Origin of the sequence: Ensifer sp. LC11 (assembly GCF_001695835.1) — a bacterium.
Lineage (GTDB): Bacteria > Pseudomonadota > Alphaproteobacteria > Rhizobiales > Rhizobiaceae > Ensifer.
Genome location: NZ_MBSO01000015.1, coordinates 1 through 57,671, shown reverse-complemented (window position 1 = coordinate 57,671; position 57,671 = coordinate 1). Strand labels below are relative to the sequence as shown.

Sequence of the window (57,671 nt, the reverse complement as noted above, 5' to 3'; positions counted from 1 at the left end):
CGGCCGAGGCAGTGCCTCCGACGAGATGCCACCATTCGACCTCAGGAACGGCGCCCAGGACCGCGAGAGATCCGGTGAGCAGAGCAACGACCAGCAGCAGACCGGTCCCGATCGTGAGCTGGAGCGTGGTCGCTGCGAATGGCGATCCGACGGCCTTGGAAAGCTGCGCGTTGGCGCCAGCCTGTACAGCCAGCAGGCCGCCGGCAAAAAGGGCCAAAGGTACGAACAGGGTCTCCATGAGACAGCCTCCTTGATGAGTAGGTTGGAAACGGGGTTGGCCTTGCATCTCCAGCGGCCGAACGTCCGCCCGTCGCAACCTAAGTAACCTGTGCCTCTTCGCAGTGCGATCTGCCAATACGCCGTTCATTTCTGCAAAATTGCACACCACTGCCTGTCGCGGATCGCAGAAGAAACTGGTCGGTGGGGCTCCGCCATCCGATTGAGAAGGCCGGGGACAGCGCCGCATCTGCACTCGCCCGATGCGCGCCCCTGTTGTACGCTTGCGCAACCATGCACAGCCATCACCGCATCGACTGGGAAGATCTCCGCTTTGTCCTGGCGGTCGCGGAGGCGAGTTCTCTCGCCGCTGCGGCGCGCGCGCTCGGCGTCAACCACACGACCGTGCTCAGGCGGGTCGGGGCTTTCGAACAGAAGTTAGGGGTTCGATTGTTTGACCGGCTCCCATCCGGCTACACACTGACCACCGGTGGAGAGGAGCTGCTGGCGGTGGCGAGGCAGATGGCCGAGACGGTCACCGAGTTGGAACGTCGTCTGACGGGGCAGGACCTTCGCCTGGAGGGTAGCCTGCGCATCACCACCACCGACACGCTGATGGCTTGCGTTCTGCCGCCGATACTTACCGCCTTCCAGCAGCAACATCCCGGTGTCCTATTGGAGGTGAACACGTCGAACGCGCTTGCAAACCTCTCGCATCGCGACGCGGACGTTGCCATTCGCCCTGCCGTCGATCCGCCCGAGACCCTGGTCGGCCGTCGCATAGCGACCGTTGCCTTCGCCGTCTATGCGGCGCCCTCATATCTTCAGGAACGTGGCCTCGACCCGGCCGAAAAGATCGCGTTCACGGGCGAGCGCTGGATTGGGCTCGGCGATGCCCTTTCGTCCTCGAGCGTTGCGCGTTGGATGCGGGCCAGACGGCCAGGCCCGGCCGCCTTGCGCTGCGATTCACTGGTTTCAGCCCGCGAAGCGGCCGTCGCCGGCATTGGTCTTGCTGCACTGCCTTGCTACCTCGGCGACAAAACGCCCGGTCTGGTTCGCGTCAGCCCACCCGTCGCTGAAATGGCAACCGCCCTATGGCTTCTCACCCACGAGGATTTGCGCCGCACCGCCCGTGTCAGCGCCTTTACCGAGTTTGCGGGCCATTCCCTGGCAAAACTTCGCCCGCTATTTGACGGGAGTGCACCGTCATAACCCCACCATCAGGGACGCAGCCGCATTGCCCGTATCGCCGCATGGCCGGCGAGCGTGTCGCTCCGCCCGGCTTATTTTGCCGGACGCGGCGCGTGGAGTTCGACGTCAAGGCGATTATACGCCGCCTGGATCATGTCGATATCGCTGAGGTGGCTGGCGGCCGCGAGCTCGATCACCACGTTCGCAACGGACATCTCTACCCGTGGCCGCGCCCCGGTGCGGCTCTGTGTCACGAGCTCGACCGCTGCGTCAGGACTTCCTCCGAGCGCGAAATAGAGGTCCAGCGACTTTTCGAGAAACGACAGGGCCCGATCCGACGGAGACAAATGCGCGAGCGCGCCTTCGATCTGGGTCACCAGTGCCACTGATTTGTTCTGGATCTCGCTCATTGACCATCCATGCTAGTTCGCAACCATAGGGATAAGGCCACTAGAAGAATGGTCAGGGCGAAAGAGGTCAAGCGCCTGGCGTCGAATTGATCCTTTCTTCTCGCAACGACGTGCGTCGCTTCGAGCCGTCTCCATGGCGAGGAACCTGCGGTTCGTCACTGCGCCCAAGGAGGGAATGCTACTCGCTCTGGCGGAAGTTGCGGACGCGATCGAAAAGGACCGCAAGGATCGTCGCGCTGCCGATGAACGTCCCCTGCCAGAAGGCGTTGATACCGAGGAGCCCGAGACTGTTTCGGATCACCTCGATCAGTGCTGCGCCGACGAGCGCGCCGAAGGCAGTGCCGACACCGCCGGCGAGATTGCCCCCGCCGATCACTGCCGCGGCGATGACCTGCAGTTCCATGCCCGCGCCGATATTGGTGGTCACCGCACCGAGCCAGCCGGTCTGGATGATGCCGGCGACGCCGGCCGAGAGCGCCGAGATCATGTAGACGCAGACCTTGACGGGCCGCACCGGGAGACCCGTGGCAATGGCCGCCTTCTCGTTGCCGCCGATCGCGTAGATGTAGCGGCCGATCCGCGTCCAGCGCAAAACGAAACCGGTCAGCAGCGCCAGCACGATCATGTAGATGACCGGATTGGCGACGCCGAAGACCGCCCCACCGCCGAGCGCCAGCAGCTTGTCGTGATCCGGGCCGAACTCGAAGACCACGGTGTTGTTGGATGCGACCATTGCCAGGCTCCGGGCAACCGAGAGCATGCCGAGCGTCACAACAAAAGGCGGAAAGCCGAGATAGGCGATGAGGACACCATTGAACGCTCCGATCACCAGTGCCGTTGCAACTGAGGCGGCGATGCCCGTCTCGATGCCATATCCGGCGTGCATGGTGACGGCCAGCACCATGCTGCACAGGCAGAGCACCGACCCGACGGAGAGGTCGATTCCGCCGGTAATGATGACGAGCGTCATGCCAAGCGCGATGATTGCCACGAAGGTAACGTTGCGGGTGATGTTGTAGAGGTTCTTTGCCGTCGCAAAGCTGTCGGTCGCGAAGGAGAGGAAGATGCAGGCAAGGATAACGGCGATCAGAACCCAGAAGGTCTGATTGGCCAGGATCGTTCCTCCGAGCGTGCGCTGCCTGCGTTCGATCGTCTGGTGCAGCGTCGTTGCCATCGTTCTCAGTATTCCTCCCGTGCCGAAGATTGAGCGCGCCTGATCGTCATCCACCTTCGATGGCGCCAGTAATCAGTCCCGTCACCTCCTCCGGCGAGGTCTCGGCGATCGGCTTGTCCGCCACCTTGCGGCCCCGACGCATGACGACGACGCGATCGGCGACATCGAAAACATCAGGCATGCGGTGGCTGATGAGCACAACCAAAATGCCGCGGTCGCGCAGCTGCCGGATCAGATGCAACACCTCGGCCACCTGGCGAACGGAAATGGCCGCGGTCGGCTCGTCCATCAGCACGATTTTCGCCTCCGAGATCATCGTACGCGCAATCGCCACCGCCTGGCGCTGCCCGCCCGACATCTGTTTCACGAGGTCGCGCGCTCTGGTCTCAGATCGGAGTTCCTTGAAGATCTCCCCGGCGCGTCGGTACATTGCCTTATAGTCGAGCACGCGCAAGGGGCCGATGCCGCGCCTCAGTTCGCGACCGAGGAAGACGTTCGCCGCCGCGGAGAGGTTGTCACAAAGGGCGAGATCCTGGTGCACGATCTCGATGCCGAACTGCCTCGCCTCGATCGGGCGATGCAGCACGATATCTCTGCCATTGAGCCGCATGGTGCCATGGCTCGGGCGATAGTTGCCTGCAATCATCTTGACAAGCGTCGATTTGCCGGCGCCGTTGTCGCCCATCAGGCCGACGACCTGCCCTGCCTCCAGAGACAGTGAAATGTCATTCACTGCCTGGATGGCCCCGAAGTGCTTGGAGATATTGCTGAGTTCTAGCAGCACAACCAGCCTTCCAGACTCTCCGCCACGCACCGATCCGCCAGGGCGCGTCGCCGTATGTCCGCCGCATCACCCGTTAGCGACTGCTTATTTACGCAAATCGCCATGAATGCGTCAATGATGCCTCACCGGATAAACCTGTTTTGTATGACAAATAGATTGACGGCCGAAGACAATTATATATTAGCTATTGCTGGGAGATAAGCATGCTTATCCTTGTCACCGGGGCAACGGGCAAGGTCGGGCGGCACCTCATAGCAGCGCTGCTTGACCGACCGCGTTTTTCAGAAGCGCGCATTCGCGCGCTCTGCCATAACCGTGCGCTCGAACCGGCCGAGCGGCTCGATATCATCCGCGGCTCCATCGCCGATCGTGCAGTCGCCGACGGTGCGATTGCCGGCGTAAGCCATGTCGTGCACCTGGCGACCTGCAAGGAAACGCCCGCTGACGTCATGGACGTGACCGTCAAGGGCCTTTTCTGGCTGCTCGAAGCGTTCAGAACGAGCCCGACAGCCCGGCAGTTTATCCTGATTGGCGGCGACGCCGCAGTCGGGCATTTCTTCTATCCTCATGACGGACCGATCACGGAGGCGACACCGCACCGCGCCTATCCCGGCTGCTACGCGCTTTCGAAAGTGCTCGAGGAGGTGATCGTCGAGCAGTACGCAATCCAATACGGGATGAATGTCTGCTGCCTCAGGGCCCCGTGGATCATGGAAAAGGACGACTTCAAGCACTCGCTTTCCTTCGGCGACGACGTGTTCGGTGGGCCCGACTGGAAGACGTTTTTTTCGCCTGACGAAGCCAGGCGTCATGTAGAGGCCGGAACCGTACCGTTGCTGCGCGATGCCGAGGGAAGGCCGCTCAAGCGCAACTTCGTCCACGTCAGCGACCTCGTGTCAGCCGTGCTGAGTGCACTCGACAATCCGCGCGCAGAGCGCCAGCGTTTCAACATCGCCATGGACCGCCCGGTCGACTACGGCGAGGTCGCAAGCTACCTCCAGCGCTCCCGCGGTCTGCCGTCCGTCGACGTTCCGAGCCACTTCCATTCAAACTGGTTGGACAACAGCAAGGCAAAATACCTGCTGGACTGGCAACCGGACTACGATCTCGAAAAGCTTATCGACCAGGCCTGGCAATACGAGCGTCCGCCAAACGATCCTCGCATTGTCTGGTATCCGGGTTGATTTGTGCCGCGGGCAGAGGGTGTCCGCTTGTTCAACGGGAGGATAGAATGAGGAAAGCATTGGTGCTTGCAGTTGCGGCGCTCGCGCTGGCCACCGGCTCCGCCGGCGCCCAGGAAAAGAAGCAGCTCGTCATTGTCGTCAAAGGCCTCGACAATCCGTTCTTCGAGGCGATCAACCAGGGATGCCAGAAGTGGAACAAGGAAAACGCAAGCTCGGAATATGAGTGCTTCTACACCGGCCCGGCGTCGACATCGGACGAAGCCGGCGAGGCGCAGATCGTGCAGGACATGCTCGGCAAGCCCAGCACAGCTGCGATCGCCATTTCGCCATCCAACGCCAAGCTGATTGCCCAGACGCTGAAGACGGCCAACCCGACCGTCCCGGTCATGACGCTCGATGCCGACCTCGCCAAGGAGGATGCGGGCCTGCGCAAGACCTATCTCGGCACCGACAACTACACGATGGGCGCGCGGATCGCCGATTACATCAAGAAAGCCAAGCCGAACGGCGGCAAGATCTGCACGATCGAGGGCAACCCAGGCGCCGACAACATCCTGCGGCGTGCCCAGGGCATGCGCGATGTGCTGACCGGGAAGGAAGGACTGGCCGAGCTTAAGGGTGAAGGCGGTTGGACGGAGGTCGCGGGTTGCCCGGTCTTTACCAATGACGACGGCGCCAAGGGCGTGCAGGCGATGACCGATATCCTCGCCGCCAATCCCGATCTCGACGCCTTCGGCATCATGGGTGGCTGGCCGCTCTTCGGCGCGCCGCAACCCTATCGCGACCTGTTCAAGCCGATGGCCGACAAGATCGCGAAGAATGAATTCGTCATCGGCGCCGCGGACACGATCGGCGAAGAGGTGGCGATTGCCAAGGAAGGTCTCGTAACTGCGCTCGTCGGCCAGCGCCCGTTCGAAATGGGCTACAAGGCGCCGTCTGTCATGCTGGACCTGATCGCCGGCAAGCCGGTGGACGATCCGGTATTCACCGGTCTCGACGAATGCACCAAGGACACGGCCGACACCTGCATCCAGAAGTAAACCTGCGTCCGGGGCGCCCCTTTGACGAGCGCCCCGGTTTTTGCCATATCCGCGACAACCGCGGTCGGCGGGCACTTTGCCGGCTGGCCGCGGCTAGCTGCAACGACGCCGCTTGGAAGATCCCCTTTGCGAACCATTGTCGATAGGGGATCATCCATCAATCTTGCAGGACATGGAGAGCACAATGACCAAGCGGATCATCTTCACCGGCGGCAGCGGCAAGGCCGGTCGCCATGTCGTGCAATACCTCGTCGAGCACGGCCACCAGGTGCTCAACCTCGACACCAAGCCCCTCGACAATCCGAAGGTGCGCACGCTGATCACCGACATCACAGACAGCGGCCAGGTGTTCAACGCGCTGTCGAGTTACACGGGCCTGCACGAATTCGACCAGTCGCTCGCGCCGCAGCCGATCGATGCCTTGGTTCATTTCGCTGCGATCCCTCGCATCCTGATCGCCCCCGACAACGAACTCTTTCGGGTCAATGCCATGGGCACCTACAATGTCATCGAGGCGGCGGTGAAGCTTGGCATCCGCAAGATCGTCATCGCATCGAGTGAAACGACCTACGGCCTCGTCTTCGCCAACGAGCCGCGAAACCCGCGCTATTTTCCCCTCGACGAGGATTATGACGTCGACCCGATGGATAGCTACGCACTTTCCAAGGTCGTCAACGAAAAGACCGCCCGCGCCTTTGCGCTCAGAAGCGGCGCCGACATCTATGCCCTGCGCATTGGCAATGTCATCGAGCCCGACGAGTACCACCTCTTCCCCGGTTGGTTCGCCGATCCGGGTTTCCGCAAGCGCATCGCCTGGAGCTATGTCGACGCGCGCGACCTTGGCCAGATCACCATGCGGGCGATCGAGACGGATGGCCTCGGGTTCCAGATCTTCAACGCGGCAAATGACGAGACGTCCTCCGACCTCCCGACCCAGGAGCTGATCGACCGCTTCTATCAGGGCGTTCCGGTCAAGGGTCAGCTCGGCGAATACGAGACACTGCTATCAAACCGCAAAGCGCGCGCGATGCTCGGCTTTCAGCCGCGACACAGCTGGCGGAAATATGTTGGCGCTAAATGACGCGATGCAGCGGCCGAGCGGCACAGATGCGAGAAAATGACGAAAATGGCTGAACGACAATCGGGAAAAGTCTCCGCCGGATCGGCTACGGCGGAGGCGGCGCGGGCGAGCCGGCGCCTCGATGCGCCGCGCATGTCTGGACCAAGCGTCCACATGTCGCTTGCCGATGACATCGGGCTCAGGATCGTGCGTGGCGACTATCCACCCGGAACGATCCTGCCGAACGAGGCCCAGTGGACGGAGATCTTCGACGTCAGCCGCACCGCGGTCAGGGAGGCGATCAAGATACTGATGGCCAAGGGGCTGCTTGCCTCGCGCCCGAAGATCGGTAGCTGGGTGGAGCCGAAGGAGCGTTGGAACCTGCTCGATCGCGACGTCCTGAGCTGGTATGCGGTATCACCGGACCGGCTGCAGTTCCTCAAGACCGTACAGGAATTTCGCCACATCATAGAGCCGGAGGCAACCGCGCTTGCAGCCACCCGTCGAAGCGGAGAGCAAATGGCCGAGATCAGTGCGGCCTTGCGAGGCATGGAACAGGCGACAACGCTGCAGATCCGCACCGAGGCTGACACACGCTTTCATCTTGCGATCCTGAGCGCCTCCGGAAACGATCTCATGGTACCGCTCGGCGCTATGATCGAATCCGCACTCAACCACCTTTTCGTGCTGGTGACCCGCGACGACAGCAGTTCCGTGCACGCGCTGACGCTCCACGCGGACATCGAGAAGAGCATTCGCCTGCGACGTCCGAACGCCGCCCGCAATGCCGTGCGGCGACTTCTGGCAAATACCGACGAGCTCATAGCGCAATCGGAGCGCAGCGTATGATCGTCGGGTCGATGCGGTCTTGGAGCGCACCTCCTCATCCGTGACGAGGATGCCGCTGAAAGTGGTGCGAACGGCAATGTGCGGCCCAGAGCAGCGCGATTTCGTGCACGAAACGTCGCAGCCCTCGCCTTGCCGATCGCAAGACATTGCCCATGACGGCACGGCGAGCCGCACGCGGCCGGCCTTCGCTGGAACAGCGTGCTGCATCCGACGCCAAAACGGTCGATCCCCTTGCTACGAATGTAACAGTTAGCACCGGAAAATCCCGTTATAATGGTGGAGGATATTGCGACTCGACCAACGAGCGGGGGGAGTGTCCATGAGTGCCGTAGCCTATGCTCTCGCAAGCATTCCAGTCGCCATGCTGCTTGCCCTGATGCTCAAGCGCCTGCGCATCGAGGAAAGCACAACCTTCATTGCGCTGCTATTGCTTCCACTCGGGGTCTGGGGCATCGCTTCAGGGACGATCAGCGAGTTTTCCGCCGGCGGTGTCGCACTGAAATTTCGCGAGGCGGCCAAGTCCGAAGTCAAACTGTTGCCTCTCACGGATGTCGTCGAGGATTTCCAATCGATCGAGAAGGAAGGAGTGTCGGCGATCGAGAGGTTGACACGCACTCTGACGCCGGGGCGCCCGGTGGCGCTTGTTCTGAACCTCGGCCGGCCGGGCTACTATGCCCCCGCTGCAGTCATCCTCTATCTGCAGGCTCTGTCAAGCGTTGATCCGGAACTGACGCTGGTTGTCACCGACCGAGAGGGGAAGTTCGCCGCTGCCGCCGACGGTCGGGCCGTGATCAACTTTCTTACCGGCCAGGACGCCAACGAGGCGCAAAGGCGGTTCCGCGAAGCGCTCGATGCGCCCGATGCAGGCAAGCTTCTGCAACTACCGGGGTTCACGAATGAGGCGATCGCCGCCGAAGCAACGAACGCCGAAGCACTCACAAAAATGGACCAGTTGGCACGCAGGACGCTGGTTGCGCTGGACACCGAGGGCCGACCCAAGGGCCTGGCCAAGCGTGACGCGATCGTCACGCATCTACTGGTCCAGCTGACCTCCGATACCGCCAAGGCGCCTTGACGAGACGGCCCTCTGCCCTACAGACCCTGTCGGAACGTGCGACCGCGTATAAAAGTTCGGTGGCTGGCCGATTTCGGCGACACGTCGTGACGTTTATGCCGCCTCGAGAGCGTCACGAGATGCGCCCTTCGTCTGGACCAAAGTCCGGGCGACGATGTCATGGTTGAGCCATAGGACCGGCCCCGACGGCTCCGAGCTTTCCCCAAAGATGAGTTGCCCAACCGCCTCTACAACCAACCGGCTCAAGAGGTCGGAGATCAGCGCCTTGCCGTCCTTGTGCATCAGCGTGATCTCGTTGGATGTACCGATCGTCAGGTCGGACTGTCCAGGATTGTTGGGCATTGGCCAAGACGAAAAATCGTAGAAGGGCCGCATCACTTCGCTGTCCTGAAGATCGGAGATCTTCTGCAGAACGTCCTCGACCGTGAACTCCTCCGCCAGAAGGTCCTGGCACGCCTGCCACTGTTCCGTGACCCATTCACCGCCGCCCTCTTTTTTGAGCGCACGCAGGAGCGGAATCAAGGGCAGCTCGATACCAGCAAACACGTCGGAGGAATTGGTGCGGATTTCAGGGCAATTGTAGACCGTCGCCTTGATACCTGCCGCCCAGGCTTCCTCCGCGACGCGCTCGAGGCGCATCTTGGCGTATCCTTGGGTGTAGTTGGTATAGGTCTGCCACCGGTATTCGTTCGCGACGAGTATGCCTGTGCCATGGTATCCGTAGGCCGAGTAACGAACCTGCCCCCCGGAAGCCTCGATGCGGGCTCGGATGGCTGCACTCAGATCAATCAGGTGTCGGAAAGTGTTGGCTGAGACCTCATCGAAATTCTGGAGGATGAGCTTGCCCATATCGCTGTCGAGCAGCGTTTGCGACGACATGTGCCGAGCGCCACGCCCCTTGTAGATGCGATTGGCGATGACCATGAACACCTTGGCCTTTGGGATCCCCCCGGCCATCGTGTGAGCAAAGAAGACATTCTTGCCATCAGCGATCATGCCATCAAGGATGTGCATGACCTGCGACAGGGAATTCTTGAACCTCTCGACGCCAACGTCTCGGCATCTCTCGATATGTGACCAGTCAAGCTTCTCGTCTTCCCAGGTCTCCAGCGTCATCTTCGCGAGAAGATCGGTTGGCGTGGGCTCACCCGACGGCGCGTCGAGATCGAAACCAGCCATGAGCGGCACGTTGACGATCCTGCCACCGAGCCGAGCTTCGGCCGCCGCAAGTTCCTCGTCGTTGAGTGGCCGCAGGACGTTGCCTTCGTCTCGTCTCCCGACGGTGATGCCAACAATTTCCATGCCGGCTTTCTTGGCTTGGTCGACAAGATGCGTGGCATAGCCTCGATCAAACAGCTCACCAAACAGAACAAAGACATCGCCTTTACGGAAGATGTTCGTCCGTGGGAACTGCGTCAAAGAGGTCGGTTCTTTCATGTTGCCGGTTCTCTCAAAGCTGGGTCGCGGGGCAACCATACAAACTATGTGAAGAACCACTGCACTGAACGGCGCAAAATAGGAAGTGACATTAAGTATCGTTGCAATTCAAACCGTGAGGCGAGCGGAGCTGACCAACGGACTTGCGACCATTGCAGAAGACCCGACCCCGCATCGCCGTTGCGGCTCCCGGCGATACGTCATCGACACCCCCAACGGGGATAAGCGGCCAAAAGGCCCTCCCAAAAAAAGGGCCCCGCTCGAAGGCGGGGCAGGCGCGCATCCCCAGCTTTGCAGGATGCGAGGGAACTCTAGATTTGAGCGACGGTTGGCAGCACCGATTACGTACCGAACTTATCTCACGCCTGATGCGCCGACCTTTTCCGCGGCGCGGCTGGCCGATGATGGCGGTTGCAGGTCACCCGACTTGTCGCGGGGGTAAGCGTAGGCACCGGCTTTTGAGGTCCGAAAGCCAGCGCTTGCGAGCGCCTCGGCGAGCTTGACCGCTGCCGCCACGCCGTCGATGACCGGTATCCCAACTTCGCGAGAAAGCCAGTCGCATAGTTCTGCCATGCCGGCACACCCAAGGATGATGGCATCAACCCCGTCCACCCGTATTGCTGCACGTGCCTCGTCTAGAAGTTTCGCGCGCGCGCTTTCCGGGTCGGCTTCAAGCGCCAGAACCGGCAGGTCGACCGCACGTACGCGACGGCAACGAGAGGCGGCGCCATAGTGCGCCACAAGGTCCTCAATGACCGGCACAGATCTCGGCAAGGTGGTGATCACTGAGAAGCGTGTCGCTACGGTCATGGCGACCTGCACTGCCGCTTGGCAGATACCGATAACGGGGCCGGAGGCGACCTCGCGCGCGGCCGCGAGACCGGGGTCATCAAAGCAGGCGATCACGTGCGCCGAAGCGCCCCGCCCTTCGGCGGCGCGGATCGCAGCCAACATTGCAGGGACCGCCATCGCCTCGTCGGAATACCCCTCAATCGAAGCCGGTGTATTCGCTGCAGTCTCGGCATCGATCACCGATCCCGTCGATCGTGCCGCTTCGGCCGCACGCGCAATCTGGCTCGTCATCGACGCTGTCGAATTCGGATTGATAACGTGGATGCGGATCATTGCGCGTCCCCTTCCGCCCGCGCATTTACCTGGGCAAACTCGAAGGGCAGGAGTTCATCCGGCTTCTTCAGTTCGAACTGACGATCTGACGTGATGTAGTTGTCGGCATGCAGCCTTGCGATCGGCTGGTAGGTTTCGGGATTCGCATAGCGTCCCCCAGCATCGAGGCACTGGTCCTGAATATGCATGTGCACCACCTTGCCTATGACGAGCACGCGCTTGTGATAATCGAGCGTGCGCTCCACCTTGCATTCGAAGCTGCAGGGACTTTCGGCGATGCGGGCGACATCGATCTGGTTGCACTGTGTTGGCGTCAGTTTGGCGAAATCCAGCTCATCCACTTCCGCGGCGAAGTTGACGCCACAGACGATCATCGCTTCGGCGAGCGCCATGTCGACCATGTTGACGACGAACTCGCCGGTGCGGCGGATGTTTGCGACCGTATCCTTCTCATCACCATTGCCGCGGTTCTGGATGCCAAGGACGACCAGAGGCGGCTCATGGGCAAACACGTTGAAGAAACTCATCGGCGCCGCATTGTTGCGTCCCCCCGAAGATCGCGTTCCAACGAGCGCGATCGGCCGCGGGCCGATGAAATTGGTCAGCAAGCGATAGCGGTCAGGTGAAGGAAGCGTGGTGAAATCGATCTGCATTCCGGGTCTCCTGCATATCTACCCAAGTGTTGGCCACGAGCGGGGCCGGCGGGGCAGCGATAGAGCATCACCGACACCGGCCGCTTTGATCGTCAAAGGAAAGGGCATGCGCTCAGGCCGGCAATTCGCAGCGCGAACGGATGGGTCTGGTCCTTGCCCTCCCAGCGTTAACCGATCCCTGTTTTGGTATATATTGCATCCATTTCATCGTCAATATTGTATGCAATAAATACGTCTCGTAGCGAATGAAAATCCTATTTCTCGATCGCAAGAAGGGCTGGGCTTGTCATTCCGCGTGCCGCCAGAATGACGCTCTAGATTGAGTTAGAGAGACAATATTGCAATAAAATCAAATTTATAACGAAAACTCAGAAGCAACGGGGACCATCGCTGACGGGACCTTGCCGGAACGGAGGAAGGAAAAGTCAGGCCGATGTTGGCACCCACTCGCAAGCGCTGGAGCGCCGGCCAAAATCAATTTACGGGAAGTGATTGCATACCATTAATTGAAGGCATTCCATTGAGAATGCCGGTGATGGCGCGAGTGTCTTTGCGCCTGCCTGGGGAGCGGGCTTTAGTATCCGCCAGATCCCACGCTCGTCGAAAGGAGGAAGCTTGTTAGAGACCCTCTTCTCTTGCATAGGCCGCCAGAAGATTCGACACGTCGTTCTCTGAACTGCCTTTGATCAGAGCCCGGGACGTGATGGCTTCTATATGATGGTCCATCAGCTTGCAGGCACCTTCGCGATCATTCCGTGCAAGGGCGGCGATCAACTCACGGTGCTCCGATACGGCGCAATCGGACGAATGTGGGCGACCATAGAGCGACAAGATCATGGATGACCGCGAAACGAGCTCGGTGACGTACCGCAACAGGATCGCGTTCTGCGTCAGTCGTGCGAGCAGAACATGGAACTCGCCCGCGAGCTGGATCGAGGCCGACGGATTGTTGAGCCGCGCCATGTCTTCGGCGTCGACATGCGCCTCAAGCTCCTTGATCATCGGCGCGGTCAACCTGCCGATCAGGCTATCGACGACCAATGTCTCCAACGAGCGGCGCACAGCAAAGATATTGTGCCCATCCTCCAGGCTGGGGTGGCTGACGCACGCGCCCTTGTTCGGTCGCAGCTCGATCAGACCCTCCCCATTCAATCGTGCCAGGGCCTGACGCACGATGGTTCGACTTACGCCGAGCCTTTCGCCGATCGAATCCTCCGGGAGCTTCGCCCCGGCAGCGAACGCTTGCTCGAGGATTGCACGCTTCAAGATCCGATAGACTGCATCCGACTTCGGGACCGCCGATTTTTGCGTGCTGCCGCTGGTTTTGGGGATCATGGCTATCCTGAGAGTGACCAAGCGTGCGCTGACAGACTTCGCCAAGCGCTGGGTTGCAAACAACTATCACCGCGTGGACCGAGCCGTAAAGCACGGCCCAACGCCCGCGAGCAGACGGTTACGGCCTCAATTGCGACCTGTCGCACCGAACGGGGAGCGCCATGATCGTTCACGCCACGATCGCACCGCCTCGTTCGATGGCGGGCAAATCGCCAACCAGTTCGCCACCCGCCACGACCACGCGGCCGCGCCGGACGACCGTGCGCCTGTGGGGTGTGAGAGCAACGGCTTCCGCCAAGGTGCGCGCCGGTACCAGCACCAGGTCGCCGAAGCAGCCTTCGGAGAGGCCATAACCTTCGAGCCCGACGCCTTCCGCACCGCCGAAAGTGCAGATACGGGCGGTTTCTTCGAGATCGACATCGTTGGCCATGCCGTTTCGTTGTGCGAGATACTTGGCCCGCTCCAGCATGTCCCCGCTGCCAAACGGCTCCCAGGTACCTTGAATGCCGTCGGAACCGGAGGCGACAGTGAGGCCGTACTGGCGCATCAACCGTAATGGCAATGCCGGAGCCGAGGGGCTGCCTACGGTCATCACCGCAATACGCTCTGCAGCCAGCAGCCCGATCAGTGCATTCCGGCGTGAGGCATCGAGCGTCCCAAGGCAATAGGCATGGCTCACCATGACCTGTCCCTGCAACGACAGGGCGCGGGTTCGCTCGACAATGAGTTCGAGACAGAAGGCCCCGAGGTCGCCCGGTTCGTGCAGGTGGATGTCGACGGGTTTTCCGTGGCGGTCGGCAAGGGCGAATATTGCATCGAGATGCCGCACCGGATCACGCTCGATGGAGGCCGGGTCGATACCGCCGACAATGTCGGCGCCGGCCTTCAGGGCCTCATCCATCAGCTCAAACGTACCCTCGCGCGGCAGCATCCCGCTCTGTGGGAAGGCAACGATCTGCACGTCGACCAGATCGCGCATTGCCTCGCGTGTTTCGAGGACGCCTTCGATATTGGCGAGGCCGATCTCGGTATCAACATCGACGTGGCTGCGAATGCTCAAAACACCATGGGCGAGTGTCTGGGCGATCTGACGGGCAGACTGTCGGCGCGCGCTGATGCCAAGCTCGCGCTTGGCAGTGCGGTCGGCCAAAATTCGGTCGTTTCGTGTCGGTCCGACCCGGTTCTCGAACCAGTCCATGCCAATGAGTGTCTTGTCGAGATGCGTATGCGCCTCGACAAGACCCGGCAAGGCAATATGTCCGGACGCGTCAATTTCGATCGAGGAGCGGGTCTGGCTTGCCGCAGTGAAGCGCCCGTCGCGGATAAAGAGGTCTTCGATAGGCCCACCAAAGGGGCGGGCATTGCGAATGAGCAGGTCTGCAGTCATCGTGGTTCCTCGCTTGTCCCGTTGCTTACGCGCGCTCGCTCAGCCCGGCGCGGGCCATGGCCAGATGAAAGGCACTCAGGGCGCGGTCCAGGATCGCGTCCTCGTCCTGGTCAACGAGGCGGCGCCCGCGCATCAGGATCTGCCCGCCGACGATGGTCGTATCCACATCCGCCCCATTGGCGTAACGCGCAAGGCGCTGGACCGGATCGTGTGGCGGCCAGAGATGCGGCTGACGCATGTTCACGAGAATGATATCGGCGCGCTTGCCTGCCTCGAGCGAGCCGAGTTCATCCTCCATCATCAGCGCACGCGCGCCCCCGATCGTCGCCATCTCCAGCAGCTGCAGCGGCGGCAGCACCGCATCGTCTGCGAAATGACGCGCGTGGTAGCGATGGGCCTGAAACATGTTGCGAAACATGTCGAAGGACCGATCGGGCGCGGCTGCATCGGTACCGAGCGAAACCGTCACGCCATCCCCCATGAGCTCCGGCGCCGGGCAGCGGCCATAGAGCGACATCAACGCACTCGGATTGTGTGCAACTTTGGCATCCGTCCGCTGCAAAACCAGCCGGTCAGCCTCCGTCAAGTCGATGCAATGAGCAAGGAGAGAGCGCCCGTCAAAGAGGCCAAGGCGCGCATCGTTCGCGGCGATGGAGCCGTCCCGGTGACCGTCCTGCACCAGGAGCACCCCCTTTTCGCGCGCAAGATCGCGCACTTTGCATGCAATCCTATACACGGTCTCGTCGCGCAGTTCTTGCTCATCGAAAACAGGCAGGGAAAAGACAACCCGCAGCCGGTCGCCGCGCCCGGCCCAGGCATCGACCAATTCCGTGGCCACCTCAATTTGCCGGTCCGGGGATACGACGATGTCGTTGTGGGACGTCGGCGTGTACTGACGATAGACATGTGCCTGCCCGGGCCGGTTCGGACCGATCGCCAAGATCTCGCGCACGCCCATGGCGGCAACCGAGGTGAGATGCGCCTCGGCCGCCTCCGCAGCCTCGCTGCGCATGATATCCGGGCCGCCGCCGAACAGCAGCGCCGCAGTCGTCGTGCCGCACTTGATCCTTTCCGCAGCCGACAGCGCCGCTTCGGCCGCCCAGAATTCAGGATCGGTCGCTGTCGCGTAAATGCGGCCTGTTACCTCCATCCAATCCTCCACCTCGCTGCCAAGCCCTTTGGTCAACATGTGCCCGGCATGGGCGTGGGTATCGATCAATCCTGGCATTGCGACCATGCCCGAGGCATCAATGCGCTCAGCCTGCCATTCTCCGGCAAAGCTTCCCTCGCCGATGCTGGAGATGCGTCCGTCCTCGACAAGAACGTGGCCGCGCTCAAGAACGCGTCGGCCGGCGTCCATCGTCAGGACCGTGGCGTTTTCAATCAGCAGTGCATTCTTCATCGAATTTTCCCTCTCCGGCTGTCGATCTGGCGTCATTTTTCGCCAAGAGCGGCCAAAAACCGCTTTTCACCATCTTGATATTGTTCACATCAGATGTACACTATTTTTGGGAACATTCGTATCCAATAGAACAGATAATATGTATACGTTAAACGGGAGAAACCAGTGAAGACCTCTATCAAGACCCTTTTGGCGGGGATCGCCCTTCTGGCGCCGCTATCCGCCCCCGCCTTCGCCGAAACACTGCGCTGGGCCTCGTCCGGCGATGTGATTTCCTACGACCCCAATGCGCAGGTCGACAGCTTTACCCAGAGCGTTCATCACATGGTCTTTGACCCTCTGGTGCGCCGGAACAAGGAACTGAAGCTGGAACCGGCGCTCGCCACGTCCTGGGAGGTGGTCGAGCCCACCCGCTGGCGCTTCAAGCTGCGCCAGGGCGTGAAGTTTCATGAGGGTCAAGCTTTCAATGCCGACGACGTCGTGGCGACGATCCAGCGCCAGATCGATCCCGGCGCGCGCAACCGCGAGAACCTTTCCACTGTTGTCGGCGTCGAGAAGGTAGATGAGTATACCGTCGACCTCATCCTGCGCGCACCGTACCCACTGCTCCTCAACGATCTCGCGGCCATCTACATCATGAGCAAGCCCTGGATGGCGGAGCATGACGCGCTGAAGCCGGGTAACGCTTCGACCGGGGTCGTCACCTATGCCAGCAACCATGCCAACGGAACCGGTGCCTTCAAGCTGAAGGCCTACGAACCGGATTCGCGCTCCGTCTTCGAAGTGAACAAGGACTGGTGGGACAAGCCGCAACACAATCTGGACGAGGTCGAATTCCGCCCGATCGCCTCCGACGCGACCCGCGTCGCAGCACTGCTGTCGGGTGAAGTCGACATGATTGCGCCCGTGCCGCTACAGGACGTCGACCGGATCGCTGCCACCGATGGGCTGAAGGTCGTCGAAAATCCGTCGCTGCGCACCATCTTCTTCGTCTTCAGCTACCGGCCGGAACTGCATGCAACGCCGGGCCAGCCCAATCCGCTGCGCGATGTGCGCGTGCGCCAGGCCCTGTGGCACGCGATCGATGGCAAAACCATCCAGAAACGCCTGATGCGTGGCAAGTCGCGCACCGCCGGCATGCTGGTCGCGCCCGCCGTGACCGGTTACGACGAGGATATCGACGTGCCGCTGCCTTATGACGTCGCCAAGGCCAAGGCACTGCTGGCCGAGGCCGGTTATCCGGACGGCTTCAAAACGGGTCTCGCCTGCCCCAATGACCGCTATATCGCCGACGAGCAGATCTGCCTTGCGGTCGCCTCCATGTGGGCACAGATCGGCGTCCAGGCCAATGTGAACGTCGAGAGCAAGACGACCTACTTCCCGCGGACCGACAAGGGCGAGTTCGATGTCTACCTCCTCGGTTGGGCTTCGCTGCCGCCGATGGACGGGTTCAGCCCTCTGCAGGCGCTGCTTGCGACCAATGACGGCACATTCGGCGGCAGCAATGCCGACGGCCTCTCCAATCCCGACATCGACAAGCTGGCCTATGCCGCTGCAGGCGAACTTGACGAGACCAAGCGCGTCGAGACGCTGAAGGAGGCCTTCCGCATCACCCATGACCAGGTGCTCTACCTGCCGCTGCACCAGCAGCCGGTCGCCTGGGCGATGAGCAGCAAGGTCGACATGCCGCAGTTCCCGGACGAGTACGTGCGTCCGTGGTTTGCGCAGATCAAGAAGTAATCGGGATTCTCCCAGGATCCAGTCCCGGCAAGCGAAGGCAAGCCGGGACTGGACCCAAACCGGGCTAACCCCTCCATCGCCGGCGACGGCACGGAGGACACGGGAGCGCACAAACCCGGTTTTTGCCTTCGGGCAAGATCGCTCCCGGCAAGGACTATCCGATGATCAGACTTTTTTCAGTCAGGTTGCTTCAGGCCATCCTCGTGATGGTCGCGGTCACCGCCATCGCCTTCGTCATGTTCCGCTTCGTCGGCGATCCCGTCGCCTCGATGGTGCGCGAGGGTGCGACCCAGGCGGAAAAGGATGCCGTGCGCGTTGCTCTTGGCCTCGACAAGCCGGTAGCAATGCAGTTCGCAAATTTCGTTGGCCAGGTGCTGACGGGCGATCTCGGCACGAGCTATCGCTACCAGCAGCCCGTGACGACCCTGTTGCTCAGTCGCCTCCCCGCCACGCTGGAGCTCGTGATCGTCGCCACCGTGCTGGCGCTCTCGCTCGGCATTCCGCTCGGCGTGCTCTGCGCGCTGAAGCCGAACGCCTTCCTTTCGCGGCTGACCCAGTCGGCGACGCTCGTCGGCATTTCCATGCCCACCTTCGTCACCGGCCTGCTGCTGATCCTGATATTCGCAGTGAACTTGCGCTGGCTGCCATCCTCCGGGCGCGGCGATCTCGTCGATATCGGCCTCTGGGAGACCGGCTTCCTGTCGCTTTCGGGCCTGAAGTCGCTGATCCTGCCGTCGATCACGTTGGCGCTCTTCCAGCTCACGCTGATCATGCGGCTGGTGCGCTCGGAGATGATCGACGTCCTGTCGTCGGACTACATCCGCTTCGCTTTCGCCCGCGGCCTGCCACGGCCGTACATCTATGGGCGGCTCGCCCTGCGCAATGCGCTGATGCCGGTCGTCACCGTCACGGGCCTGCAGATCGGCCAGCTCATCGCCTTCGCGATCGTCACGGAGACGGTGTTCCAGTGGCCGGGCATGGGCCTGCTTTTCACCAACGCCGTCGGCTATCCCGACGTGCCGGTGTTGGCTGCCTATCTTCTCTTCGTCGGCTTCCTGTTCGTGATGATCAACATGATCGTCGACATTCTCTACACCTTCATCGATCCGCGCCTGAGGACACGATAATGGCCACGCAATCCTTGATGCGCCGGCTTCCGCCGGTTTCCGTGATGATCGCCAGCCTGGTGCTTCTCATCATGCTGATCCTCGTCATCTTCGCGCCGCTGATCGCGCCGATGGACCCACGCGACGTCGCCTCCTATTCGCTGATGGATATGGAAATTCCGCCTGCCTTCATGGAGGGCGGTGATCCCCGCTTCCTGCTCGGAACCGACAACCAGGGCCGCGACCTCGTCTCGGTCATCCTCTTCGGGCTCAGGATCTCCGTCGTCATCGGCCTCGGCGCGGTGATCTTTGCGGCCGTCCTCGGCGTTGTGTTCGGCCTCGTTGCCGGCTTCTTCGGCGGCATGGTCGACAGTATCGTGATGCGCGTCGCCGACATCTTTGTCAGCTTCCCGACCATCCTTGTGGCACTGCTGATCAGCGGCATCGCCCGCGCGCAGCTGAGCGCCGAGACGATGCTTGCCTGGGCACCGCTGGTGCTGATCTTCTCCATCGCCATCAACGAATGGGTGCAATATGCGCGAACGGTGCGCGCCTCGACCATGGTGGAGATCGCACGCGACTATGTGCGCGCTGCCAAGGTCATCGGCCTGCCGGCGCCCCGCATCATGGGCCGCCACATCCTGCCGAACATCATGAGCTCGGTGATGGTCATCGCCACGATCAACCTTGCGGGCGCGATCCTGACGGAGGCAACCCTCTCCTTTCTCGGCGCAGGCATGCCGCCGACCTACCCCTCGCTCGGTACGCTGATCCGCATCGGCAACCAGTTCCTGTTCTCCGGTCTCTGGTGGATCGCAGTGATGCCCGCGACGGTGCTGGTTATCCTCGTGCTCGCCGTCAACGTGATCGGCGACTATCTGCGCGACCATTTCAACCCGAAACTGATGGCCCGATGAGATGACCGACACAACGCGCCCCGTCCTCGACATCCGCAATCTTCGCGTCGAATATCCGCTGGCCAACGGCAACACGCTTGTCGCCGTCAAGGACATCGATCTCATGATCCGTCCCGGAGAGATCCACGCCCTCGTCGGCGAATCCGGCGCCGGCAAGACCACTGTCGGCAACGCGCTGATGGGTCTCTTGCAGGCTCCCGGCAAGATCGCTGCCGGCTCGATCGTCATTGCCGGCAAGGAGATCAACTTACGCACCGGCCGCACGGAAGGCATCGTGCCCGGTCGCGATGTCGGCGCGATATTCCAGGATCCCATGACGAGCCTCAACCCACTCTTTACGGTGGAAAGCCAGCTCTGCGAGGGCATGCTCACCCACCTGAAGCTCTCTTCCAGAGAGGCGAAGGCCCGCGCCCTGGACTTGATGAAGGCCGTCGGCATTCCGGAGCCTGAACGCCGGCTCGGCAGCTACCCGCACCAGCTTTCCGGCGGGCAGCGCCAGCGCGTGGTCATCGCCACAGCACTCGCCTGCAATCCGCAGCTTATCGTCGCCGATGAGCCGACGACGGCGCTCGACGTCTCGGTGCAGGCGCAGATCCTAAAGCTCATCCGCGATCTTGCCGATGAACGCGGCGTCGGCGTGCTGCTCGTCACGCACAATATGGGCGTCGTCGCCGAGATCGCTGATCGCGTCACCATCATGCAAAACGGCGCGGTCGTGGAAAGCGGTTCGACGCGCGAGGTACTGACGGCGCCGAAGGCACCCTATGCCCGCACGCTGATTGGGGCCGTGCCGCCCATCGATGTACGCCTCGAGCGCCTACCGGTGCCGAGCGAGGAAACGCAGGTAGCGCTTGACGCCCGCGCCTCCGTGCGCCGCAAGAATGCAAAGAGCGAGACCGGCAATCGCGACGACATGGTGCTTTCTGTACGCGACCTTGCCGTGGAGTATGGAGCGCGTTCGTTGTTCCGCAAGGCGTCGGTTTTCAAGGCAGTCAAGGGCGTCTCGTTCGATGTTCGGCGCGGCGAGATCTTCGGTCTCGTCGGTGAATCCGGTTGCGGCAAGACCACCGTTGCCAACACCATCGCCGGTCTCGTCACCCAAAGCGGTGGCTCGATCAATTTCCAGGGCACAGCGCTCGGGGGCCGGCGCGAAAAGTCGGTGCGCCAATCCCTGCAGATGGTGTTTCAGGATCCCTACTCGGCGCTGAACCCGCGCCTGCGCATCAACGCCGCCATTGCCGAGCCGATCCTGTTCTACAAGCTCGCCTCCAGCGCCGATGAAGCCCGGCAGGACGCAAAGACGCTGCTCGAAGCGGTCGGCCTTCCCGCGGACGCCGGCACGCGCTTCGCGCACGCCTTTTCCGGCGGCCAGCGCCAGCGCATCGCTATTGCCCGGGCACTCGGGCCGCGCCCGTCACTGCTCATTTGCGATGAGCCGACCTCGGCGCTCGACGTTTCGGTGCAGGCACAGCTCCTCAACCTCCTGAAGGACCTGCGCGACCTCGCCGGCCTCTCCATGCTGTTCATCAGCCACGACCTCGCCGTGATCCGTCAAATGTGCGACCGCGTCGCCGTGATGAAGGCGGGGGAGATCGTCGAGCTCGCCGATACCGAGACCCTCTTCACCGCCCCGAAACACGAATACACGCGCGAGCTTCTCCGCCTTGCTCCATCGGTCGAGCGCATTCTGGGGCGGGAACTGGCTTCGGCGTAGGCGTGGAGGACAAAAAACCGATACCGACCGCCCTGCATCCCGCCGGCCGAAGCCAACGGGATCGGGGACCTATCGCGGACATCCTCTTCAGCCTGCCGCTACCCGGCGTCAGCTGACGGCTTTTGGCGGCTTGCCCATAACGAACGTTTGACGCGCCACCGCGCAAGTGCCTCCGGGCCACAAAAACAAGAAGAAGACGTAAAGGAAACACCCGACCATGTCCAAATCAACCCAGCCCACGACGGGCCGACAATGGATGCTGCTCATTCTCGTGGTGCTGGTCGCTGTCAATCTGCGGCCATTTCTAACGGCACCGGGACCGGTGCTATCTGAAATCGTCGCCGATACCGGCATGGGCTATGGCAGCCTGGCTTTGCTGACCCTGCTGCCAATGATGCTGATGGGCGTGGGCGCCTTCGTGTCGCCCTCGCTGCAGGCCGTGATCGGCACGCGACGCGGCATTCTGATTGCCCTGCTTGTACTTTCGGCCGGCTCCATGCTGCGGCTCGTCGCACCGGGAGGCACAGCGTTGGTCATGACCGCTGCCCTCTGCGGCGCCGGCGTCGCTTTCATCCAGGCGGCCTTTCCGGGCATCATCAAGGCAGAGTTTCCTCGGAGCATAGCGGTGGTCACCGGCCTCTATTCCGCGATCCTGATGGGCGGCGGGGCGTTGGGCGCGCGGCTGACGCCATTGCTCGTCAGTCACGGTTACGGGTGGCGCCCGGCGCTCGCCTGGCTTGCGGCCCCTGCCCTTGTCGCGTTCGCCGCCGCATGTCTCATTCTATCGGACTCGCGCAGCAACCGTCCCAACAGGGCACTTACCGGCCAGCTGTTACGACGGCCCCGCACGTGGACGCTTATTCTCGCCTTCGGCCTGGTCAACGCCGGCTACTCCTCCGCCGTCGCCTGGCTCGCCTCCTATTACCAGTCTCTCGGCTGGAGCAGCGAGGATAGCGGCAATCTCGTGGCGCTGATGGCGATCTGTCAGGCAGTTGGCGCCCTCGGTCTGCCGGTCCTGGCCCGCCGCAGCATCGACCGCCGCGCGTTCCTGCGCCTGACATTGGCGATGCAGGCGATCGGTTTTGCCGGTCTTGCCTTCCTGCCCCAAGCGGCGCCCGCGATCTGGGTCAGCCTGTGCGGCGCCGGTCTCGGCAGCAGCTTCTCGTTGGCGATCGTCACGGCACTCGATCATCTGCCGCGACCGGAGGAGGCCGGCGTTCTGGTGGCGTTGATGCAAGGCGGCGGCTTCCTGATTGCATCCCTCGGCCCTTTCGCCACCGCATTTCTGCACGACGTCAGCGGCAGCTTCGCGCCCGGCTGGACGCTGCACCTTGCCTGCGTCGCCAGCGTGTTCTTCCTCTACATGCGCTTCAATCCGTCGCGCTACGCGCAAGCCATGCAGGCGCCAGTCTGAGCGACGTGTTTGCTTTGAACAGGACGTGGCCTTTTGGCCTCGTCTCCAACCGCTTGAGATAAAACTCGGGCCGCGGGCAGCCGGACGATAAGCGATGTCGTGCCCCATCGGTTGGCGACAAGCCGTGGTCTTTTCGGAAATGTCGTCGAGCGTGCCTGCCTGTCCGAAATAGCAAATCACTGGACATCTCGCCATTTTGTATGCAATTCGAGGAGACAATTGCTACGAATTGGAGTGACCAGAATGGCAAACAAAGAGAGCGATGGAGGCGGCGGCCGCGCTCAGGCCGTTCATCGCGTATTGAAGCGCGCAATCCTCGACCAGGCGCTGTCTCCGGGATCGAAGCTGCCGGAAGACTCGATCGGCGAAAGGCTGGGCGTCAGCCGAACGCTCGTGCGCGAAGCGCTGGTTCGTCTCAGCCAGGAGGGGTTGGTAGAACTGCGCCCGAACAAGGGAGCGATGGTTGCGCGCCCGACGCTTGAAGAAGGGCGCAATCTGTTCCTGACGCGAATGGCACTGGAGCGTCTTGTGGTAGAGACGCTTTCGGGCAAATTGACGCGTGAGCAGATCGGCGTGCTCTCCGCGCATATTTCTGCGGAGGAGGCAGCAAAGAAGGAACGCGCTCCGTCCATCCGTTTGGCGGGCGAATTCCATACCCTGTTGGCGCAGATGACGAACAACACCAGCCTCATCCGCTATGTGAACGAACTGGTCGCCCGAAGCTCCCTGATCCTTGCGCTCTATGGTCGGCCGCATTCTTCGGAATGCGCCGTATCGGAGCACCAGGAGCTTCTGGACAAATTGATCGCCGGCAAGACCGACGAGGCGGCAGCCCTCATGGCCCATCACCTCGATTCGGTTACGACACGTGCCCTGCTTCCCGCGGATGGGGACAGAAACATCAAGGAAGTGCTCTCGGCCTATGCAGTGGCAGAGGGCCTCGCCTAGAACGCCGTGCGTTCATAAGACCGCACCAAGGACGCTCTAGCACTTTGATTCTAGAGCATCTTTCCGTCTCACGTGGCCCCACTTGAGAGCGGGATGCTCTAGCCGAAACGAGAGGTGCGAGCGGCCCCTATCCGGTTGCGCGACAGTACGGCACGCGAGCCATTTCTTGGATAGCATCTGCCCGGTTCACGGTACTTCGACGTTCGGCAAGGCACGGTCAATGGCCGGTTCGCGATGCCGAACATCGTTTTCGTTGCGTGTAGACGCCGTCAGGCCTGACCAACCGCGCCCGACACCAAACGCCCCTTATGGAAGGTCGCGCTTCGGGCCGGCACGCGAGCGACTGCTTCGGCCGAGCAGCTCGCCCCGACGAGCGTGAACGACGCTTCATCGCCAACATTTGGCCAGGCGCGTTTGCCCTGGTCGTCGAGGGGCAGGACGCCGCCAGTGGCAATCGACATGGCCCGTGACAGACGGAATTCGTCCGAGCCGCGATAAAGCTGCGCGTAGAGATACGCCTTTTCCAGCATGTCGCCGCTGCCAAACGGCGACCAGTGGTCGATGACGCTGTCGGTTCCGGTCATCACGAAAACGCCCTTCTGGGAGAGCTGCGGCAAGGGCATCATCAGGCCGCCGATCGGAACCGTCGAGGCGATCGATATTTTTTGCTCCGCCATGCGCGCAGCCGTCTCCTCCAGGACCTCCGGAGCAAGCGTGGTCAGCGCGAAAGCGTGGCTGATCGTTACCTTGCCGCGGAGAGCCGGATTCTTCTCGACCGTATCGATCATGTAATTCACCGCCGCGACACCGGCCGGGCTGGTTTCGTGCAGATGGATGTCCACCCCTTTGCCGGTGTCCAGGGCAATCTGGAACATGGCGTCGAGCGATTTTTCCATGGCGCCGTCGACGTTCGTCGGATCCAGGCCGCCGACATATTGAACGCCCATCTGCATCGCTTCGCGCATCAGGCCGTCGACCTTGGAGTGCAGCAGGCCGTGCTGGGGGAAAGCGACGATTTCGCATACGAAATCATCGCGATGGTTTTCCAGCGCCCGCTGCAGGTGTTCAAGGCTTTTAAGGCCACTGACCGGGTCGATGTTGCAATGGCTGCGCGCAACGGTACTTCCCTTGGATTGCAACAGGGCGATCAGACCCTCCGCGCGCTCTTGCGAGGTCGGCAGCAATTGAGGGAGCAGCTTTTCCTCGAGCGCAATCATGTCCATGATGGTTTTGCCCTGACGCGGTCGCGGCGCCTGCCAAGGACCACCATAGAACGTCTTGTCCAGATGGATGTGCATATCGCGCAACGTCGGCAGCAACAGGTGCCCATGGGCCTCATAGCGTGGCACGCCTTCGGGCAGGACAGCATTTTCCGGGTGCAAGGCGACGATTGCGCCGTCGCGGATCTCCAAGGCATAAAGTGCCGTGCGTGTGGCGACGACGATGTCGGTGTCATACTCAAACCCATCTTCCAACCGCACGCCGGTCAAAAGATAGTGGCGATCTGTGAATGCCTCGGTACGTGCTTCGCTGGCGTCGGCTGCGGTATTCGCCGATGCCTCGCGAACCACGCCACCAGACAAGCCAGCGACAGCGCACGCAGTGGTCAGCATCCCCGTGCGGCTGAGAAATGTCCTGCGGCTTTGCGGTAGCGTCTGTTCCAACATCGGTGCCTCATTTGGATTGAGTTAGAGCCGTCAATCTACCGAACGGCATCGCCGCATGGCAGCGACATTTACCAATGATGACCATTCGATTTGCCAATGCACGCGCGCCGCATCGCGGCAATCACCAATGACAAAGAGGTGGAGACGCGTTCATCGATGTCTCACCGCCGCAAGTCACAGTACTCAATAAGGCGTTCCGCCAGCGCGAGTGCAGCCGGACTGGCATTGTCGCGGTAGAAAAGGGCCAGCTCAAAATCATCGACTGATGGCAGCCCCTCGGCAGCACCCAGTACGCGGTGCGAAGGCAGCCGACAGCTGGCGGGCAGCAGACTGATGCCAAGACCGGCGGCGGAAGCAGCGGCAAGTGCTGCCAGACTGGCGCTGCTGTAGCTGATACGCCAGCGAACACCGAGACTGTCCAGCGCCTGACACAGCTCCTCGCGGTAGAGGCCGTTGAGTGGAAACACGGCCAACGGCACTGGCGACTGCTCAATCGCCGGACGCACGAGACTGTCCAGCCACAGCAGTGGTTCCGGCCTTGCCGCACGCGGCACTTGCTTGCGGCGTTGCTTGACGAGGATCAGGTCGAGCTCTCCCTCGCGATAGGCAAGCTGCAGATCGGCGCTCAACCCGCTGGTGACATCGAGCCGCAGGTGGGGATGCTGGCCGTTGAACGATGCCAGCAGATCGACCGTCGGTACCGTGAAGTCCTCCGGCATTCCCAACCGGAGCACTCCATCGCGCCAGGGGCCGGCCAAGGCGTCATGCGCCTCCTCGTTCAGCGCGATGATCCGACGGGCATAGCTCAACAGCTTGACGCCCTCTTCCGTCAGTTGCACCAGATGGGATGAGCGTTCGAAAAGCGCTTTCCCCAGCATCTCCTCGAGCCGGCGAATCTGTTGACTGACGGTTGACTGGGATAGGTTCACCCGTTCGGCAGCGCGGGTGAAGCTGTTGCTTTCGCAAATGGCCACGAAGCTGAGCAGCAGCTGCGGATTGAACATAGGGTAGCGGCTCATTCGTCCTCCAAATGCGCAGGAGCAGGGTGTTGGCGAGGATAGGGACCGCCAACAGATCGCCCACACGAGGCGGCCGGCAGACAGTGCGAACCCGGCCAGTTGGCCCGCTCCTGCCGCCGGGCATCGCAGACACTCACTTCACGCCGAAGACCGCCTCGTCGCCACTGAGGGACACGAAACCGTTCGCTGTCAGAACCGACGGCATGCTGGCGCCGACACATCCCACTCCGTCCTCGTAGAGGCAAGGGGTAACGTGGAAGCACATGCCCTCTTCAAGAATGGCATGGTGATCCCGGCGGATGGCCATGACATTGTCCTCGCCCCAGCCGGGCGGGAAAGATCCACCGATGCTGTAGGCTGGCCGGGTAACCAGCCACTCGGCAAAGCCGCGCCGTTCGATGACACTCTCGAACACCCGCGCCGCTTCATGGGATGTCATTCCGGGCCGAACCCGGGCAAAGCCTTCATCGAGCGCTTCCTTGCAAACGTCGAACAGGCGCAGGACCCGATCGGACGGCTTGCCGATCGAGTAGAAGCGGAAGATCGGCGTATGATAGTCGAAGACGGAGGCGGCCGGCTCGATATTGACAAGTTCGCCGCGGGAAATCGGCGCGCCGCACCAGGTGACATGCGCCCGGGCCGAACGTGGACCGGCGCACACATTCGGCATCTTGGCAGGGCGATGGCTGCCGCTGGCGAGCATGCTGTCGCTGACGACCATGGCAAGCTCGGTGTCGGTCATTCCTTCCCTGAGTGCGGCAAAACCATCGTGACAGGATTTTGCGGCAATATGGCCGGCCTGGCGCAGGAGGTCTATTTCGGCAGCACTCTTGATGCGGCGCAGGTGCTCGACAAGCCCGGACGCGTTGACGACCGCATCATCCTTCGGCCGTACGAAGCCGCTGATCGCCGTCTGGATCGTTCCGTACTCGACCGCGATCACCGCCTTGCCGGGCGCAAAATCCGCAAGTGTGCGGCCAAGCACCGCGGTGTAGTCCTGCCCATCGGGAACACCGACACCCTCGTCAGCCCAGATTTTTCCCTTCAGCGCGCGAATGTTGCTGAGCTCCGTCAGGCGCATCACCCAGAGCGCCTTGCCGTCTGAGCGCACGATCAGCGACGTGGCACCGTATGCGAGGGAACCGAAGCCGGTGAGGTAATACATGTTCTCGGTCGAGTTCAGCACGCAGGCGTCGATGCCGCGCTCGGCCATGAGCTTTCGCAAGGCGTCGCGGCGGGCAAGGTATTCTTCAGGTTGGAAGGGCAAACGGTCGAAGTCGGTCGACATGGTTTCTGCTCGCATTTTTAACGGGAAGATCGTGTGGAGAGCGGCTGTGAGCCGCTCTCCATTTGTCGCGTCAATCGCTCTTCTTGACATTCCAGAAGACCGGCACGTCCTGCGTCACCAGCACGTCGGAAACCTTGTCGGAGAAGGCGACGAAGGTTCGCCACTGACCGAGCGGAACGTGATGGCCGGTCTCGAAGGCGCGGGTGGAATACTCTGCAGCCACCGCCTTGCGGGCGTCTTGCCCGTCGGCAAGAGCGAACTTCAAACGCAGGTCCTCAAGCGCCTGGTCGCAAGGCCAACCGAAGATGCCCTTCTCGCACGCGCCCGAGAAGGTGATGCTCCAGACCGGGTTGGAGACCACCTGGCCGCCCACATAGGAATGCAGCAGGTTCCAGCCGCCCTTGTCGGCCGGTTCCTTGGAATTGCGCCGCTTCAGCACCGTGGCCCAGTCCATGGCCTGGACGTCGACGTTCAGGCCGATATCGCGCAGCGCCTGCACGGTCACGACCGTCTCCGGATGCACGATGCTCTCGTCCGTCGGATCGAGAATGACGATCGGCTTGGAAAAATCCCACCCCGCCTCCTCAAAGAGTGCCTTGGCTTTTGCCGGATCGGGAGCTTTCAGCGCCTCGAGCCCGGCCTCGGTTTCCATGGGGCTGCCGCAGATGAAGAAGGAGGCGCAGGTGCGATAGTAGTCCGGATTGCCATTGACCGCCTGGAGATAGGCCTGCTGGTTCGTCAGGTAGAACATCGCCTGCCGGGCCTTCGCATGGTCGAAAGGCGGCTGCGTGTGGTTGAAGAACAGCGTGCCCTGCGTTCCGGTCTCGTTGATGACCTTGGTCTTCAGGTTACCGGCCGCCTCGATGACGGGCAGCAGGTCGAGCGAGGGGTTCTGCCAGAAGTCGATCTCTCCGCTCATCAGCGCCGAAAGCGCCGTCTGCTGGTCCTTGATGATGTCCCATTCCACGGTATCGAACTGCGCGACCTTGCCGCCCGCAAGGCCGCTCGCCGGCTCCGGCCTCGGCACATAGTCTGCAAACTTCTCGTAGACCACCTTGCTGCCGGGCACCCACTTGTCCTTGGCAAACTTGTAGGGACCGGAGCCGATATACTCGCTGATTTCCTTGAAGGGATCGGTTTCGGCGATGCGCTTCGGCATCATAAAGGGGATGTTGGATGCCACTTTGCTCAGGGATTCGAGCACGATGCCGTAGGGTTGGTTGAACTCCAGTTCGAAGGTGCCGTCGTCGACGACGCGCATCTCCTTGAGCTGGCGCGCCATCAGTTGGCCGGCGGCGTCGCGTGCTTGCCAGCGCTTCAACGAAGCCACGCAATCCTCCGCCTTGACCGGCTGACCATCATGCCATTTCAGGCCTTCACGCAGCGTGAAGCGATATGTCTTCTTGTCCTCCGACAGCTTCATATCCGCGACCATTTGCGGCTTCGGCACGAAATGCTCGTCGAGCGCATAGAGCGTGTCGTAGATCATGAAGCCGTGCATCTTCACGATATCGGCGGTAGACCCCATCGGGTCGAGAACCTGGAGGTCGGCGCTCGGCACAACCTTCAATGTGGTCTCGGCAAGGGCGACCCCCATACCGGACAGGAGGACAGCGGAAGCCAGCAAGGCCCGCAAGGACGCTTTCGTATGATTGAACATGGTCATTCCCCTTTGGTGTTGTCTGTCGTCAGGCCGAAACGGTCTCTTCTGCTCGGCCCGGTATCGATGCGAGGAGCTCGCGGGTATACGGATGGGCCGGTGCCGCAAAGACGGAAGCCACGGTGCCTTCCTCAACAACCTCGCCGCGGTGCATCACGATCAGCCGGTCGCAAATCTGCGCGGCGACGCGCAGGTCGTGGGTGATGAAGAGGATCGCCAGGTCGAGACGCTTCTGGATATCGTCGATGAGGCGCAGAACCTGCGCCTGCACCGAGACGTCTAGGGCCGAGACAGCTTCATCCGCGACGAGGATATCGGGCTCCATCGCAAGCGCCCGGGCAATCGAGATCCGCTGACGTTGGCCGCCCGAGAACTGGTGTGGAAAACGATCGACCGCATGCGGTTCCAGCCCAACGAGCTGCATCAGTTCACGCGCCCGTTCCAGAGCCTGCGCCCTGCTCTGGCCGAAATTCATCGGCCCCTCGATGATCGACTGGCCGACGGTGCGTCTCGGGTTGAGCGATCGGTAAGGATCTTGGAACACCATCTGCAGACGCTGGCGGAAGGCCCGGCCGTCCCTGCCGCCCGAAAGGGTGACCTTGCCGGAAGACGGTTCGATCAGCTGGGTAATGCAGCGGGCGAGCGTCGATTTTCCCGAACCGGATTCGCCGATGATACCGAGCGTTTCGCCGCGACGTACGCACAGCGAAGCGCCTTGAAGCGCATGCACCGTCCGCCGGTCGCGAAAGAGGCCGCCGCTGTGATAGGTCTTTGCGAGCCCGTCTACCTTGATGGCAACCTCGCCGGTCACGACGTGGTCCTTGCGCTTCGGCTCCAAGGTCGGCACGGCGGCAATCAACATGCGGGTGTAGTCGGAGGTTGGCTGATCGAGCACCCGATCCGTCAGACCCTGCTCGACGATCTTGCCTGCCTTCATGACAACCACGCGGTCGGCGATCTCCCTGACGACGCCGATATCGTGGGTGATGAACAGCACTCCCATGTCGCGTTCGCGCTGCAGATCGCGGATCTGCTTCAGGATCTGAGCCTGCGTCGTCACATCGAGCGCGGTCGTCGGTTCGTCGGCGATCAACAGCTTCGGTCCCAGAATGAGCGCTGCCGCGATCAGCACGCGCTGGCGCTGCCCGCCCGAAAGCTGGTGCGGAAAGGCATGATACATCCGCTCCGGATCCGGTAAGTTGACCTCCTTCATCGCCGCGATGACCCGATTGAAGCGGTCCTTGCCGGAAAGCCTGAGATGGGTGCGCAGCACCTCGTCGATCTGCTTGCCGACGGCTTGAACGGGGTTCAGGGCGGTCATCGGTTCCTGGAAGATCATGCCTATTCCGCGACCGCGCAAATCCCGCATCTCGGCAGGCGCTGCCCTGGTGATGTCCCTGCCCTCAAACAGGATGCGGCCGGCGGGCTTGGGAAACACCTTCGGAAGCAGCCCCATGATCGACTGGGCAGTGACGGACTTTCCGGAGCCGGATTCGCCGACGACGCAGACGATCTCGCCGGCGGCGACAGAAAAGGACACGTGATCGACCGCAAAACCGCGGTCGCCACCGCCCGGTAGCGGTATGGCAAGGTCCTGAACCTCGATGACAGGTGGCGTTTTCATCAGCATCACTCTCACATCCGTTTTGCAATGCGCGGGTCGAGCGTGTCGCGCAGACCGTCCCCGAGCAGATTGATGCCAAGCACCGTGAGCGCCAGAAAAAGGCTCGGCAGGAAAACGAGCCGCGGTGCCACCTGGAAGAAGGTGCGCCCTTCGGAGATCATGTTGCCCCAGCTCGGGATTTCCGGCGGCAGGCCAGTGCCGAGGAAGCTCAGGCCGGCTTCGATCAGGATGGCCGAGGCACAGATGTAGGTGCCCAGCACCATGAGAGGCGCGTAGGTGGTCGGCAGAATGTGACGCACGAGGATCTTCGGCGTCGAGGTGCCGACGGAAATGGCAGCCTCGACAAAAGGCTCCTCGCGCACCGTCAGCACGACGCTGCGCACCAGCCGCACCACGCGCGGAATTTCAGGGATCGTGAGCGCGACGACGACCGTTCCGATGCTGGCGCGGGTAAGCGAGACGAGTGCAATGGCGAGCAGGAAGGTTGGTATCGCCATCAGCCCGTCCATGACGCGCATGACGATGGCATCGACCCAGCGGAAATATCCCGTCACCAAACCGACGGTAACACCGATGAGAAGCGCTGCCGTCGCGACGCAGAGGCCGATCAGGATGGAGCTGCGCGCGCCGTAGACGGCCCGGCTGTAGACGTCGCGGCCGAAGAGGTCGGTACCGAACCAGGCAAGTTCCGACGGCGGCTTCAGCCGCATGCCGGGATCGATGCGGGTCGGATCGACCGTTCCAAGAAGCGGTGCCGCCATCGCCATAAGGACGATCGCCAGGACCAGGAACCCGCCCACAACAACGGACGGATGGGAAAGGAATGCCGGAAGGTGGCGTTTCGCCCGCGCCGGCGCGGCTGAGGGGGAAGCAAGGCTGTTCATCAGAAACGCACCCTTGGATCGAGGAAGGCGTAGCCGATGTCGATCGCCAGATTGACGAGGACTAGACACCGGAAAACATGAGGATGACGCCCTGGATCACGGGATAGTCCCGCTTGAGGATCGCATCGACGACGAGGCGGCCGACGCCCGGTATGTTGAACACGGTCTCTATGACCACGACGCCGCTGATCAGCAGGGCGACACCGATGCCGATCACCGTCAGAATGGGGATCGCCGCATTGCGCAGCGCATGCCGGGTGACCACGAGGCGCTCTTTTACGCCTTTGGCGCGCGCCGTGCGAATGAAGTCCTCACCCATCATCTCCAGCACGCTGGCGCGTGTGATGCGCGCGATCAGCACCAGATAGGCGAGCCCCAGCGTCACCGTTGGCAAGGCGATCGATGAGAGAAACGGACCGATGCCGTCGCTGATACTGGCAAAACCCTGCACCGGCAAAATACGCAGTTGCAACGAGAACACGTAGATCAGGCAGTAGCCGAGCACGAAAACGGGAACCGAGAAGCCAAGCACGGAGACAAGCATCAAGCCCCGGTCGAGCCAGCTCCCGGCTGTGGCGCCGGCTATCGTGCCGAGCGGCACGGCGATCAGGATGGCGAAGACGAGGGTTGTGACGGCAAGCGAAGCCGTCGGCTCCAGGCGTTGCAAAATCAGATCGGCAACCGGGATGTTCGAGAAGATCGAAATCCCGAGGTCGCCCTGCAGCAGAGAACCCGCCCAGATGAAGAACTGCGTCACCAGCGGCTGATCCAAACCGAGAGACGAGCGGATCCTCTCGATGGTCGCAGCATCCGCATTGTCGCCCGCGATCACGATCGCCGGGTCGCCGGGACTGAGCCGCAGAAGCAGAAAGACGACGATGGAAACGACGAGGATGACGGGCACGAGGCCAAGCACCCTTCTTGCGACGAAGCTTAGCATACAACTCCTCCTAGATTGAATGCATTCTTCTTATTATGTTGTATACAATTTGCATACATTGATCAAAAAGTAAAGTGTTTTTCTGCTGAAACCAGCCGGAGGCCTCCCTGAATCATCGACAGATCCGCCAATCCCAATGGGAGAAGATTTACTCAAGTATGCATTTACTTCAATTTTTGTATACGATTTATGGGGGATCGAGCCTTAACAGCAGATGGGCGACTCTCCCAAGCTCGAAAGTGGCAACAACCTGCACAGCAGTTTTGGAACCAAGCCTGCAGAAGCACCTTCGAGGTTCTCACGCGTGTCATCACGCGGATGGCCGACCTTGCGCCTTGGCCAACCGGCGCGATGTCGAACAGGTCATCGTTGACGCAGTGGCCGCGCGGCTACGGCCGATGGGGTCCGCGTTTTCCTATCGCGCGCGCTACAGCAAACAGGCTGTTACCCTTGACGAGGGGGATCGGCGGCGGTTTCGGCGCATCAGCAGTACCGGCTTGTGGATGGACCAGGTATTCTGCCCGAACTGCGGGACCATCATCTACATGGAAGCCGAGGTCATCGAAGATAAGATCGTTGTTTCCGTCGGCTGTTTTGGCGAGCCAGATTTCCGTGCACCGGCCTCGATCTTCTGGTCGAGACGGCGCCATGACTGGTATCAACCGGATGAAGAGATCAACCTCATCGATTAGCGGCAAACTGGGCGGTGCGGCACACCTGCCGCCCAGCTCATCGCTTTGAAGAATGCGCACGGTATGGGCGACGGAGCGAACGCTCAAGGCGATCGGCTCCGGGTCGCCTTCCGCGCCCCGTGCCTGACGCACCGGAACGAGCACCGCCACGTCGTCAGCGAACCCTGGCCGCGCAGCGAAGGGATTACGGCATCAAACGCATCCTCGGCCGGATGTGAGCGTTTGCAGTCCCTATTGCTCCGTGGCCGCCTTCAGCACGCCTTTCTGCAACTCCGCCTCATCGGCAAGAATGGCGGCCGCCTCGTCCAGCAGGACGTCTTTTGCGTTCTTGCGCGCATTCTCAATGGCAATGTCTGCACTCAGGCTACGCTCGGCTGCATTGAGGCCATCATCGTCACGCGTATCTTCGCCATCGCTTGTCTGTGCTCGTGACTTCAGTCGATCTTCACGCGCGGTCAATTCCTTGCGACGTTCGGCTTCGTTGAGGGAGATAACCCCTTTCTCACGCTGGGCTTTTAGCTCTGCGATGTCCTTTAACAGGCGTTGGAAGTCCGGATCGCTCTCAACCCGCGCATCATGGCGGCTCTGCAGCGTCGGCAGCAGCGTCTTTATCGTGTCGGCGGGCGCATAGTTGGCCGGCTTGATCTTTGCCCACGGCAGGGCATTGTCATAGCTGGTCTCGCCAAACCTTGTCGGATCGGAAAGTCCCGGCAAGCTGATATCCGGCGTCACGCCGCGCAGCTGTGTCGTACCGCCGTCGATCCGGAAAAACTGGGCGATCGTCACTTTCAGCTGACCGAATTCGGGTTTGCTGTTACGAACCAGTTGGTCGAGGTCCACGACCGTTTGAACGGTGCCCTTACCGAAACTGGGTTCGCCAACAATCACGCCGCGGCCGTAGTCCTGGATTGCCGCGGCAAAAATCTCCGAAGCCGATGCCGACCCGCGGTTGATCAGGACACCCACAGGCCCCGTCCAGACAGGAGCCGGGAAATCCGCGCGGGTAACCGCGACCTTGCCGTCGCTACCGCGTTGCTGAAGGACTGGGCCCTTGCCGATGAACAGCCCGGTCAAATCGATCGCCTCGTCCAGTGAGCCGCCGCCATTGTTGCGCACGTCGATGAGAACGCCATCGACTTCTTCTCGGCTCAGCTCGCCGAGAAGCTTTGCGACATCGCGGCTCGCACTTCTGAAATCCTTGTCGCCTTTGCGCCGAGCCTCAAAATCCTCATAGAATGCAGGCAGGGTGATCACCCCGATCTTGCGCGTGGCTTCGCCTGCTTTCACAGACAGCACGGTCTTCTGGGCAGCCTGCTTTTCGAGGCTGATTTTTTCGCGCACCAAGGTAACAACACGATGGGGGGAATCTGGTCCGGCATCCGCCGGCAGGATATCCAAGCGTACGACGGACCCTTCCTTGCCTCGTATCAATTGCACGACTTCATCAAGGCGCGTGCCAACCACTTCCTTTATCGCCCCATCCTTACCTTGGCCAATGCCGGTGATGCGATCTCCGACCGAGAGCTTGCCGGACAATTGCGCCGGCCCGCCGGGCACAAGCTCACGGATCGTCGTGTAGTCGTCGCGTTCCTGCAGAACCGCACCGATACCAATCAGGGAAAGCTTCATCGCGATATTGAAATCGGCCGAAGCGGTCGCGCCGAAATAGTCGGTGTGCGGATCGACCGATGTTGTGTAGGCGTCCATGAACAACTGGAAAACGTCATCGCTCTTGTACTTGCGGGCGCGATCGATAGCGTTCGCATATCGCTTGTCGAGCGTTTCGCGAATAGCCGCGTCGGACTTGCCGCCCAGTTTCAGCCGCAACCAGTCGCTTTTGACGCGCTTGCGCCAAAGCTCGTTGGTCTCGGCTTCCATCTGTGGCCAGGGCGCCTTCTCGCGCAGCACCGAATAGGTTTCCTGCGCACCGAAATCGAAATCCTGCTGAAGCAAGCTGCGTGCGTAGTTCATGCGGTCGACAACGCGCTTGCCATATGCGTTGAAGATCTCGAACGGGACGTTCAAATCCTTCCGTTTGATGGCGTCGTCGATTTCACTGCGGTCAGACATGAACCTGTCGATGTCAGCTTGCAGGAAGAGCACGCGGTCCGGATCAAGCGATTTGATGTAACGATCCATGATTTTCGCCGACAAGGCATCGTCGAGCGGAACGGGCTTGTAGCTGAAACGCGTGAGGAATTTTGCACTGAGCTGAGCGGCCTGCGCCTGCTGCTTCAGCGGCTCCAAAACGGGCGGTAAGGCGACTTCAGCATAGGCGGAATGCGCGATTGCAAGAAATGCACCAAGGAGGAGGTATGATATGCGCATTCAGCGGTGATCCAATTCTTAATGCCAAGCGGCGATACCAATCTAGGTGAAGCAATTATGGTTTTTTGGCAACCGGGTGGATCATACACGCATCCAACGATCTTCGGCTCAAGGAGCTTGACGCAAACCTGCTTGCGCCCTTTGCGGTCATTGAGATCGGGAAGATTTCGGATCGCCACGCCTTAGTTGCTGCCAGCGTCCGGGCCTCGTCGGCTTCGATGAGTCGCGAATAACCAACAATGTCGACGGCAAGAAATGTAACCAGCCGCCGTTCCGCGCGAACTGCTTCTGCGCGAAAAATCACGAGAGACAATGGGTCGTGCAAAGTTTGAGTTGACCGTTTTCGATGGCGAGGCGAGACTTGCAACCTGTAGCAAGGCAGGAGGAAAACGATGGCCGAACCAGACCCCTGGCGCCACATGGCAAGCGCGCCGAAAGACGGCAGTCGGATCCTCGTCACGATCCGCCCGTCCGAACAGGGGGCGGCAGAAGTTGACCTCGCATATTGGTCGAACGGTGATCAGTTTGGTGCAGAAGGCTGGCGCGCCTCTGATTCCTCGCCCGGCCGCATCGTCGAGTACGCCGAGCCGGAATTGAAGTGTTGGATGCCGATGCCCTCGGCCAGCCTCAATCGCACCTCGATGCCCTCACCCTGGGAAGGCGACGACGAGCAGGAGCTCGACGGCTCAGGGATTTAGGAACTCGCGCCGGTCGGGGCGCCTAAGACGGTGGCGTGCATCTGGTACGCGCTGCACTCGGTGCAGTAAGCGCTCTTGTCATCAGCACATAAGGAAGGTGAGCGCCGTGGGCCGATGTTTTCGCTTCCGCCGCTGAAGAAGATGAATATGGCCTCGTAGCGCCCAGATCGAAGCGCGATCACGAAGACCTCAATCGGACCGGCCCGTTCGATCGCTACTGCCGGACCCTGTGCCTGAAGAAGCTATCCGGATTACAGCGCCGGCCTCGACTCTACGTATGGAGGTCTGCGGGCAAAGCGCGATTGATCCGCATCGGTGCGGAACCGATCTCCGTCGCCGTATCAAGCATCCACCGGCTCGTGCTGCCTTCCTCGGCTGCGACCTGTGTGAAGCCCAGCTTCGCATAGTGGTCGCGCACCATGGCGTTGCGGTCCGTTGGTCGATAGATACCGACGAGCGTGCGAATCCCGGCCTCGCACGCTTGCCGCAGGATTTCGCGCAGCACCATTTGCTCGGCCCGTCGCCCCAGCACCCGACAGCTCATCAGCCAGGTATCGATTTCCCAGGTCGCCTCCGGCAGCGTTCGGCAAATGACCACGCTGATCATCCCGTTGTCGCCGAACCGGTCGGCGAGACGGACCTGCAACGTCGTGCACGACGGATCGTTCTCGATCGCCGCCACCTCGGCCTCGGTATAGCGCCGGGTGGTCAAGTTGAACTGATTGGACTTGTTGATCAACTGCGCGATCCGTGATCGCCCGGTGCGATCGAACGGCCTGAAAGTGATCTCCATCTCGAGCGAGGCGAGGTAGGAATCGATGTCGCCCGCCCGCTCCTGCAGTTCCACACGATGGGCATTGCCCTCGTAGTAAGCGGCGCGCCGGCGATCCTCGTCCGAGAAGATCGTCGCCTCGAAATACCCGGCAGCCGCCAGCGTACGTGCAAACAGGGCCGGATCGTCAGGCAGTTCAGGGACTGCCACCTGCGGCAGGATCTGCCGCACCAGCCCCCGCTCGGCGGGATTGTCGTCCAGCAATACCATTGATTCAAGCCCAAGCGACAGGGCCCCAGCGATCGCCTTGATGTTCGTCGCCTTGTCGTCCCAGTTCGCCTGGAAGACGGCGATCTGCTCCTCGCGGATCAGCATTTCCGGGTGCTCGCGAAAGACGCGCCTCGCCACCTCGTCGGTGTTCTTGGACGATACGGCCAGCACGATGCCGCGCTCGCGCAAGGCGAGTGCCAGGCACTGCACGCTTCGATACGCCTCGCCCACGGCGTCGCCCTCGGCGAGCATGATCCCGTGCAGGCTGTCGTCGCCAACGACGCCGCCCCAGAGCGTGTTGTCGAGGTCGAGAACAAGACAACGCCGGGCCTTGCCCCGCATCGCCGCCAGGAGCCGTGCGACATGGTCGGCATAGAAAGGAACGCAGCCGTCGGCGAACGGCAACTTCGCAAGGTTCCAATGGCTTGGCGAATGCCAGTTGGCAAGGCCGACCGTTTCGGCAATGGCAGCGACGTCAAGTAGTATGTCGGTCGTGCCTTCGAGGCCCGCTAGAAGACGCCGGTTGAACCCGTCGATGAAATGGCGCGGCGTACCTGGCAAGGAGCGATCCAGGCTGCCAAACAACGCCTCGACGGGCGGCGCCAACGTCTGCAGGATGCAAATCGCTCCACTGGCAGAGATTCCGTCGCGAATCCGGTTCAGCAAGCTGATAGCTTCCTCTATGTTTGCGGCTGCGGCAGCTGCGTTTCCAGGCGAGCGAGCAAAGGGAAATGCGCGATAGTCTAGGGCAAGGAGCACGACATCGCACCGCGCCGCATTCATGCGCGAAGCGGGATCGAGCGCTTCCTGGATGAACATCCCGTAGTCAGCCGTGACACATTCGAGCAGGATCCCGTGCCGGGCAGCGGCGACAGCGAGAGCGTTTATCGCCAGATCGATGGTGCCGTTCGCAAGTATGCCGAGCTTTACGGGGGTCAATGGTGACAGCAGGCGGTTCTGCCCCTGCAGGGCGCGGATGACGCGGGCCAGCCGCGCCGCCTGGTTTGCGTCCAGAGCAAACGAAGCGAGGTGTTGGATCTCGGCACCCGACGCGCTGCCCGCGAGGCGCCGGCACATATCCTTGAACTCGGCGGGTGGCCGAGGCAGCCAAGCGAGGTCCAGAAAAAGGTCGCAACTCACGTTCAGCTCCTGGTGCAATCTCTTCAAGTCATGCGTTTGATCAGTGCGGCAAGATCGCCGACCTTGCCAAGGGAGGCGATCTGGCTGGCCGAGAAGTGCACGTTGAAGGCGCGTTCGACACTCAGCATGAGCTGCACGTTCATCATGCTGTCCCAGCCTTCGACATCCCTCGCCGTGAGTTCCGAGGTAACGAGCAGACTGTCGTCGTCGAATACATCCCGGAAGATCGTCTCCAGCCGCTCATAGATTTCTTCCATTATCTCGACACTCCCTAGAACTGAAAATACAGGAACTCGGTTGGCGCGGCCGACAGCGCGCGCGTGACCGCGAGAAAGCCGATCAGCCCGGTAACGACGGCAAACGCCGGCGTCGGTTGCCAGGCGAATATTCTGCCAACCAGGTGCTGCTTGTGTTCAAGCCACGTCGCCGGCCGCACTGCACCGAGACCTGTCTCGTAACGGCGTAACCACTCCTGGACGTTTGGAAGGAACCAAACGATCGCCAAGAGCAGGACTTGCACCTGCACCGCATCCCAATCCAGCAGTTCCGAAGAGCGCAAGCCGAGGCCGTTAAAGCCGGCCATGCAGCGCAAGAGGTGTAGCGCCGTCGCAAGGTCGGCAGACCGGAAGAACACGAGCCCGACCATGACGCATCCCATCGTCACCAGAACCGAGGGGATCACGTGGATCGGCCGATCGCTGTCGACGCGCCACCGCCAGCGCATCTTGAGCATCCGCCAACCGTGATTGACCGTGAGAAACAGCCCGTGCGCCAAACCGAAAGCCACGAATTGCCAGCCGGCGCCGTGCCACGAGCCGATGATGACCATCGCTAGAATGGTTGGCGAGGCGAGAAGGACGAGGAAGGCTGCAAGGCTGGTCTTGCCGCGCCGCAGGCCCGGCCTGCCGCTCGCGACCCAGCGTCTCGTCAGGCACAGGCTCAAGGGATTGTAGATATAGGCGGTGACGAACCGTGTCAGGGTCATGTGCCAACGCGACCAGAAGTCGATGATGTTGCGCGCCTTGAACGGCGAATCGAAGTTGAACGGCAAACGGATGCCGAACAGCATGCCGAGGCCGATCGCCATGTCCGAGTAACCGGAAAAGTCGAAGTACATCTGCAGCGTGTAGGAGAGCGCTCCGCTCCAAGCTTCGAGCATCTGCAACGCGTCACCGTTGTTGGCGGCCATGAAGACCGGGTTTGCCCAAAGCGCCATGGTGTCGGCGATAATCACCTTCTTGAAAAGGCCAACGACAAAGATCGTGCCGCCGAGTGCCAGCATGCGCGATTGGGGCCTGAAGATCCGCGCGTCGTCAAACTGCGGCATCATCTCCTTATGATGAGTGATAGGCCCGGCGATCAGTTGCGGAAAGAAAGTGATGAACAGGCAATAGTTGGTAAAGCTCTGCTCCTCCGCGACACCCTCATAGGCATCACAAAGAAAGGCGATTTGCTGAAATGTGTAGAACGAGATCGCCAGGGGGAGAAGAATAGCTGGAACAGGCAGACCCAGATCGAGCATGCTGTCGATCGTGACCACGAAAAAGCCTGCATATTTGTAGTAGCCGAGCAGAAGCAGGTTCAGAGCGATGCCGGCGATGAGGAGGCTCCTCACCTTTCGTCGAGCAAGCACAACGCCGATTGCGTAATTGACAACGATGGACGCCAACAGCAGTGGCACGTAGGTCACGTTCCACCAGCCATAGAAGACGATCGAAACAAGCGAGAGCCAGATCAGCGCGAGTTTGGGCCTACCCATACGCCCAAGAGCAAAAAAGCCGGTCAGTGCAATCGGTAACAGGCCGAGAAGGAATATGGCAGAGTTAAATAGCATCTCTGTTACCCCGCGCTCATTTCACTGCACCGAAACCGGTGGCTTCGACGAGTTGGCTCGTGAAGCGCCTGGCACCTGTCCATCGCAGATGAACAGGATCTACGAAGTCGCTCGCATCCACTTGCGCCGAGCGCTCGCCGTCCCAGAAAATGGCATTCGTCCCACTGATGGCGCTCTCGATCTCCTGCACCATGTGGTCATGGATCGCCCCGGTCAGGTCGGAGCCCTCGATTTCGGACGGTAGCAGCGGGAGCGACGCCACAATCAACTGTCGCCCGCTGGCGGTAATCGCCCGCACCAGCCCGCGCAGCGACGAAACGCAGGCCGGATCGATCACGTCGAAGCGATGCACGTCGAGCGTGCGGCTCATATCGGTGGTCTGGGGACCGTCACCATAGGGAGTGAAGACAAGCGGATAGAATGGAAGTGTGTTTTCGCGCGCCGCCTTCACAAAGCTTGCGTTGCGGACGAGTGAGACAGGATCGAAATACGTGAAATAATAGGTCCAGGCCGGACCGTTACCCGCCAAGAAGTCATCAACTTGGGTGCCGTCAAACACCCGCGTACCGGTGGCGGAGCAGGTGCCCATATCGAACTGACTGAGCAACAGCAGGACGTGCTGAACACTCGGATATCGCCGCAGCAGATAATCAGCGACGAACGCGGTCTCGTCGACCTGCAACCCACAGAAACTGCCGTTGAGTGGCCTGGCGGCTGGATATCGGCGAGCGATTTCCTCGCTCGCAATACCTCGCCAGGCGGCCGACGACCCGAGGATAAGCGCGGTTGGCGCCAGCGGAGGGTTGTCGCGAAAAAAAGCCAGCTTCTCATCGGCGCATAGGCTGTTCGTGAACGCTGGCGGGGGCAGCCGTCCGATGCTGTCCAGGGTCACGATAGCGAGAAAGTAGAACGCTCCGGCGAGCAAGGCCGTCGCCACAGAGCCGGCTATGTAGTGTGTCCAGCTGCCGAACCGACGCCCCGTAAGCGCCGGCCACCGAAGTATCAATAGTTTTCTCATCACATATGGAGCCCCAAAGTCGGTCCAATACGGCGCGAAAGTTGGGCTCGGCATCTGATCTCGACCCACTGCTCCTAAGGCGACGAATTTACCGTCGTCCCGCCTTGGGCAGTGGTCTCGACGTCATGCCGTCGCTTGCCACTCAAACTAACAGCGCCGCATGACGTGGGGACGCTGAAGCAGCCAGATCTGCCGCAAGATTCGACCCTGGATCGAGCTCGCTTTACGGACCGTGCAGTGGCACTTGCGGTGTCCGGCGTCCGGGTTAGAACACGCCATCCCTTGTAAGCACATGCTCGCGACCATGCTCGGACAGGCAATCCGCGCATATGAACGCTTGCAGCTCACGAAGGTGTATTCACGTTGAGACGCCGAAATATGCGCTCGTCGACGGAGAATTTCAGCGATGCGCTCAATATCTTCGTCTACAGCCTGAGACAACCTGCCGTAGATCGGCATCGATATACATTAAAGCAAGTACATTTTTTCAACGCACAACCCACACCGAGTCGCCATCAGTTTCGAGCGACAAGTACCCAAACCTTCATCATATTGACGAACTTACGCCTACAATCGTCATTATTACTTTTTTCTAACTGTTCCAATATAAATCGACCAACGAAAACGGGTCAAGTAATACTTAATTGGTATAAAGACGAGGCCGACAGTGTGCCGCCGCGCCGGTGATTGGCGATCGCTTCGTTCGGCGAGTGCCTATCCGCCGCCAATTCCGGAAGAAGCCGGGTGCACGAATAATCCGCTATCGCGCAGTCAAAAAAGCGGGGCCCTTCGACCCCGCTTTGAATTCTCGATGCCAACTTCCGGCAATCGCCGCGACAGGCGCCCTTGAAGATCGAGCGATCCATGCCTTCCCCAAACCAGCGCGAACGGAATCCCTTCCACCGTCGGCGTCCGGTGTTGACCGGCGGCACCCACCGAAAGATCGCCATCATTGGCTCGATGGGCGAGCTATTCGCTCGCCAGCCGCTCGCCAATTCTCGATGCGAAGTTCATGACGTGGAAGATGTAGTTTTCTTCGACCGTGCCTTGGAAGAGATGCGCCCATGGACCAGCCGCATAGATGCCGAGGTCTTCGCCACCATGCGTTTCGCTGTCGAGAGGCACAAGCGAATGCTGAACAAAGTCGGGTTTCGTCGTCTCCTCGGACGTTAGCATCGGCCGCTCCTGCGGCTTCTCGTACCCACCGGGGCCATTGGCAAAGCCGATGGTGGTGTAGGTTTTACCATCCTTGCCATAGATCGGTTCTCCATCGACGCCGATGGAAATACCGAGAATGGGGTTGCCTCGCTTGGCATAGCCAGCGATCGTCAGGGTATGGCTATGGTCGCCGGTGACGACGATCAGCGTGTCGTTGAGATCGACTTTGCGTAGTGCCGCCTTGACCGCCTCGTTCATTGCGGCCGCGTCTGACAGCGTGCGGTAGGCATTCGCTTCGTGGCTGGCGTGGTCGATGCGCCCGCCCTCCACCAGCAGCACGTATCCTTCAGGATTGCGCGACAGGATATCGATGGACGTCTCGGTCATTTCAGCAAGCGACGGCTCACCGGCTTTGTCGCCCGCGCGGTCGACGTCATATTGCATGTGCGACGATTCGAACAGGCCGAGAAGATGTCCTGTCTTTGCCGGGTCGATCGCGTCGAACTGCGCCTTGTTCCAGATGAAAGCGCCCTCCTGGCCGTACCGGTCAGTCCAGGCCTTGGTGAGGTCCCTTCCGTCCTTGCGCTTGCCCCCCTTCTTCGCCTCTCCCGGATATTCAGGGTCTTCCACCGAAGCCGGCAGGAAACTGCGGCGCCCTCCTCCCAAAACCACGTCGAGACCATCGCCATAGCGCATTTCAACAAGCTGGCGAGCGATGTCGAGGCAGCCGGCGCGCAGCGCCTCTTCGGTCATGTCGGAATCGGTTTCCCAGTCGCGATTGGCAATGTGGGCGTAGGTGGCGCCGGGCGTTGCGTGCGTCACCCGAGCGGTCGTGACCGCGCCGGTCGACATGCCGATCGTCTCGGCCATCTCCCAGAGCGTGGTCACCTGTTTGGTCTTCTGGTCCTCACAGGAATCGAGCTTGGCGGTATGATTAAGCCCCATGGCATCATTGATCGACTTGACCCCTGTGGTCATGGCAACGGCACTCGGGGCCGAGTCAGTGATCTGGGCATCCGAAGAGTAGGTCTTCGATGCCGCAAGATAGGGGAAGGCCTCCCAAGCCAAGACGTTCGATTCGCCATCAACGCCGCGCTGCTGTCCCTCGAAAATGCGAGCGGCAGTGACCGTCGAAAACCCCATGCCGTCGCCGACGAAGAGAATGACGTTCTTCGCCCGGTTCACGTTCTTTTGCTGCGTTCGCCAGGGTGGCATCCGCCTGCTTGAAATAGGGGTCATCGGCCTGGACCAGGGTCGCCTCGTCGGCTCTGGCTGGCGTGGTGAGGCACAGGCTCACCAACGCAAGGGAGCACATCGCTTTCCGCGACCGCGATTTCTTTGGTTTGAACACTCTCATTCTCTCCTCCATGTTGGCCCTCCTTGTGGGCGATTGATGGTCTGGTGCCGGTCAGACACCGCTCCGGCCCCGATTCGGCGGCGGCAGAAAACGGCTGATGCCAACGCCTGGCATGCGTCACCCCGACCTCCTTGAGGGTGGCACGAGCCAGCTCGCTCAGGCTGGAACGAGCCTGGCTTCGGTCGGGTCGAAGCTTACGAACACCGAAGATCCAACCCTCGGGGCATCGGCGACGGGCAGCGCGACGGCAAACAGCGACCCGAGCTCTCCCTGCAGCGAGTATTGGATCTGGTTTCCGAGATAGGCCGCGTAGGTGATCTCTGCCGGGAATGTCGCCGCGCTCGGCGACGGACAAAGCTTGATCTGGTGCGGCCGCAGGACGAGCTTGGCTGGACCGGCCTTCAGGTTGGTCGGAGGAAGCACCAGCGTCTTCCCACCCACGGTTATTTCCGGCCCGGATGGGGCGTTCGCGGTGATCTCGACGTCCACGAGGTTCGCGTCGCCAATAAAATCTGCGATGAACGCGGAGGCTGGACGCTCGTAGAGATCGTGCGGCGAACCTTCCTGAGCGATCTCCGCATTTCGCATGACGATGATGCGATCCGAAACGGCCATCGCCTCTTCCTGGTCGTGGGTCACGTAGACAGCCGTCAGCCCGAGGCGTTGTTGAATCTCTCGGATCTCCTCACGAACGTGACGGCGCAGCTTCGCGTCAAGGTTCGACAGCGGCTCGTCCAAGAGCAGCACCTCCGGTTCGAGCACGATCGCCCGCGCAACAGCGACGCGCTGCTGCTGGCCGCCCGACAATTCCGAAGGGAGCCGTTTTCCGAAACCCTTCAAACCGACCATTTCAAGCCCGGCCTCTGCCCGTTGTTCGGCTTCGGCCTTGCCCATCCGTTTCACGGTGAGCCCGTATGCGACATTCTCCAGGACGGTCATGTGGGGGAAAAGCGCATAGGACTGGAACACCATCGAAACCTTGCGATAGGAAGCCGAGAGGTGCGTAACGTCCTTGCCGCCGATGAAAAGGTGCCCCTCGCTTGCGCTCTCCAGTCCGGCGATCAGGCGCAAAGTCGTCGTCTTGCCGCAACCTGACGGCCCCAGCAGGGTTACAAGCGTTCCCGGCTGAATTTCCAATGACAGCTCCTTCAGCGCTGTCACGCTGCCGTAGCGTTTGACCACCCGGTCGAAACGGACAGATCCTCTTGGCATTGCGTTTGTCATGGGGTGCCCTTTCGTTTCAGGCTGTTTCGAGACGGTTCGTCCGGCGCAGTCGCCGTTGACCGATCGCAAATTGAAGGGTGAGGATGGCCGCGAGCATCGTCAGGATCAGCACCGCCGAATAGGCGATGGCGACGCCGAAATCGCCGTTTTCGACGCGCCCGACGATAAAGGAGGTCGCCATGTTGTAACGGGCGCTGACGAGGAAGATGACCGCGGATACCGACGTGATAGAGCGCACGAAACTGTAGGTCACGGCGGCCAGGATCGCCGGTCCGAGCAGAGGTGCCAGCACGCGGCGGGCCGTGGTGAAGCTGTTGGCTCCCAGCACGGTCGAGGCCTCATCAAGGCTCTTGTCAAGCTGGGACATGGCGGCGATGCCACCGCGCACGCCGACCGGCATGTTGCGGAAAACGAAGACGATCACGAGGACCATGGCCGTGCCCGTAAGCTCGATCGGCGGGAAGTTGAAGGCCATGACATAGGCGACGCCGATGACCGTACCCGGAATGGCAAAGGAGAGCATCGTCGAAAACTCGAAGACCGTCTTGCCGAAGAACCGCTGCCGGACCAGCAGATAGGCGGTCGCCAGTCCCAGAAGCGCCGTCAGCGGTGCGGAAATCGCGGCGATGCCAAGCGTGGTGAAAAAGCTGTCCCAGGCCGACCCCGTAAACCGCACACCGTTGTTGAAACCCACGGCAAAGGCCCGCGCGTAGTGGGCAAACGTAAAGGTGTGGTCGTAGCCCCAGAGCTTCACCAGGCTGCCGAACGCAATCATCGAATAAACGATGGCGGTGAAGGCGGCCCAGGGCAAAGCGAGTGCATAACAGGCCGCCTTGAGGCCAGGATTAAGCGCCGCGTGGCGTCCGGAATCGGCTTTGCCGGTAACGGTCGTGTAGGACTTCTTGCCGACCCAGCGCCGTTGCGCCAGAAAGGCGCCCAGTGTCATCAGCAGCAAGGCGATCGAAAGAATGGCGGCGCGCGCGGGATCGGCGACCGCCCCCACGATTGCAAAGTAGATCTCGGTCGACAGCACATTGAAGTTGCCGCCGAGCACCAGCGGATTGCCGAAATCGGCAAGGCTCTCGATGAAACCGAGCAGGAAGGCGTTGGCGAGACCCGGCCGCATCAACGGCAGCGAAACATAGCGAAAGGTCTGCCAACGATCGGCGTCGAGGGTCTGCGAGGCCTCCTCCATCGATGGGCTGACCCCCTCGACGACGCCGATCAGCACCAGGAAGGCAATCGGCGTGAAACTCAGCACCTGAGCCAGATAGACACCCCAGAAACCGTAGAGCCACCGCGTGCGCTCCAAGGCGAACACGTCTGCGAAGAAGTTCGTCACCGTTCCGGACCGACCGAACAGCAGGATCAGTGCAAGACCGATGACAAAGGGCGGCGTGATGATCGGAATGATCGTCAGCGCGCGCAGAAGACCTTTTGCCTTGAAGTTCGTGCGCGTAAAAATCAGTGCAAAGGCGAGACCAAGCACGGTCGTCCCGAGACCGGTCATGAGCGCCAGAAGCAGCGAGTTCGTCCCCGCGCCGCAGGAGCCGGCAAAGACGAGGCAACGCACACCCCAGATCTCCGCGGAGAAGAGACTTGGCAGGAACTCGGCGAGGCCATAGCCCGCACCACCAGGAAGTTCGAACGCGCGCACCAGTACGTGCGAAACCGGATAAAAGACGAAGACGCCGACCGAAGCGACGATCGCTCCGATCAACCCGCAGATGAAGGCATCGCCGCGACCATTGCCAAGGCCGGAGATACCTGTCGTCAGCGTAAACAGCAAACCGACGAAGGACAGCAGCGCGCCGATGCCCATGCTCTCTTGAGCGGCATCGGTGCCGACAAGCCACAGGAGATGCGAACCCGAGGCGACCACCAGGACACCTTGGAGCGCGGTGAGTGCCAAACCGAGGGCGGCAAAGCTCACAAGACCGATGGCGGCATGACGCTGCGCCTTGATGAAGAACAGGACGATGAGCGAGCCGGTAAAACCGACGAGCGGTGCGACGAGCCACCAACGTCCGTGGAAAAGCATGTGCGCCAAACCAGAGCGTAGGTCGCCGCTGAAATAAGCGGCCAGGGTGGTGGGATCGAAAATGCCGGTCTCGGTCCTGTACCAAGGCAACAGGACATAGCCCGCCATCCCCAGCGCCAGCCAAAGCGCGGTGGTCTTTTTCATTGCTGATGGTTCCTGATTGAAGCCGGCCCGCAGCCGCGAGACGGCATTGATGCCGCACAAAGGATGATGCGGAACATGTGCCGGGGCGGCGATGGCGGACACGCAGCCCGCGATCGCCGCCTGGGCGCTATTGTTCGATCGCTCCGCCTGCCGATTTGACCTCGGCGTTCCAGCGAGCCAGCAGCTTCTCGCGCGTCTTCGACGAGCCAAAGGTGGCAAAGTCGTAGTCGATCAGCTTGACCGAGGAGAGGTTCCCGACTTCCGGGGGAACTGGCGTGTTCAGGTTCGACGGAGTCTGGAACGATTGCGCCTGCGCCCCCAGTTTCTGGCCGTCGGGCGAGAGCACGAAGTCGACGAACTGCTTCGCCGCGGCAGCGTTCTTGGTGCCCTTGATCATCGAGACCGCCCCAACCTCGTAGCCCGTACCCTCGCACGGAGCAACGATCTCAAGCGGAAAGCCCGACATCTTCTGCTGCACCATGTTCGCCATGAAGCCGATGGCGATCACGGATTCCCCGCGCGCGGCCGCCTTTACCGGCGCCGATCCGGACTTGGTGTACTGGTTGACGTTCTTGCCGATCTCGGCAAGCAGGCGAAAGGCTTCGTCTTCATCGAAGAGTTGCACCAAGGTTGCAATCTCGGTGTAGGCCGTGCCGGAACTGTTGGGATTGGAAACCTGGATTTCGCCGCGATAGGCCGGATCCGCGAGGTCTTTCCAGCAGGCCGGTGCCTTCAAGCCCTTCTCCTTGAGGAGTTCGGTATTGTAGGCGATGGCCAGCGCACCGGCATAAACTCCGATCGCCTTTCCGCCGGTGATTTCCGCCATGTTTTTCGCCCAGCCGAGAAGATTGGTCGTGTCCGCACCCGAAGCCTCAGTCAGATTTTCTTCAGCCGCAATCATATGCGGGTCCCCTGTCCCGGCAAACCACACATCGATCTTTGGGTTGCCCGTCTCAGCTCGGATCTGCGCCAGCGTCTCGCCCGTGCTTTTGCGGATCATCGAGATATCCGCGCCGCTCGCGGCACGGAATTCATTCGCAACCAGGTCGCAATGATCCTGCTCGGAACTGCAGACAACGCTGAGCTCTCCGGCAGCAGCACTCGCTGCTGCAACGGTCATCAGCGCGGAACTCAAGATTAGCGACTTCAATTTCATAGGCCCTACTCCTCCCTGTCCTAGGCCGTCCGACAATCCCCTTGCCGAACACTTGGCGCCACTATGCCAGCGAGGTGGCCGCACCAGCCACGATCTTTGCGTTAACAATCCCGCTCCATACCGACGGATTGGTTGGATTTGTTTCAAAAATTACAGTGGGGCGAACTTTGTCAACCAAACGCGTCGTGCATGCCTGGCTGCTTCGATATATGGTCGCGCGTGCCGAGATGCGCGGCATGGGAGGAACGTTCGAGGTGCGGGCAATACCTGATAGACGGAGCGTCGTCGCTGTCGTGGACGATGATCGCGATCACCGCGAAATGGTGGCAAGCCTGCTCCTCGAGAACGGTTTTTCGTCGATCGCACTCGCGAGCATCGCCGAATTTGTCGCTCTTGGCGAACGCCCGGAGGTGGATCTCGCACTGATTGACCTGAAGCTCAATGGCGAGTCCGGCCATACGCTCGCATTGCATATCCGCGCACAAATGGACCTTCCGATCGTTATGCTGACGGGCCGGGGCGACGAGATCGATCGGATCATCGGCCTGGAAACAGTTGCCGACGACTTCATAACAAAACCCTTCAACCCGCGCGAATTGCTCGCGCGCATCCGCGCGGTGCTGCGGCGCTACGGCCGCGCCTCGGTCATGCCGGTACCCGCGGAAACGGCGGTCGTTATCGGCTCCTCTGGCCTACGCATAGACAAGTCAAGGCGCCAGCTACTCGACGCGGCCGGAAACGAGATCCCCCTCACGAATTCTGAGTACCGCCTCCTTGAGTATTTTCTGGATCACCCAAATCGCATCATTCCGCGAACGGAACTGCTTAGCGATCTCGGCAGCGACCTTTCACACTACGGTGATCGCACGATCGACGTCCTGATCTTGAGACTGAGACGCAAAATAGAGCGCGTGCCTTCGAAACCGATACACCTTCAGACTCGACGGACGCAGGGGTACATCTTCGTCACCTCCTCGGCGTCCCACGCATGACGTTGCGGCTTCGCCATCCGACTGTGAAGCAAAAGCTGTTGGGTGCATTGACCCTGCTTTCCATCGCCACCATGTTCATCGGCATCGTGGCATGGCTAGCCCTCGATCGTTCCGAGAAGCGCTTGAACGCGCTGCATTCCGCCACGGTCGAGAATGTCGGCGATGCCCTCGAAATATCCCGACTCGTCTCGCAACTGTCGAGCACCGCTCCGTTCCTGATGACCCTGCAATCGTCATACCTGATCGAGAAGCAGGCGGCGACAGTGCTTCAGACGGCGATGCGGATCGAGAGGCAGGCCGATGCTCTCGCGAGCTCGCACCCAAGGCTTGCAACCCAATTCGATATGCCGCTCGGCGAGCTTAGAGCCGCCATTTGGGACCTGGTTGTTGCCACGGAACGGCAAGCGGCGATCCGGGATGGGAAGCTCGGCCTCGATCAGGAATTGCGCCTGCTTGAGGCAGCCAGTCTTCCAGACGGGACCTCCGGCACGTCTCCGGGCGACCCGCAGCAACAGTACATTGTTCGGCAATTGATCGACGTGCTGGCGGCGGCGCGCCGCACAGACAATTTGTTCCATCTCGGCGAACTTGACAGGCAGTACCATACATTGCGTCAGCAGGTATCGAAGACCATACCGGGCCAGTTGTCGAGGCTGTCGGGTGCCGGGGACGGACCGGCTCGAATTTTTGAATTGCGCCGGATGGAGTTCGCGCTCCTTGCAAAAGCAAGAAACGCACTTTCGCGCGTTCGCGAGCAAACGGAAAACATCAACAAGCTGAGCGCTGCTGTCATCGCGGAAGCCGACGGCAAGCTGGGTGCAGTGCGGCTCGATACGCGCACGTCGATCGACTATGCGAAAATCGTCATCCTCACCGTCGGGACAGTCAGCGCCGTGATCGCGATCCTCGCCGCCCTCTTCGTGGTGCGCTATGTCGCCGCCAATCTCAGAGCGATTTCCGAAGCGATGGTGCGGCTTGCGCTTGGCGACCGGACTAGTCGATTGGCGCGAACCGAACAACCCGACGATGAGATCGGCCGGCTCTTCCGCGCATTCCGGATGTTTCGCGCGACAGTCCTGAGGCTGGATCGTCTGAACCGGCAGCTGCGCCGCAAAAATGCGCTATTCGAAACGGTCGTCGCGGGGATGAGCGACGGTGTCGCGATCACCACTCCAAAAGGCACTCTTGCAGCAACAAGCCCCAATCTCATGAAAGTTTTGCGGATCGAGGCTGCGACTGCGGCGAGCGGGCGGACACTTTCCGGCCTGCTTGCGACCTCTCCGTTCGCCAGCTTCGACTCCTGGCAGAACGTCCTGCCAGAAATACGGGAGCTGGGAGGCGTCGACGGCAGCGTCGTCGAGTGTCGGGTCAGCTCCCTGCCCGATGGCATCAAGGTCTGGCTGTTTTCGGATGTCACCGAACGGCGGCGCGTCGAGGAGCGCTTGAACGAGATCAGAAGGATCGAGAGTCTCGGAAAGATTGCCGGCGAAGTCGCCCATGATTTCGGCAACATCCTTTCGACGCTCTCTGGCAATCTGCATTTGCTGGAGACGGCCGGGCCGATCGCCGCGGCAACTTTGCGTCAGAAGATGAGCGTGACGGCAGAGCTCGGCGCAACGCTCGTCCAGCGGCTCTTGGCTTTTGCGCGAAAACAGCACCTGGAACCCGAAATCGTCGACCTCAACGTCCTTGTTTCCGGCATGGGCGACCTCGTCGAGATTGCATTGAACGGGGAAGTTGATCTCTCGATCTCACTTCATGACCAGCCGCTTCTCGTCAAGGTCGATCCGGGTCAGCTCGAAAGTGCAATCCTCAATCTTTGCCTCAACGCACGACAGGCCATGCACGAGAGCGGCCAGATCGAAATCATCATTCGCGCCCTCAACAGCGCAACGGCGAAAATCGATATCAAGGATACCGGGTCCGGGATGTCGAATGACATATTGCGGCAATGCCTCGAACCCTTTTTTACAGCGCGGCGCGACGGTCAAGGGACCGGTCTTGGCCTTTCCATGGTCTATGGCTTCATTCGACAGTCGGGCGGAGACCTGTCCATTCAATCCGAGCCCGGGCGCGGTACGCCCGTAACTTTGGCGATACCGGTCGCTGTCGTCACCGAAGAGACGTTTTCAAGGATAACCTCGTCAGGGCGCTGCCTTCTGGTGGACGACGACCCACTCTCGCTCGCGAATGGTGAAAGAATACTTCGGGCTGCCGGTTTTGAGGTTGTAACCGCCAGCTCGATATCCGCCGCAGCAGACATTCTGCAGACATTCTCACCACAGGATTTGCTGGTGACCGATTTGCATCTGGAGGGACCTCCTGGCGGCTGGGGCCTTGCCAAAACCTGGCTGGACTCGTCGGCGCAGGCTCGCGCTCTCATCGTGTCGGGACGCTTTCCTGCCAAGAGCCCCTTGGCAGAAGGTTACGCAGAACGACTGGCGTGCGTCCACAAGCCGTTGACGGCCAGCAAACTTGCGGCACTCGGTCTTAGGCTCTGATTGCTGGTTGCGGTCGCCTCCCAAGTGCTGCGCGGCGGCTCGCGTGCGTTTCACACCTGGAAAGGCGACCGGGAGCCGCGCGGTCGGGTTCAACAAGGGCGAAGCCAGTTAGAACGAGCGGGGTGCCGGATCCAGAAGCTTCACGCTTCCATTCGTGACCTGATAGATCGCGCAGGTTCGCCGCACCGAGCCATCCGTGGCGAACCGAAATGCCGCCGTCGCGCCAACGAAGCCATTTGGAGACAGAAGGCTCTCGTGACTAATCGCATTTTCACCGTGGGTACGCACGATGCCGGCTGCAAGCGCAATCACGTCGAAGCCGTAAGCCGCGTCCGCACTTGCCGCGCGCTCGTACCGATCGAGGAAGCGCGACGTCATCCGCGAGCCATTCTCCGGACCGAAGAGACAGAGCTGGCTTCCAGCGAATTCAGGACGCTTGTAGGCGGCATTCGTCCAACCGGAACTTCCGATGACCATCGCGTTCGGCTTCAGGTAACCGTTGGCCTTAAGCTGCGACAGCGCGCCGACTTCGCCGCCTTCGGATCCAAGCAAGAGCACCGCATCGATGTCCTTGAGCTTTGCCTTGGCGGCCGCATCGCTGGAAAACGCGGTCGTGCCCGTCACGGCGACAAGCGCCGGTTTGATGCCATAGCCAGCAAGACCGCGATCCAGCCTTTGCCGCTCAGCAGCGGAGACATCGCTGGGAAGGAGCGCGACCAGTCGCTTGCGACCGGAGGCCAGTGCGTAGGAAGCGCCTTCGACCGCGCTGTCGATCCGGTCGGAAACGAAAGCGAACGTGCCCGCCGACCGCTCCGCCCCGTTGCCGCGCAGCACCAGAAGCGGGGCGCGGGCAGAACCAAGCCCTTGGCGGAGAGTGCTGACTGGCACATCCGGAACCGATAGCGCGACCAGCGCGACGTTCTGGCTGGCGAGCCGCTTGGCCGCATCCTGGACCTGCTGTGTCGAGCCATCGGTATTTTCAACCAGCAGCGAAAGCTGGCCACCGCCCACCTCGTCCACGGCAAGCGACGCCCCGTCCCGGATATCGCGTTCGCGTGCCGTTTCGCCTGATGGCGCCATGAGCGCGGTGATCAGTCCTATCCGCGCAGCACCGCTTCCGACGGTCTCCTGCGGTTTTACCGCGTGCTCGGCCGCGCGCCGGGCGTGTCTTGCCTGCGGCGATTCCACGTCGAGCACATCAGGAGCCGTGGGAGCGCCTTGGCAACCGGAGAGAACGCCAAGCGCGAGCACGCCGAGGGCCAGCCATCGCCGGCACGACGGCACACGCCGTGCCGATAAAACCACAACGTGGGGCATGACGGTCATACCGGCTGTCTCAATTCATGAAGTGCCGCATTTTGACGTAGAAGCAATCACACTTGGCGATGTAGTCCTCATCACGCCAGCTGGATTGCAGATAACCGTAGGCCTTGCCGCAGGCAACCTTGGTCTCAGACGCCCAGACGAAGGCCGGTCGCGTTGAAGAGATCCAGCGCGGATCGTCGGCGACAGCGATCGCCTCGTCCATGCGCGTCACAACTTCCTTCGTCAATGTGGCGACATCCTGGTCGACCGTCAGCGTGGACTGGCTGAGCTCGGTGCACTGCCGGGCCACCGGCGCATAATCGACGATAAGATCGGCCGCGAAACTTGAAACGGGCATCAGTGCGAGCATCGCTCCCGCTAGCATGCTTCTGATCATGAAAAGGCTCCCCCTGGAAAATGCGGTTCCCGGATGATTGCCGAGAACCGCTGAGCTGTCGAGACCGACGTAGCGTTATGAGACGTCCTGTGTCTTAGGCGCACCATTTTCGGTGAACAGGATCTTCACCACCTCGGTCGATACCTGGAAATCTTCCAGCACCGCGACCGTGTGCCAGCCCGAACCGCTGCCGGCGGCACCGTCGGTATCCACCTGCAGATTGGCATTCTGGCCGTCCTGCACCACTTGGACAAAGTTGCCGTCCAGGTTCGTCCCCGTGGGCAGGTTGCCGAGCAGTGCGGACAGGTCGACGTTGTCATTCTCCGCGTAACTGTAGTCGGTGATGACATCGTCGATACCAAGCTGAAGCGAGTCGAGGTCAACCACGAAGGTATCCTTGCCCGAACCGCCGGTCATCGTGTCCGAGCCGGAGCCGCCATAGAGAAAATCGTCGCCCGTACCGCCGACGAGAATGTCGTTGCCCGAACCGCCGTAGAGCGTATCGTTCCCTGCGCCGCCGTAGAGCGTGTCGCTGCTCCCAAATCCGCCAAGCGTATCGTCGCCCGCGCCGCCTATCAGAACGTCGCCATTCCCACTGCCTAATAGGGTATCGTTGAAGTCCGAGCCCTTCACGCCCTCCATGTTCTTGTAGGTTTCGTTGCCCAAACCGACACTCGAAAGGTTTACGGAAATATTCGTGCTGCTTTGCGTCAGTGTGAACGTGACGGGCCCCGTGGCATCGGAGAGATCGAGCAGATCGACACCCGAGCCCCCATTGATCGTGTCGTTTCCAGCGCTCGCATAGATGACGTCATTGCCGTCATTGCCGCTGAGGACGTCATCGCCAGCACCGCCATAGATGACGTCGTCTTGCGCAAGGCCCGTGATGATATTTGCCGTCGTGTCGGACCCGTCGGAGAAAAACGTGAGTGTCGACGTGTTGGAGAAGTCTCCATCCTGGTCGCGTCCGATAATCCTGAAGATCAGTGCCAAGTCCGATGCGGCAACGGTCTCGGTATAGCTTATGGTCTTGAATGACGCGTTGATGCCATTTGTGCCGAGAACTTCGACATAGTCGAACTTAATGTCGAGGTTGCTCGGAGGGATCGTTACACTCGTCTGACCTACCGCTACGTCCCTGCTAAAGGTAACGGGCGTACCGTTTCCATCCCGGACAGTGAACTGAATGGATCCCGCAGTCTGCACCGTTCCAAGTTGCAGCGTCACCGAAGAAACGTCATCTTCGAATTCGATCTTGAACTTCTCGCCACTAGTAAACGCGGTGTTGCCAATCCCGAATTCGTTCCCACCGGTTTGGGAATTATTGGCATTGAATACAGCCTGACCCTGATTGTTGTTTAGTACTTCAAACTTGGCGAACCCAAAGTCGTAGCTATTGCTGGGACTGTTTTTGAAATGATTGGCAGCCTCGATTGGCACCGACGTCCCGGGACGCTCCTTCAATTGCTCTAGCTGATAAGTGCCATCGACGTTCGTCGTCAGACGATAGATGTCAGCACCCAGATTGTCCTTGAGCAGCACCTGCCCGCTCCCCAGACCAGTCGCACTCCAGCCGGTCGGCAGACCGCTGACGCTGTCGATCCGATAGAGCGCGATTCCATCGGCCCCCGACGTCGCGTTGATGACACCTTCGAGGGCGCCGGTGCCGTTGGCCATGTAGGCGTTGCTGATGGATTGGATGGTCGGCACATCGTCTACGATCTGGATGTTGAGCGTGGCACCGTTCGTCGAGCCATCTTCGTCCGTCACCGCGACGACGAAGTTGTCGAACACCCCGCTGTCAGCACCAGCCGAAGTGTGCCCCAAGCTGTTGTCCTGCAGCAGATAGCTGTAGGTGAAGGTCGCCCCCGTCACCGTGCCATTGACCGTCGTCGGCGTGTAGCCGGTGATCGTCAGAAGCCCGAGTGCTGTGTCCACCGTGGTACCTACGGCGTAGGCGCCCCCCGTCACGACCGCAGTGCCATTTATCTTGAGCCCAGCGAGCCCGTCCGGTGTCGTCACGGAGAAGGTGCCGGTCTGCGTCAGCGCAGCCACATTTGGCGATGAACCGTCTGAAAGGTTCTTCTCGTACACCGTCTCTTCGGCGCTGGACGACAACCCGTTAATACTGACGCCATCATTGGTACCGGTGATGGTGATCGTCACCGTCTGTGTCGCGGCACCACCGTGGCCGTCGTTAACGGTCACGTCATACTTCTGCGTCAGCGTTTCGCCCGCATGCAGCGAGTCCAGCACGCCATCGGCAACCTGGAAGCTCCAGCCGACCGAGTCGCCCGCCTGGTTGACCGAACCGAGCGCGAAGGTGCCGAGATAGCTGCCGCCCTGCGCCGTGAAGCTGACACTGTGCGTGTCCAGCGTGTCGACGTCGTCAAAGGTCACCGTCCCGCCCCGCAAATGCGTGTTGGCATTCTCGCCCGCAACACCATCGGCGATCTCCGTCACCGAAGCGCTCTGCGTACCCGAGGTGATCACCGGCGCGTCGTTCGTACCGGTGATCACGATCGTCACCGTCTGTGTCGCCGTGCCGCCGTGGCTGTCATCGACGGTCACGTTATAGATCTGCGTCAGGATCTGGCCCGCCTGCAGCGAGTCGAGCACGCTGTCGGCGACCTCGAAGCTCCAGCCGACGGAGTCGCCTGCCTGGTTGACCGCGGCGAGCGAGAAGGTCCCGAGATAACCGCTGCCGCCGGCGGTGACGCTGGCGTTGTGGACATCGAGCGTATCGACATCGGCAAACGTCACAGCCCCGTTCTGCGCATGGAGAGTGGCGTTCTCGCCCGCACCATTGTCAGCGACCTCCGTCACCGTGCCGCTCTGCACCGCAGAGGTGATGATCGGCGCATCATTGGTGCCGGTGATCGTGATCGTCACCGTCTGCGTCGCCGTACCGCCATGGCTGTCATCGACGGTCACGTTATAGATCTGCGTCAGGACCTGGCCCGCCTGCAGCGAGTCGAGCACGCTGTCGGCGACCTCGAAGCTCCAGCCGACGGAGTCGCCTGCCTGGTTGACCGCGGCGAGCGAGAAGGTACCGAGGTATCCGCTGCCGCCGGCGGTGACGCTGGCGTTGTGGACATCGAGCGTATCGACGTCGGCAAACGTCACAGCCCCGTTCTGCGCATGGAGGACGGCGTTCTCGCCCGCACCATTGTCAGCGATCTCCGTCACCGCACCGCTCTGCACACCCGAGGTGATCACCGGCGCATCATTGGTGCCGGTGATCGTGATCGTCACCGTCTGCGTCGCCGTGCCGCCATGGCTGTCATCGACGGTCACGTCATAGGTCTGCGTCAGGACCTGGCCCGCCTGCAGCGAGTCCAGCACGCTGTCGGCAACCTGGAAGCTCCAGCCAACCGAATTGCCCACCTGGTTCACCGGAT

General features: G+C 61.1%; 44 protein-coding genes and 1 pseudogene (1 of these 45 running past the window's edge). 16 read left to right on the top strand and 29 right to left on the bottom strand.

What is annotated here, in order from left to right; all coding sequences use genetic code 11:
* Positions 1–238: the 5' end (the start) of a DMT family transporter gene (locus tag BBX50_RS12835; RefSeq protein WP_065775713.1), read on the bottom strand. The gene continues 686 nt to the left of window position 1, outside the view; only the first 238 of its 924 coding nucleotides appear in the window; the start codon lies at positions 236–238; its stop codon lies off the left edge, out of view.
* A gap of 272 nt (positions 239–510) precedes the next feature.
* On the opposite strand from BBX50_RS12835, the gene BBX50_RS12830 reads away from it, so the two are divergent.
* Positions 511–1,428: a LysR substrate-binding domain-containing protein gene (locus BBX50_RS12830; RefSeq protein ID WP_065775712.1), complete on the top strand. Its 918-nt coding sequence runs from the start codon at positions 511–513 to the stop codon at positions 1,426–1,428.
* Positions 1,429–1,499: 71 nt separating this feature from the next.
* Here the strand turns inward: BBX50_RS12830 and BBX50_RS12825 are convergent, their stop codons facing one another.
* The 3 genes from BBX50_RS12825 to BBX50_RS12815 form a co-directional block, all read right to left on the bottom strand.
* A complete protein-coding gene (locus tag BBX50_RS12825) occupies positions 1,500–1,817 on the bottom strand; it encodes a hypothetical protein (RefSeq protein WP_065775711.1) in 318 nt (105 codons plus the stop codon).
* A gap of 178 nt (positions 1,818–1,995) precedes the next feature.
* Positions 1,996–2,991 carry an ABC transporter permease gene (locus BBX50_RS12820; RefSeq protein WP_065775710.1) on the bottom strand — a complete coding sequence of 332 codons (996 nt, stop codon included), beginning with the start codon at positions 2,989–2,991 and terminating at the stop codon, positions 1,996–1,998.
* Positions 2,992–3,037: 46 nt separating this feature from the next.
* A complete protein-coding gene (locus BBX50_RS12815) occupies positions 3,038–3,805 on the bottom strand; it encodes an ATP-binding cassette domain-containing protein (RefSeq protein ID WP_065775709.1) in 768 nt (255 codons plus the stop codon).
* Between the two features lie 173 nt (positions 3,806–3,978).
* On the opposite strand from BBX50_RS12815, the gene BBX50_RS12810 reads away from it, so the two are divergent.
* The 5 genes from BBX50_RS12810 (at position 3,979) to BBX50_RS12790 (ending at position 8,983) form a co-directional block, all read left to right on the top strand.
* Positions 3,979–4,959: an NAD(P)-dependent oxidoreductase gene (locus BBX50_RS12810; RefSeq protein ID WP_065775708.1), complete on the top strand. Its 981-nt coding sequence runs from the start codon at positions 3,979–3,981 to the stop codon at positions 4,957–4,959.
* Positions 4,960–5,006: 47 nt separating this feature from the next.
* Positions 5,007–5,999 carry a sugar-binding protein gene (locus tag BBX50_RS12805; protein WP_065775707.1) on the top strand — a complete coding sequence of 331 codons (993 nt, stop codon included), beginning with the start codon at positions 5,007–5,009 and terminating at the stop codon, positions 5,997–5,999.
* Between the two features lie 184 nt (positions 6,000–6,183).
* Positions 6,184–7,080, top strand: coding sequence for an NAD(P)-dependent oxidoreductase (locus BBX50_RS12800; protein ID WP_065775706.1), 897 nt, complete (start codon positions 6,184–6,186; stop codon positions 7,078–7,080).
* Between the two features lie 45 nt (positions 7,081–7,125).
* Positions 7,126–7,908, top strand: a complete 783-nt coding sequence (locus tag BBX50_RS12795; protein ID WP_065775705.1) for a FadR/GntR family transcriptional regulator — start codon at positions 7,126–7,128, stop codon at positions 7,906–7,908.
* A 319-nt stretch (positions 7,909–8,227) separates the two neighbouring features.
* The gene (locus BBX50_RS12790; protein ID WP_065775704.1) at positions 8,228–8,983 is read left to right on the top strand and encodes a hypothetical protein; all 756 of its coding nucleotides are present in this window, start codon (positions 8,228–8,230) and stop codon (positions 8,981–8,983) included.
* 93 nt (positions 8,984–9,076) lie between these two features.
* Here BBX50_RS12790 and BBX50_RS12785 read toward each other — a convergent pair whose 3' ends face one another.
* From BBX50_RS12785 to BBX50_RS12760, 6 genes are all read right to left on the bottom strand, one after another.
* Positions 9,077–10,420 carry a hypothetical protein gene (locus tag BBX50_RS12785; protein ID WP_065775703.1) on the bottom strand — a complete coding sequence of 448 codons (1,344 nt, stop codon included), beginning with the start codon at positions 10,418–10,420 and terminating at the stop codon, positions 9,077–9,079.
* 354 nt (positions 10,421–10,774) lie between these two features.
* Complete coding sequence (locus tag BBX50_RS12780) at positions 10,775–11,542, bottom strand: aspartate/glutamate racemase family protein (protein WP_083213662.1); 768 nt, start codon at positions 11,540–11,542, stop codon at positions 10,775–10,777.
* The gene (locus BBX50_RS12775; protein ID WP_065775701.1) at positions 11,542–12,198 is read right to left on the bottom strand and encodes a flavin reductase family protein; all 657 of its coding nucleotides are present in this window, start codon (positions 12,196–12,198) and stop codon (positions 11,542–11,544) included. Before BBX50_RS12775 ends, BBX50_RS12780 begins: the two co-directional genes overlap by 1 nt.
* 618 nt (positions 12,199–12,816) lie before the next feature.
* Positions 12,817–13,578 (bottom strand): GntR family transcriptional regulator, encoded by a 762-nt coding sequence (locus tag BBX50_RS12770; RefSeq protein ID WP_320410503.1) that lies wholly within the window; start codon positions 13,576–13,578, stop codon positions 12,817–12,819.
* 124 nt (positions 13,579–13,702) lie between these two features.
* Entirely contained in the window at positions 13,703–14,920 is a 1,218-nt protein-coding gene (locus tag BBX50_RS12765; protein ID WP_065775699.1) for an amidohydrolase, read from the bottom strand.
* A 25-nt stretch (positions 14,921–14,945) separates the two neighbouring features.
* A complete protein-coding gene (locus tag BBX50_RS12760; protein WP_065775698.1) occupies positions 14,946–16,322 on the bottom strand; it encodes an amidohydrolase family protein in 1,377 nt (458 codons plus the stop codon).
* A 165-nt stretch (positions 16,323–16,487) separates the two neighbouring features.
* Between BBX50_RS12760 and BBX50_RS12755 the strand changes: the two genes are divergently transcribed.
* From BBX50_RS12755 to BBX50_RS12730, 6 genes are all read left to right on the top strand, one after another.
* The gene (locus tag BBX50_RS12755; RefSeq protein WP_065775697.1) at positions 16,488–18,062 is read left to right on the top strand and encodes an ABC transporter substrate-binding protein; all 1,575 of its coding nucleotides are present in this window, start codon (positions 16,488–16,490) and stop codon (positions 18,060–18,062) included.
* Positions 18,063–18,223: 161 nt separating this feature from the next.
* Positions 18,224–19,189 carry an ABC transporter permease gene (locus BBX50_RS12750; RefSeq protein WP_065775767.1) on the top strand — a complete coding sequence of 322 codons (966 nt, stop codon included), beginning with the start codon at positions 18,224–18,226 and terminating at the stop codon, positions 19,187–19,189.
* Positions 19,189–20,085 (top strand): ABC transporter permease, encoded by an 897-nt coding sequence (locus tag BBX50_RS12745; RefSeq protein ID WP_065775696.1) that lies wholly within the window; start codon positions 19,189–19,191, stop codon positions 20,083–20,085. Before BBX50_RS12750 ends, BBX50_RS12745 begins: the two co-directional genes overlap by 1 nt.
* 1 nt (position 20,086) lies before the next feature.
* A complete protein-coding gene (locus BBX50_RS12740; protein ID WP_065775695.1) occupies positions 20,087–21,799 on the top strand; it encodes an ABC transporter ATP-binding protein in 1,713 nt (570 codons plus the stop codon).
* A gap of 217 nt (positions 21,800–22,016) precedes the next feature.
* The gene (locus BBX50_RS12735) at positions 22,017–23,213 is read left to right on the top strand and encodes a cyanate transporter (protein WP_065775694.1); all 1,197 of its coding nucleotides are present in this window, start codon (positions 22,017–22,019) and stop codon (positions 23,211–23,213) included.
* Between the two features lie 243 nt (positions 23,214–23,456).
* A complete protein-coding gene (locus BBX50_RS12730; RefSeq protein WP_065775693.1) occupies positions 23,457–24,161 on the top strand; it encodes a GntR family transcriptional regulator in 705 nt (234 codons plus the stop codon).
* A 269-nt stretch (positions 24,162–24,430) separates the two neighbouring features.
* On the opposite strand, the gene BBX50_RS12725 is transcribed toward BBX50_RS12730, so the two are convergent.
* The 7 genes and pseudogenes from BBX50_RS12725 to BBX50_RS12695 all read right to left on the bottom strand — a co-directional run bounded on the left by BBX50_RS12725 (position 24,431) and on the right by BBX50_RS12695 (position 33,243).
* Entirely contained in the window at positions 24,431–25,828 is a 1,398-nt protein-coding gene (locus tag BBX50_RS12725) for an amidohydrolase family protein (protein ID WP_244513148.1), read from the bottom strand.
* A gap of 161 nt (positions 25,829–25,989) precedes the next feature.
* Entirely contained in the window at positions 25,990–26,847 is an 858-nt protein-coding gene (locus tag BBX50_RS12720) for a LysR family transcriptional regulator (RefSeq protein ID WP_065775692.1), read from the bottom strand.
* A 133-nt stretch (positions 26,848–26,980) separates the two neighbouring features.
* Positions 26,981–28,135, bottom strand: a complete 1,155-nt coding sequence (locus BBX50_RS12715) for a Xaa-Pro peptidase family protein (RefSeq protein WP_083213659.1) — start codon at positions 28,133–28,135, stop codon at positions 26,981–26,983.
* Positions 28,136–28,205: 70 nt separating this feature from the next.
* Positions 28,206–29,795, bottom strand: coding sequence for an ABC transporter substrate-binding protein (locus BBX50_RS12710; RefSeq protein WP_065775690.1), 1,590 nt, complete (start codon positions 29,793–29,795; stop codon positions 28,206–28,208).
* Positions 29,796–29,823: 28 nt separating this feature from the next.
* Positions 29,824–31,425: an ABC transporter ATP-binding protein gene (locus BBX50_RS12705; protein WP_083213658.1), complete on the bottom strand. Its 1,602-nt coding sequence runs from the start codon at positions 31,423–31,425 to the stop codon at positions 29,824–29,826.
* 5 nt (positions 31,426–31,430) lie between these two features.
* Positions 31,431–32,303 carry an ABC transporter permease gene (locus BBX50_RS12700; protein ID WP_065775689.1) on the bottom strand — a complete coding sequence of 291 codons (873 nt, stop codon included), beginning with the start codon at positions 32,301–32,303 and terminating at the stop codon, positions 31,431–31,433.
* Positions 32,303–33,243 (bottom strand): annotated as a pseudogene (locus BBX50_RS12695) (ABC transporter permease). The gene BBX50_RS12700 and the pseudogene BBX50_RS12695 overlap by 1 nt, the downstream one beginning before the upstream one ends.
* A 335-nt stretch (positions 33,244–33,578) precedes the next feature.
* Here BBX50_RS12695 and BBX50_RS12690 point away from each other — a divergent pair.
* A complete protein-coding gene (locus BBX50_RS12690) occupies positions 33,579–33,935 on the top strand; it encodes a GFA family protein (protein ID WP_065775688.1) in 357 nt (118 codons plus the stop codon).
* Between the two features lie 231 nt (positions 33,936–34,166).
* Here the strand turns inward: BBX50_RS12690 and BBX50_RS12685 are convergent, their stop codons facing one another.
* Complete coding sequence (locus BBX50_RS12685; protein WP_065775687.1) at positions 34,167–36,263, bottom strand: carboxy terminal-processing peptidase; 2,097 nt, start codon at positions 36,261–36,263, stop codon at positions 34,167–34,169.
* A 392-nt stretch (positions 36,264–36,655) separates the two neighbouring features.
* Between BBX50_RS12685 and BBX50_RS12680 the strand changes: the two genes are divergently transcribed.
* On the top strand, positions 36,656–36,961 hold the full coding sequence (locus BBX50_RS12680; RefSeq protein ID WP_065775686.1) for a hypothetical protein: 306 nt from the start codon (positions 36,656–36,658) through the stop codon (positions 36,959–36,961).
* A gap of 271 nt (positions 36,962–37,232) precedes the next feature.
* On the opposite strand, the gene BBX50_RS12675 is transcribed toward BBX50_RS12680, so the two are convergent.
* The 8 genes from BBX50_RS12675 to BBX50_RS12640 all read right to left on the bottom strand — a co-directional run bounded on the left by BBX50_RS12675 (position 37,233) and on the right by BBX50_RS12640 (position 49,039).
* Positions 37,233–39,143, bottom strand: a complete 1,911-nt coding sequence (locus BBX50_RS12675) for an HAD-IIIC family phosphatase (RefSeq protein ID WP_244513147.1) — start codon at positions 39,141–39,143, stop codon at positions 37,233–37,235.
* Positions 39,144–39,166: 23 nt separating this feature from the next.
* Positions 39,167–39,400: an acyl carrier protein gene (locus tag BBX50_RS12670; protein WP_065775684.1), complete on the bottom strand. Its 234-nt coding sequence runs from the start codon at positions 39,398–39,400 to the stop codon at positions 39,167–39,169.
* Between the two features lie 14 nt (positions 39,401–39,414).
* The gene (locus BBX50_RS12665; RefSeq protein WP_201723479.1) at positions 39,415–40,902 is read right to left on the bottom strand and encodes an MBOAT family protein; all 1,488 of its coding nucleotides are present in this window, start codon (positions 40,900–40,902) and stop codon (positions 39,415–39,417) included.
* A 91-nt stretch (positions 40,903–40,993) separates the two neighbouring features.
* Entirely contained in the window at positions 40,994–41,902 is a 909-nt protein-coding gene (locus BBX50_RS12660) for a hypothetical protein (RefSeq protein ID WP_065788395.1), read from the bottom strand.
* Positions 41,903–42,964: 1,062 nt separating this feature from the next.
* A complete protein-coding gene (locus BBX50_RS12655) occupies positions 42,965–44,338 on the bottom strand; it encodes an alkaline phosphatase (RefSeq protein ID WP_201723478.1) in 1,374 nt (457 codons plus the stop codon).
* 328 nt (positions 44,339–44,666) lie between these two features.
* Positions 44,667–45,734 (bottom strand): ABC transporter ATP-binding protein, encoded by a 1,068-nt coding sequence (locus BBX50_RS12650; protein ID WP_201723477.1) that lies wholly within the window; start codon positions 45,732–45,734, stop codon positions 44,667–44,669.
* Between the two features lie 16 nt (positions 45,735–45,750).
* Positions 45,751–47,919, bottom strand: coding sequence for an iron ABC transporter permease (locus BBX50_RS12645; RefSeq protein ID WP_065775681.1), 2,169 nt, complete (start codon positions 47,917–47,919; stop codon positions 45,751–45,753).
* 127 nt (positions 47,920–48,046) lie between these two features.
* On the bottom strand, positions 48,047–49,039 hold the full coding sequence (locus BBX50_RS12640; RefSeq protein WP_244513146.1) for an ABC transporter substrate-binding protein: 993 nt from the start codon (positions 49,037–49,039) through the stop codon (positions 48,047–48,049).
* Positions 49,040–49,242: 203 nt separating this feature from the next.
* Here BBX50_RS12640 and BBX50_RS12635 point away from each other — a divergent pair, with 203 nt between their 5' ends.
* Positions 49,243–50,067, top strand: a complete 825-nt coding sequence (locus tag BBX50_RS12635; protein WP_320410502.1) for a response regulator transcription factor — start codon at positions 49,243–49,245, stop codon at positions 50,065–50,067.
* A complete protein-coding gene (locus BBX50_RS12630; RefSeq protein ID WP_065775679.1) occupies positions 50,064–52,568 on the top strand; it encodes an ATP-binding protein in 2,505 nt (834 codons plus the stop codon). Before BBX50_RS12635 ends, BBX50_RS12630 begins: the two co-directional genes overlap by 4 nt.
* Positions 52,569–52,676: 108 nt before the next feature.
* On the opposite strand, the gene BBX50_RS12625 is transcribed toward BBX50_RS12630, so the two are convergent.
* The 3 genes from BBX50_RS12625 to BBX50_RS12615 all read right to left on the bottom strand — a co-directional run bounded on the left by BBX50_RS12625 (position 52,677) and on the right by BBX50_RS12615 (position 57,657).
* Positions 52,677–53,894 carry an ABC transporter substrate-binding protein gene (locus BBX50_RS12625; protein WP_065783853.1) on the bottom strand — a complete coding sequence of 406 codons (1,218 nt, stop codon included), beginning with the start codon at positions 53,892–53,894 and terminating at the stop codon, positions 52,677–52,679.
* A gap of 10 nt (positions 53,895–53,904) precedes the next feature.
* Positions 53,905–54,270, bottom strand: coding sequence for a hypothetical protein (locus BBX50_RS12620; protein ID WP_065775677.1), 366 nt, complete (start codon positions 54,268–54,270; stop codon positions 53,905–53,907).
* A 75-nt stretch (positions 54,271–54,345) separates the two neighbouring features.
* A complete protein-coding gene (locus BBX50_RS12615; RefSeq protein WP_203229939.1) occupies positions 54,346–57,657 on the bottom strand; it encodes a VCBS domain-containing protein in 3,312 nt (1,103 codons plus the stop codon).
* Positions 57,658–57,671 lie beyond the last annotated feature (14 nt).

Bases quoted from the DNA above. Each gene is read 5' to 3' on its own strand.
- BBX50_RS12750 (WP_065775767.1), top strand. From the start codon at position 18,224: ATGATCAGACTTTTTTCAGTCAGGTTGCTTCAGGCCATCCTCGTGATG.
- BBX50_RS12765 (WP_065775699.1), bottom strand. From the start codon at position 14,920: ATGACTGCAGACCTGCTCATTCGCAATGCCCGCCCCTTTGGTGGGCCT.
- BBX50_RS12825 (WP_065775711.1), bottom strand. From the start codon at position 1,817: ATGAGCGAGATCCAGAACAAATCAGTGGCACTGGTGACCCAGATCGAA.
- BBX50_RS12645 (WP_065775681.1), bottom strand. From the start codon at position 47,919: ATGAAAAAGACCACCGCGCTTTGGCTGGCGCTGGGGATGGCGGGCTAT.
- BBX50_RS12735 (WP_065775694.1), top strand. From the start codon at position 22,017: ATGTCCAAATCAACCCAGCCCACGACGGGCCGACAATGGATGCTGCTC.
- BBX50_RS12805 (WP_065775707.1), top strand. From the start codon at position 5,007: ATGAGGAAAGCATTGGTGCTTGCAGTTGCGGCGCTCGCGCTGGCCACC.
- BBX50_RS12740 (WP_065775695.1), top strand. From the start codon at position 20,087: ATGACCGACACAACGCGCCCCGTCCTCGACATCCGCAATCTTCGCGTC.
- BBX50_RS12700 (WP_065775689.1), bottom strand. From the start codon at position 32,303: ATGAACAGCCTTGCTTCCCCCTCAGCCGCGCCGGCGCGGGCGAAACGC.
- BBX50_RS12785 (WP_065775703.1), bottom strand. From the start codon at position 10,420: ATGAAAGAACCGACCTCTTTGACGCAGTTCCCACGGACGAACATCTTC.
- BBX50_RS12745 (WP_065775696.1), top strand. From the start codon at position 19,189: ATGGCCACGCAATCCTTGATGCGCCGGCTTCCGCCGGTTTCCGTGATG.
- BBX50_RS12640 (WP_244513146.1), bottom strand. From the start codon at position 49,039: ATGACCGTTGCAGCAGCGAGTGCTGCTGCCGGAGAGCTCAGCGTTGTC.
- BBX50_RS12795 (WP_065775705.1), top strand. From the start codon at position 7,126: ATGGCTGAACGACAATCGGGAAAAGTCTCCGCCGGATCGGCTACGGCG.
- BBX50_RS12725 (WP_244513148.1), bottom strand. From the start codon at position 25,828: ATGTTGGAACAGACGCTACCGCAAAGCCGCAGGACATTTCTCAGCCGC.
- BBX50_RS12630 (WP_065775679.1), top strand. From the start codon at position 50,064: ATGACGTTGCGGCTTCGCCATCCGACTGTGAAGCAAAAGCTGTTGGGT.
- BBX50_RS12705 (WP_083213658.1), bottom strand. From the start codon at position 31,425: ATGCTGATGAAAACGCCACCTGTCATCGAGGTTCAGGACCTTGCCATA.
- BBX50_RS12670 (WP_065775684.1), bottom strand. From the start codon at position 39,400: ATGGAAGAAATCTATGAGCGGCTGGAGACGATCTTCCGGGATGTATTC.
- BBX50_RS12790 (WP_065775704.1), top strand. From the start codon at position 8,228: ATGAGTGCCGTAGCCTATGCTCTCGCAAGCATTCCAGTCGCCATGCTG.
- BBX50_RS12810 (WP_065775708.1), top strand. From the start codon at position 3,979: ATGCTTATCCTTGTCACCGGGGCAACGGGCAAGGTCGGGCGGCACCTC.
- BBX50_RS12685 (WP_065775687.1), bottom strand. From the start codon at position 36,263: ATGCGCATATCATACCTCCTCCTTGGTGCATTTCTTGCAATCGCGCAT.
- BBX50_RS12620 (WP_065775677.1), bottom strand. From the start codon at position 54,270: ATGATCAGAAGCATGCTAGCGGGAGCGATGCTCGCACTGATGCCCGTT.
- BBX50_RS12830 (WP_065775712.1), top strand. From the start codon at position 511: ATGCACAGCCATCACCGCATCGACTGGGAAGATCTCCGCTTTGTCCTG.
- BBX50_RS12710 (WP_065775690.1), bottom strand. From the start codon at position 29,795: ATGTTCAATCATACGAAAGCGTCCTTGCGGGCCTTGCTGGCTTCCGCT.
- BBX50_RS12625 (WP_065783853.1), bottom strand. From the start codon at position 53,894: ATGACCGTCATGCCCCACGTTGTGGTTTTATCGGCACGGCGTGTGCCG.
- BBX50_RS12680 (WP_065775686.1), top strand. From the start codon at position 36,656: ATGGCCGAACCAGACCCCTGGCGCCACATGGCAAGCGCGCCGAAAGAC.
- BBX50_RS12650 (WP_201723477.1), bottom strand. From the start codon at position 45,734: ATGACAAACGCAATGCCAAGAGGATCTGTCCGTTTCGACCGGGTGGTC.
- BBX50_RS12760 (WP_065775698.1), bottom strand. From the start codon at position 16,322: ATGAAGAATGCACTGCTGATTGAAAACGCCACGGTCCTGACGATGGAC.
- BBX50_RS12720 (WP_065775692.1), bottom strand. From the start codon at position 26,847: ATGAGCCGCTACCCTATGTTCAATCCGCAGCTGCTGCTCAGCTTCGTG.
- BBX50_RS12800 (WP_065775706.1), top strand. From the start codon at position 6,184: ATGACCAAGCGGATCATCTTCACCGGCGGCAGCGGCAAGGCCGGTCGC.
- BBX50_RS12715 (WP_083213659.1), bottom strand. From the start codon at position 28,135: ATGTCGACCGACTTCGACCGTTTGCCCTTCCAACCTGAAGAATACCTT.
- BBX50_RS12730 (WP_065775693.1), top strand. From the start codon at position 23,457: ATGGCAAACAAAGAGAGCGATGGAGGCGGCGGCCGCGCTCAGGCCGTT.
- BBX50_RS12820 (WP_065775710.1), bottom strand. From the start codon at position 2,991: ATGGCAACGACGCTGCACCAGACGATCGAACGCAGGCAGCGCACGCTC.
- BBX50_RS12665 (WP_201723479.1), bottom strand. From the start codon at position 40,902: ATGGGTAGGCCCAAACTCGCGCTGATCTGGCTCTCGCTTGTTTCGATC.
- BBX50_RS12775 (WP_065775701.1), bottom strand. From the start codon at position 12,198: ATGCAGATCGATTTCACCACGCTTCCTTCACCTGACCGCTATCGCTTG.